The sequence below is a fragment of the Actinacidiphila rubida genome, assembly GCF_900110255.1.
Taxonomy (GTDB): domain Bacteria; phylum Actinomycetota; class Actinomycetes; order Streptomycetales; family Streptomycetaceae; genus Actinacidiphila; species Actinacidiphila rubida.
Map to the genome: position 1 here is coordinate 1 of NZ_FODD01000035.1, position 56,942 is coordinate 56,942.

48 protein-coding genes (1 of these 48 running past the window's edge) are annotated in these 56,942 nt (G+C 73.1%); 16 read left to right on the forward strand and 32 right to left on the reverse strand.

What is annotated here, in order from left to right; all coding sequences use genetic code 11:
• Positions 1 to 394 (forward strand): carboxyl transferase domain-containing protein (locus tag BMW99_RS29110; protein ID WP_322900216.1); only part of this gene is annotated, 394 nt, incomplete at its 5' end.
• A gap of 91 nt (positions 395 to 485) precedes the next feature.
• Here the strand turns inward: BMW99_RS29110 and BMW99_RS29115 are convergent.
• Complete coding sequence (locus tag BMW99_RS29115) at positions 486 to 2,090, reverse strand: cellulase family glycosylhydrolase (RefSeq protein ID WP_107451672.1); 1,605 nt, start codon at positions 2,088 to 2,090, stop codon at positions 486 to 488.
• A gap of 225 nt (positions 2,091 to 2,315) precedes the next feature.
• Positions 2,316 to 3,713 (reverse strand): class II fumarate hydratase, encoded by a 1,398-nt coding sequence (locus BMW99_RS29120; RefSeq protein WP_069465804.1) that lies wholly within the window; start codon positions 3,711 to 3,713, stop codon positions 2,316 to 2,318.
• Between the two features lie 354 nt (positions 3,714 to 4,067).
• Between BMW99_RS29120 and BMW99_RS29125 the strand changes: the two genes are divergently transcribed.
• The 3 genes from BMW99_RS29125 to BMW99_RS29135 all read left to right on the forward strand — a co-directional run bounded on the left by BMW99_RS29125 (position 4,068) and on the right by BMW99_RS29135 (position 7,442).
• The gene (locus BMW99_RS29125) at positions 4,068 to 5,771 is read left to right on the forward strand and encodes an NAD-dependent malic enzyme (RefSeq protein ID WP_075017861.1); all 1,704 of its coding nucleotides are present in this window, start codon (positions 4,068 to 4,070) and stop codon (positions 5,769 to 5,771) included.
• Positions 5,772 to 5,865: 94 nt separating this feature from the next.
• Positions 5,866 to 6,513, forward strand: a complete 648-nt coding sequence (locus BMW99_RS29130) for a TetR/AcrR family transcriptional regulator (RefSeq protein WP_069466238.1) — start codon at positions 5,866 to 5,868, stop codon at positions 6,511 to 6,513.
• A gap of 86 nt (positions 6,514 to 6,599) precedes the next feature.
• Positions 6,600 to 7,442, forward strand: coding sequence for a siderophore-interacting protein (locus tag BMW99_RS29135; RefSeq protein ID WP_069466237.1), 843 nt, complete (start codon positions 6,600 to 6,602; stop codon positions 7,440 to 7,442).
• A 115-nt stretch (positions 7,443 to 7,557) separates the two neighbouring features.
• Here BMW99_RS29135 and BMW99_RS29140 read toward each other — a convergent pair whose 3' ends face one another.
• The 3 genes from BMW99_RS29140 to BMW99_RS29150 all read right to left on the reverse strand — a co-directional run bounded on the left by BMW99_RS29140 (position 7,558) and on the right by BMW99_RS29150 (position 10,323).
• On the reverse strand, positions 7,558 to 8,334 hold the full coding sequence (locus BMW99_RS29140; RefSeq protein WP_069466236.1) for an ABC transporter permease: 777 nt from the start codon (positions 8,332 to 8,334) through the stop codon (positions 7,558 to 7,560).
• On the reverse strand, positions 8,331 to 9,380 hold the full coding sequence (locus BMW99_RS29145; RefSeq protein ID WP_069466235.1) for an ATP-binding cassette domain-containing protein: 1,050 nt from the start codon (positions 9,378 to 9,380) through the stop codon (positions 8,331 to 8,333). The genes BMW99_RS29140 and BMW99_RS29145 overlap by 4 nt, the downstream gene beginning before the upstream one ends.
• Before the next feature lie 217 nt (positions 9,381 to 9,597).
• Entirely contained in the window at positions 9,598 to 10,323 is a 726-nt protein-coding gene (locus BMW99_RS29150) for a PadR family transcriptional regulator (protein ID WP_079138870.1), read from the reverse strand.
• Between the two features lie 287 nt (positions 10,324 to 10,610).
• Here BMW99_RS29150 and BMW99_RS29155 point away from each other — a divergent pair, with 287 nt between their 5' ends.
• Positions 10,611 to 12,155 carry an amino acid permease gene (locus BMW99_RS29155; RefSeq protein WP_069466234.1) on the forward strand — a complete coding sequence of 515 codons (1,545 nt, stop codon included), beginning with the start codon at positions 10,611 to 10,613 and terminating at the stop codon, positions 12,153 to 12,155.
• 115 nt (positions 12,156 to 12,270) lie between these two features.
• Here the strand turns inward: BMW99_RS29155 and BMW99_RS29160 are convergent, their stop codons facing one another.
• A complete protein-coding gene (locus BMW99_RS29160) occupies positions 12,271 to 12,627 on the reverse strand; it encodes a hypothetical protein (RefSeq protein ID WP_069466233.1) in 357 nt (118 codons plus the stop codon).
• Positions 12,628 to 12,891: 264 nt separating this feature from the next.
• Between BMW99_RS29160 and BMW99_RS29165 the strand changes: the two genes are divergently transcribed.
• On the forward strand, positions 12,892 to 13,764 hold the full coding sequence (locus BMW99_RS29165; RefSeq protein WP_075017862.1) for an isocitrate lyase/PEP mutase family protein: 873 nt from the start codon (positions 12,892 to 12,894) through the stop codon (positions 13,762 to 13,764).
• Positions 13,765 to 13,959: 195 nt separating this feature from the next.
• Here BMW99_RS29165 and BMW99_RS29170 read toward each other — a convergent pair whose 3' ends face one another.
• Both BMW99_RS29170 and BMW99_RS29175 read right to left on the reverse strand, forming a co-directional pair.
• A complete protein-coding gene (locus BMW99_RS29170; protein ID WP_069466231.1) occupies positions 13,960 to 14,652 on the reverse strand; it encodes a hypothetical protein in 693 nt (230 codons plus the stop codon).
• A gap of 31 nt (positions 14,653 to 14,683) precedes the next feature.
• Positions 14,684 to 15,322: a TetR/AcrR family transcriptional regulator gene (locus BMW99_RS29175; RefSeq protein WP_069466239.1), complete on the reverse strand. Its 639-nt coding sequence runs from the start codon at positions 15,320 to 15,322 to the stop codon at positions 14,684 to 14,686.
• A 352-nt stretch (positions 15,323 to 15,674) separates the two neighbouring features.
• Here BMW99_RS29175 and BMW99_RS29180 point away from each other — a divergent pair, with 352 nt between their 5' ends.
• The 4 genes from BMW99_RS29180 to atzF are packed head-to-tail and all read left to right on the forward strand — an operon-like array spanning position 15,675 to position 22,419.
• Positions 15,675 to 16,472 (forward strand): urea amidolyase associated protein UAAP1, encoded by a 798-nt coding sequence (locus BMW99_RS29180; RefSeq protein ID WP_069466230.1) that lies wholly within the window; start codon positions 15,675 to 15,677, stop codon positions 16,470 to 16,472.
• A complete protein-coding gene (locus BMW99_RS29185; protein ID WP_079138868.1) occupies positions 16,469 to 17,137 on the forward strand; it encodes an urea amidolyase associated protein UAAP2 in 669 nt (222 codons plus the stop codon). The genes BMW99_RS29180 and BMW99_RS29185 overlap by 4 nt, the downstream gene beginning before the upstream one ends.
• Positions 17,134 to 20,778, forward strand: a complete 3,645-nt coding sequence (locus tag BMW99_RS29190; protein ID WP_075017863.1) for a 5-oxoprolinase/urea amidolyase family protein — start codon at positions 17,134 to 17,136, stop codon at positions 20,776 to 20,778. The genes BMW99_RS29185 and BMW99_RS29190 overlap by 4 nt, the downstream gene beginning before the upstream one ends.
• Before the next feature lie 12 nt (positions 20,779 to 20,790).
• Complete coding sequence (gene atzF, locus BMW99_RS29195; RefSeq protein ID WP_069464568.1) at positions 20,791 to 22,419, forward strand: allophanate hydrolase; 1,629 nt, start codon at positions 20,791 to 20,793, stop codon at positions 22,417 to 22,419.
• 269 nt (positions 22,420 to 22,688) lie between these two features.
• On the opposite strand, the gene BMW99_RS29200 is transcribed toward atzF, so the two are convergent.
• The 12 genes from BMW99_RS29200 to BMW99_RS29255 all read right to left on the reverse strand — a co-directional run bounded on the left by BMW99_RS29200 (position 22,689) and on the right by BMW99_RS29255 (position 34,892).
• A complete protein-coding gene (locus tag BMW99_RS29200) occupies positions 22,689 to 25,514 on the reverse strand; it encodes a DEAD/DEAH box helicase (RefSeq protein ID WP_069464569.1) in 2,826 nt (941 codons plus the stop codon).
• A 52-nt stretch (positions 25,515 to 25,566) separates the two neighbouring features.
• The gene (locus BMW99_RS29205; RefSeq protein WP_075017864.1) at positions 25,567 to 26,454 is read right to left on the reverse strand and encodes a diacylglycerol kinase; all 888 of its coding nucleotides are present in this window, start codon (positions 26,452 to 26,454) and stop codon (positions 25,567 to 25,569) included.
• 81 nt (positions 26,455 to 26,535) lie between these two features.
• A complete protein-coding gene (tatC, locus tag BMW99_RS29210) occupies positions 26,536 to 27,489 on the reverse strand; it encodes a twin-arginine translocase subunit TatC (RefSeq protein WP_075017865.1) in 954 nt (317 codons plus the stop codon).
• A gap of 102 nt (positions 27,490 to 27,591) precedes the next feature.
• A complete protein-coding gene (tatA, locus tag BMW99_RS29215) occupies positions 27,592 to 27,873 on the reverse strand; it encodes a Sec-independent protein translocase subunit TatA (protein WP_069467030.1) in 282 nt (93 codons plus the stop codon).
• A 216-nt stretch (positions 27,874 to 28,089) separates the two neighbouring features.
• Positions 28,090 to 28,293 (reverse strand): hypothetical protein, encoded by a 204-nt coding sequence (locus tag BMW99_RS29220; protein ID WP_069467029.1) that lies wholly within the window; start codon positions 28,291 to 28,293, stop codon positions 28,090 to 28,092.
• A gap of 135 nt (positions 28,294 to 28,428) precedes the next feature.
• Positions 28,429 to 28,680 carry a hypothetical protein gene (locus BMW99_RS29225; RefSeq protein ID WP_075017866.1) on the reverse strand — a complete coding sequence of 84 codons (252 nt, stop codon included), beginning with the start codon at positions 28,678 to 28,680 and terminating at the stop codon, positions 28,429 to 28,431.
• A 10-nt stretch (positions 28,681 to 28,690) separates the two neighbouring features.
• Positions 28,691 to 29,647, reverse strand: coding sequence for a helix-turn-helix transcriptional regulator (locus BMW99_RS29230; RefSeq protein WP_075017867.1), 957 nt, complete (start codon positions 29,645 to 29,647; stop codon positions 28,691 to 28,693).
• 20 nt (positions 29,648 to 29,667) lie between these two features.
• On the reverse strand, positions 29,668 to 30,609 hold the full coding sequence (locus BMW99_RS29235; protein WP_075017868.1) for a helix-turn-helix transcriptional regulator: 942 nt from the start codon (positions 30,607 to 30,609) through the stop codon (positions 29,668 to 29,670).
• 127 nt (positions 30,610 to 30,736) lie between these two features.
• On the reverse strand, positions 30,737 to 31,108 hold the full coding sequence (locus BMW99_RS29240; protein WP_069464290.1) for an FKBP-type peptidyl-prolyl cis-trans isomerase: 372 nt from the start codon (positions 31,106 to 31,108) through the stop codon (positions 30,737 to 30,739).
• 51 nt (positions 31,109 to 31,159) lie between these two features.
• Positions 31,160 to 32,155, reverse strand: coding sequence for an FKBP-type peptidyl-prolyl cis-trans isomerase (locus BMW99_RS29245; RefSeq protein WP_069464289.1), 996 nt, complete (start codon positions 32,153 to 32,155; stop codon positions 31,160 to 31,162).
• 118 nt (positions 32,156 to 32,273) lie between these two features.
• Entirely contained in the window at positions 32,274 to 33,635 is a 1,362-nt protein-coding gene (gene pafA / locus BMW99_RS29250) for a Pup--protein ligase (RefSeq protein ID WP_069464288.1), read from the reverse strand.
• Positions 33,636 to 33,644: 9 nt separating this feature from the next.
• Entirely contained in the window at positions 33,645 to 34,892 is a 1,248-nt protein-coding gene (locus BMW99_RS29255; RefSeq protein WP_069464287.1) for an MFS transporter, read from the reverse strand.
• A 275-nt stretch (positions 34,893 to 35,167) separates the two neighbouring features.
• On the opposite strand from BMW99_RS29255, the gene BMW99_RS29260 reads away from it, so the two are divergent.
• Positions 35,168 to 36,199 (forward strand): LacI family DNA-binding transcriptional regulator, encoded by a 1,032-nt coding sequence (locus BMW99_RS29260; protein ID WP_069464286.1) that lies wholly within the window; start codon positions 35,168 to 35,170, stop codon positions 36,197 to 36,199.
• 81 nt (positions 36,200 to 36,280) lie between these two features.
• On the opposite strand, the gene prcA is transcribed toward BMW99_RS29260, so the two are convergent.
• The 5 genes from prcA to arc form a co-directional block, all read right to left on the reverse strand.
• Positions 36,281 to 37,027 (reverse strand): proteasome subunit alpha, encoded by a 747-nt coding sequence (gene prcA / locus BMW99_RS29265; protein ID WP_069464285.1) that lies wholly within the window; start codon positions 37,025 to 37,027, stop codon positions 36,281 to 36,283.
• A 65-nt stretch (positions 37,028 to 37,092) separates the two neighbouring features.
• Positions 37,093 to 37,941: a proteasome subunit beta gene (gene prcB, locus BMW99_RS29270; protein WP_069464284.1), complete on the reverse strand. Its 849-nt coding sequence runs from the start codon at positions 37,939 to 37,941 to the stop codon at positions 37,093 to 37,095.
• A 109-nt stretch (positions 37,942 to 38,050) separates the two neighbouring features.
• A complete protein-coding gene (locus BMW99_RS29275; protein WP_069464283.1) occupies positions 38,051 to 38,269 on the reverse strand; it encodes a ubiquitin-like protein Pup in 219 nt (72 codons plus the stop codon).
• A gap of 225 nt (positions 38,270 to 38,494) precedes the next feature.
• Complete coding sequence (gene dop, locus BMW99_RS29280) at positions 38,495 to 40,006, reverse strand: depupylase/deamidase Dop (RefSeq protein ID WP_075017869.1); 1,512 nt, start codon at positions 40,004 to 40,006, stop codon at positions 38,495 to 38,497.
• A gap of 94 nt (positions 40,007 to 40,100) precedes the next feature.
• Positions 40,101 to 41,867: a proteasome ATPase gene (gene arc / locus BMW99_RS29285; RefSeq protein ID WP_069464281.1), complete on the reverse strand. Its 1,767-nt coding sequence runs from the start codon at positions 41,865 to 41,867 to the stop codon at positions 40,101 to 40,103.
• 252 nt (positions 41,868 to 42,119) lie between these two features.
• Between arc and BMW99_RS29290 the strand changes: the two genes are divergently transcribed.
• Entirely contained in the window at positions 42,120 to 42,425 is a 306-nt protein-coding gene (locus tag BMW99_RS29290) for a ferredoxin (RefSeq protein ID WP_069464280.1), read from the forward strand.
• A 45-nt stretch (positions 42,426 to 42,470) separates the two neighbouring features.
• Here BMW99_RS29290 and BMW99_RS29295 read toward each other — a convergent pair whose 3' ends face one another.
• From BMW99_RS29295 to BMW99_RS29305, 3 genes are all read right to left on the reverse strand, one after another.
• A complete protein-coding gene (locus BMW99_RS29295) occupies positions 42,471 to 43,079 on the reverse strand; it encodes a hypothetical protein (RefSeq protein WP_075017870.1) in 609 nt (202 codons plus the stop codon).
• A 318-nt stretch (positions 43,080 to 43,397) separates the two neighbouring features.
• Positions 43,398 to 44,306 carry a tRNA (adenine-N1)-methyltransferase gene (locus BMW99_RS29300; protein ID WP_069467561.1) on the reverse strand — a complete coding sequence of 303 codons (909 nt, stop codon included), beginning with the start codon at positions 44,304 to 44,306 and terminating at the stop codon, positions 43,398 to 43,400.
• Between the two features lie 61 nt (positions 44,307 to 44,367).
• Positions 44,368 to 45,651, reverse strand: a complete 1,284-nt coding sequence (locus tag BMW99_RS29305) for a site-2 protease family protein (RefSeq protein ID WP_075017871.1) — start codon at positions 45,649 to 45,651, stop codon at positions 44,368 to 44,370.
• Positions 45,652 to 45,821: 170 nt separating this feature from the next.
• Between BMW99_RS29305 and BMW99_RS29310 the strand changes: the two genes are divergently transcribed.
• Positions 45,822 to 46,811 carry a RecB family exonuclease gene (locus tag BMW99_RS29310; protein ID WP_079176223.1) on the forward strand — a complete coding sequence of 330 codons (990 nt, stop codon included), beginning with the start codon at positions 45,822 to 45,824 and terminating at the stop codon, positions 46,809 to 46,811.
• Between the two features lie 13 nt (positions 46,812 to 46,824).
• Positions 46,825 to 47,496 carry a response regulator gene (locus BMW99_RS29315; RefSeq protein WP_075017872.1) on the forward strand — a complete coding sequence of 224 codons (672 nt, stop codon included), beginning with the start codon at positions 46,825 to 46,827 and terminating at the stop codon, positions 47,494 to 47,496.
• Positions 47,497 to 47,520: 24 nt separating this feature from the next.
• On the opposite strand, the gene BMW99_RS29320 is transcribed toward BMW99_RS29315, so the two are convergent.
• The 4 genes from BMW99_RS29320 to metH all read right to left on the reverse strand — a co-directional run bounded on the left by BMW99_RS29320 (position 47,521) and on the right by metH (position 55,529).
• On the reverse strand, positions 47,521 to 49,122 hold the full coding sequence (locus tag BMW99_RS29320; protein WP_069463160.1) for an ABC transporter substrate-binding protein: 1,602 nt from the start codon (positions 49,120 to 49,122) through the stop codon (positions 47,521 to 47,523).
• Positions 49,123 to 49,150: 28 nt separating this feature from the next.
• Positions 49,151 to 50,764: an ABC transporter substrate-binding protein gene (locus tag BMW99_RS29325; protein WP_069463159.1), complete on the reverse strand. Its 1,614-nt coding sequence runs from the start codon at positions 50,762 to 50,764 to the stop codon at positions 49,151 to 49,153.
• Between the two features lie 277 nt (positions 50,765 to 51,041).
• A complete protein-coding gene (locus BMW99_RS29330; RefSeq protein ID WP_069463158.1) occupies positions 51,042 to 51,743 on the reverse strand; it encodes an HAD family hydrolase in 702 nt (233 codons plus the stop codon).
• A gap of 273 nt (positions 51,744 to 52,016) precedes the next feature.
• On the reverse strand, positions 52,017 to 55,529 hold the full coding sequence (gene metH / locus BMW99_RS29335) for a methionine synthase (RefSeq protein ID WP_075017873.1): 3,513 nt from the start codon (positions 55,527 to 55,529) through the stop codon (positions 52,017 to 52,019).
• A gap of 250 nt (positions 55,530 to 55,779) precedes the next feature.
• Between metH and BMW99_RS29340 the strand changes: the two genes are divergently transcribed.
• A complete protein-coding gene (locus BMW99_RS29340; protein ID WP_075017874.1) occupies positions 55,780 to 56,544 on the forward strand; it encodes an IclR family transcriptional regulator in 765 nt (254 codons plus the stop codon).
• A gap of 182 nt (positions 56,545 to 56,726) precedes the next feature.
• Positions 56,727 to 56,942, forward strand: the beginning of a protein-coding gene (locus BMW99_RS29345; protein WP_075017875.1) for an MIP/aquaporin family protein. The gene runs 573 nt beyond the window's last position; 216 of the gene's 789 nt are visible here — the first part of the coding sequence; the start codon lies at positions 56,727 to 56,729; its stop codon lies beyond the right edge, outside the window.

Genomic DNA, 56,942 nt, shown 5'->3' on the forward strand with positions numbered 1-56,942 from the left:
CGCGTACTGCAACGCGACCGTGCCGAGGATCTCGCTGATCCTGCGCAAGGCGTACGGCGGTGCGTACATCGTGATGGACAGCCAGTCCATCGGTGCGGACCTGACCTACGCCTGGCCGACCAACGAGATCGCCGTCATGGGCGCGGAGGGCGCGGCGAACGTGATCTTCCGCCGTCAGATCGCCGAGGCCGACGACCCCGAGGCCATGCGCGCCAGCATGGTCAAGGAGTACAAGGCCGAACTGATGCACCCGTACTACGCGGCCGAACGCGGCCTGGTCGACGACGTCATCGACCCCGCCGAGACCCGCGAGGTTGTCATCAGCTCACTGGCGATGCTGCGGACCAAGCACGCCGACCTGCCGTCCCGCAAGCACGGCAACCCGCCCCAGTAGCCCGGCCGCAGGCCGCCACAGGTCGGCGGGTCCTCAGGACCCGCCGGCCCGTCCGGTACTCAGCCCGCCTCCGTGTCCCGACGGTGCCCCGTCAGGAGGCGGTGCAGGTCAGCGCCGGGACCGTGAACGCGCCCGAGGCGGTGCCCTGGAGGCCGAAGGTGGTCGAACCGGCCGCGGCCAGCGCGCCGTTGTAGCTCAGGTTGGTCGCGGTGACCGCGGCGCCGCTCTGCGCGACGGTCGCGCTCCAGGCACTGGTCTCCTGCTGGCTGCCGGGCCAGGTCCAGGCGACCTTCCAGCCGTTGACCGCCGCACTGCCCGCGGTGACCGTCACGGTGGCGGTGAACCCGGCGTCCCACTGGTTGTCGATGTGGAGGCTCGCCGTGCACCCGCCGCCGCCCGTGCCGCCGGTGGTCCCGGCGGACGTGCCGGAACTGGTGCCCGAGGTCGTCCCGGTGGACGTCCCCGACGAGGTGCCCGACGAGGTACCGGACGACGTGCCGCCGGTCGAGCCGGTGCCGCCGAAGGTGGGGGCCTTGATGGACGTCAGGTACCCGTCCTTGACGGTGTCGACGGTCTGCCAGTCGTCCTTGAGGATGCCGCCGGTGTCACCGGAGTCGGGGTTCCACGACCAGAACGTCCAGCTGAAGCTGTCGCCGCCGTTGCCGGAGGTGGGCAGCATGTAGCCGACCAGGGCCTTGAGCCACTGCTGGTCGATCGTCGACTGCAGCGTGGTGCCGAACTCGCCCACCCACACCGGGGCGATGTTCTGCTTGAAGAGGTAGCCCCAGTACTTGTCCCAGATGCCCGGCATGTTGGCGGGGAAGCTCGGGTCGGTGAACCAGGTCTGCTGCGCGACGGACGTGGCGTAGTCGTGCGCCGAGTACACCACGCGGTTGGCGACGCTCAGTTGCACGGGGTACTGGCCGGCGCCCATCAGGTTGCCGCCCCACCAGCCCGAGGTGCCGTTGAAGGTCTGGATGCCCTCGACGAAGATCAGCAGGTTCGGGTTCACGCCGAGCACCGCGTCGCCCGCCCGCTCGGCGGCCAGCCGCCAGTCGATCGTGGTGTCGCCGCAGCCCCAGCAGGCGGGGTCGTGCGGCTCGTTGTGCAGGTCGATGCCGACCACCGCGGTGTTGCCCTGGTACCGGGTGGCCAGCGCCTTGAGGTCGGTGATCCACGTCGACTCGGGGACGGCGCTGGTGTACCAGAGCGCGGACTGCGCGCTGGAGTCCGGGCGGTGCCGGTCCAGGATCACCCGCAGCCCGACGGACCCGGCGTAGTCCACGATCTTGTCCATGACCTGGAGGGACGTCAGCCCCTGGAGGTCCTGGTTCATGTTGTAGAAGTTGATGCTGTTCGGCGTCGTGCCGGGCTTGAAGATGTCGTCGCTGTACGGCAGCCGGATGGTGTTGTAGCCCAGCGACTTCATCTGGTCGATCATGCTCTTGTAGTCGCGTGACCAGAGGCCGTGCGGCACGTAGTTGGCCGTCTCGAAGCCGAACCAGTTGACGCCGGCGATGCGCACCGGCTGGTTGTTCGAGTCGAGGATCTGGCGGCCGCTGGTGTGCCAGTAGCCGGTGCCCGCGGCGGGGGCGGCGGCGGCCGGGGCCGCGGCCGCGGAGGGCGACTGGCCGATGTACGCGAGCAGCGCCATCAGGACCGCGGCGACGGCGGCGGCCAGCGCCGACCGCTGCATGCGGGACCTGCGCAGGGGGCTCGTCGGCGAGCCCGGGAGGGAGACCACGGTGCGATTCCTCTCAGTGGGGGGCGGAACGCTTCAGCTCGTGGTGTGGGCGTGTGCCGGGAACGCGCGTGGGAGCGCTCCCATATGCAGTGCATGAAAGCGGGGGTGGCGGCGGGGCGTCAAGAGGGCCGACCGGCTTCACCTCGTGAAGCCGGCCGGCCCTGCGGTGTCAGGCGGTCAGGGGTGCGTCATGCGCAGCACGTCGAGTGCCTGGTCCAGCTGCTCCTCGGTGAGCTCGCCGCGCTCGACGTAGCCGCGCTCCAGCACGACCTGACGGATCGTCGTCCGCTGGGCCAGCGCCTGCTTGGCCACCTTCGCGGCTTCCTCGTAACCGATGTAGCGGTTGAGCGGGGTGACCACCGACGGCGACGACTCGGCGTACTCCCGCAGCCGTTCGGTGTTGGCGGTGATGCCGTCGACCGTGCGCCCGGCCAGCAGCACGGCGACGTTGGACAGCAGCCGGATCGACTCCAGCAGGTTGCGGGCGATCACCGGGAGCATCACGTTGAGTTCGAAGTTCCCGGCCGCCCCGGCCCAGGCCACGGTGGCGTCGTTGCCGACGACCTGCGCGGCCACCATCGCGGCGGCCTCCGGCAGCACGGGGTTGACCTTGCCCGGCATGATGGACGAACCCGGCTGCAGGTCCGGCAGGTTGATCTCGCCCAGGCCGGTGCGCGGGCCGGAGCCCATCCAGCGCAGGTCGTTGGCGATCTTGGTGAAGCCCACCGCGACGGTCCGCAGCTGGCCGCTGAGTTCGACCAGCCCGTCGCGGGCGCCCTGTGCCTCGAAGTGGTTGCGGGCCTCGGTGAGCGGCAGCCCCGTGGCCTCGGCCACCTCGGCGATGACCGCGGCGGAGAACCCGGCCGGGGTGTTGATGCCGGTGCCCACCGCCGTTCCGCCCAGGGGGAGTTCGGCGACCCGGGGCAGCACGGCCTGGAGCCGCTCGATGCCGTAGCGGACCTGCGCCGCGTAGCCGCCGAACTCCTGGCCGAGGGTGACGGGCGTGGCGTCCATGAGGTGGGTGCGCCCCGACTTCACGGTGGCGGCGAACTCCTCGGCCTTCGCCTCCAGCGACGCCGCGAGCCGGGCCAGCGCCGGCACCAGGTCGCCGGTCACCGCGGCGGTGGCGGCGATGTGGATGGACGACGGGAACACGTCGTTGGACGACTGCGAGGCGTTGACGTGGTCGTTGGGGTGGACCTCGCGGCCCAGCCGCTCGCCGGCCAGGGTCGCGATCACCTCGTTGGTGTTCATGTTCGAGGACGTGCCCGAGCCGGTCTGGAAGACGTCCACCGGGAAGTGCTCGTCCCAGCGGCCCTCGGCGACCTCGGCGGCCGCCGCCTGGATCGCCTCGGCGGTCTCCTTGTCCAGTACGCCGAGTTCGGCGTTGACCTTCGCCGCCGCGGCCTTGATCCGGGCCAGCGCCTGGATGTGGGCCCGCTCCAGCCGCTGCCCGGAGATCGGGAAGTTCTCCACGGCCCGCTGGGTCTGGGCCCGCCACTTGGCCTCCGCGGGGACGCGCACCTCCCCCATCGAGTCGTGCTCGATCCGGAACTGATCGCTACCGGCCGCCATCGGGGCCACCTCCGTGCATCTCGGTGAGTTCTCACCAGTGTCGCGCCGTTCTCCCCCGAGGCTCGCAGGCGCCGGAACAGGCTGTCCCATGCCTGCTGGGCAGCCCGTCCATGCTCGCAGACGCCGGATCGGCCGCGTTCCAGCGACCCGCGACGGCACGTCGCCGCGTGCGGGCCCGGGGATCGGGCGCGGGATCGGGCGCGCGAACGGGGCACCGGCCGCGGGACACGCAGGCATCCTGCCGCCCATGCCCGGACGGCATGCGTTATGTCTCTTCCAGGCATTGGACGTATGGGGAGCCGGCGGCCCACTCTGGGCGGCGTCACGTTTCCCGGAGGCGACGAGGAGCCGATCATGACGACCCAGTGGAACGCGGCGGAGGGGCGCATCGAGACGACCGCCCGCGGGCGCGGGGTGCTGTCCCGCCCCCGGCTCAACCGGGGCACCGCGTTCACCCGCGAGGAGCGGGAGGAGCTGGGCCTGGTGGGCCTGGTGCCGCCGGCCGTGCTGACCCTGGACCAGCAGGCGCGCCGCGCGTACCAGCAATACACCGCGCAGCCGACGGACCTGGCCAGGAACGTCTACCTGACGGCGCTGCACGACCGCAACGAGGTGCTGTTCTTCCGGTTGCTCGGCGACCACCTCGACGAGATGCTGCCGATCGTCTACACCCCCACCGTCGGCCGGGCCATCGAGCGCTACAGCTACGAGTACCGGCGGCCGGGCGGGGTGTACCTGTCCGTCGACGCCCCCGAGGACGTGGAGCGGGCGCTGCGGGCCGCCGAACTCGGCCCGGACGACGTCGACCTGATCGTGGCCACGGACGGCGAGGCGATCCTCGGCATCGGCGACTGGGGTGTGGGCGGCATCGACATCGCGGTGGGGAAGCTCGCCGTCTACACCGCGGCCGCCGGGATCGATCCCGGCCGGACGCTCGCGGTGATGCTGGACGTCGGCACCAACCGGCAGGAGCTGCTGGACGATCCGCTGTACCTGGGCAACCGGCACCCACGGGCGGACCGGGAGGCGTACGACGCGTTCGTGGACGCGTACGTCACGACCGCCCGCCGCCTGTTCCCGCGCGCGCTGCTGCACTGGGAGGACTTCGGGCCGGCGAACGCCCGCCGCGTCCTGGACCGCTACCGCGAGCGGGAGTTCACCTTCAACGACGACATCCAGGGCACGGGCGCGGTCAACCTGGCCGCGGTGCTGTCCGGGGTGCGGGCCAGCGGGGTGCCGCTGCGCGAGCACCGGGTGGTCATCCTGGGGGCGGGCACCGCGGGCGTCGGCGTCGCCGACCAGCTCCGTGACGCGATGGCCGCGGACGGGCTGAGCACCGAGGAGGCCACCGCGCGCATCTACGGCGTGGACCGGCACGGCCTGCTGACCCGGGACCAGGACGGGCTCCGCGACTTCCAGGTCCGCTACGCCCGGCCGGCCGCGGAGGTCGCCGGGTGGCGGCGCGACGAGGCGCTGGGCGGCGTCCCGCTGGCCGAGGTGGTGGCGCGGGTCCGGCCCACGGTGCTGATCGGCACGTCGGGTCAGGGCGGCGCGTTCACCGAGGAGGTGGTGCGCACGATGGCCGCCCACACCGACCGGCCGATCATCCTGCCGATGTCCAACCCGACCCGGCTCGCCGAGGCCACCCCGGCCGACGTGCTGGCCTGGACCGGCGGCCGCGCCCTGATCGCCACCGGCAGCCCGTTCGCGCCGGTCGAGCACGAGGGCGTGACCTACCGGATCGGGCAGGCCAACAACGCGCTGGTCTTCCCCGGCCTGGGGCTCGGCGCGATCGTCGCCGGCGCGTCCCGGATCACCGACGGGATGCTGGCGGCGGCCGCGCACGCGGTCGCCGACCACACCGATCCGGACGGTCCCGGCGCGGCGATCCTGCCGCTCACCGACCAGTTGCACGAGACGTCGGTCGCGGTCGCGGTGGCGGTCGCCCGTGCCGCCGCCGCGGACGGCGTCGCGCGGGAGACCGTGGACGACGGGATCGGCGACCGCGTCAGGGCGGCCGTGTGGCACCCGGTCTACCGCCCGTTGAAAGCCGTCTGACGTCCGTTCACCCGCTGCCCGCCCGGTCGTCGGCTGGGCGCGGGTCCTAGACTCTGTCGGCATCGCTCGACATGTCGGTACCGAGGGGGGTGGGATGCCGAATTCCGAGAGGGGGCCGGAAGGTGCGCCGATCCTCCGGCCACGCGCGTGCCCGCCGGCCAGAGGACGGCCCCGCAAGCGGATCGACCTGGGCCGGGTCGCCGACGCGGGGCTGCAGATACTCGCCGAGAGCGGCTACGAGGCGGTGTCGGTCGAGGCCGTCGCCGAGCGCCTGTCGCTGTCGCGGGCCACGCTGTACCGCAGGATCAGCACCCGGGACGAACTGCTGACGCTGATGTTCGACCGCGGCACACAGCAGTTGGAGGTCGGCGCGGCGGCCCTGCTCGCGGAGGGCCGGGAGCCGTCGGAGGAACTGCCGACGCTGGTGCGGCTGCACGTGGGCTCCGCCGTGGACCGGCGCCGGGGCATGGCGGTGTTCTTCGGCGGCGCCGAACTGCCGCCGGTGGTGCTCTCCCGCTGGCACGCGTTCAACCGCCGCTACGAGAAGCTGTGGCGCGGGGCGGTGCGGCGCGCCATGGACGCCGGGGTGCTGCCCCCGGGCGATCCGGTGCTGACCACGCGTCTGCTGCTCGGCATGGTGATCTGGGTGGCGCGCTGGGACCGGCAGGGTGCCGCGTACACCACCGAGGAGATCGTCGTCGCGACGCTGGACCTGGTCGGGCAGCGGGCCCCCCTTCGCTGACCGCGGCACCGGACGGCCGGGCCCCCCGCCGGTGGCTGGGTTAGGCTTGCCTAACTGTGATCAGAGGGCCCGAGGAGGTACGGACGATGCCCGAGCCGACACCGCGCCGGGGGCGGCGGCCCAAGCACGCCCGGGTGGCGCGCACCGAACGGCTGACGCCGCACATGATCCGGGTGGTGCTGGAGGTCGACCCGGAGGACACGCTCGAGGCGGGTGAGTACACCGACCACTACGTGAAGCTCGTCTTCGCGCCGCCGGGTGTGGTCTACCCGCAGCCGCTGGACCTGGAGGAGGTGCGGGCCTCGCTGCCGCGCGAGCAGTGGCCGCGCACCAGGACGTACACGGTGCGGACCTGGGACCCGGACGCGCGCGAGATGGCGGTGGACTTCGTCCACCACGGCGACGAGGGCCTGGCGGGCCCCTGGGCGGCGGCCGCGCGTCCTGGTGACGGCATCTGGTTCATGGGCCCGGGCGGCGGCTACGCGCCCGACCCGGCGGCCGGCTGGCACCTCCTCGCGGGTGACGAGAGCGCGCTGCCCGCGATCGCCGCGGCCGTCGAGCGGCTGCCGGCCGGTGCACCCGCGAAGGTGCTGGTCGAGGTCGCCGGGCCCGAGGAGGAGCAGAAGCTGGAGACCTCCGCGGACGCGGAGGTGGTGTGGCTGCATCGCGGGGACCGGCCGATCGGCGCGTCCCTGGTGGAGGCGGTCGCGGCCCTGGAGTTCCCCGAGGGCGACGTGCACGCCTTCGTCCACGGCGAGGCCGGCTTCGTCAAGGAGCTGCGCCGCCACCTGCGTCTGGACCGCGCGGTCCCGCGCGAACGGATGTCGGTCTCCGGCTACTGGCGGCGCGGCGCCGACGAGGACGGCTGGCAGGCGTCCAAGCGCGACTGGAACGCGGCGGTCGAGCAGGAGCAGGAGCGGTCCGGCTGACCTGCCGGCCCGTTCCTGCGGCGGTTCCGGCCCGCGGGCGGGGCCGGAACCGCCCGCGGAACGGACTCGCTCCCGGACCCTGCCGGGTCCGGGAGCGAGCCCGTTCGCGGTCCGGTCAGACCGACTTCTGGTAGGCGCGGAAGGTGCGGGTGGACAGCCAGACCGCGGCGACGGCCAGCGCCAGCAGCGCTCCGCCGCGGCTGAGCACGTCGCCCCAGCGGGGGTCCGCCGCCATCGCCGAACGACCGGACACCAGCGCCCAGTTGACCGGGTTGAAGTCGGCGACGTGCCGCATCCAGGACGGCATCAGGGCCGGCGCCATGAACGCGGAGGACAGGAACGTCAGCGGCAGCAGCAGGAAGGTGTTGATGCCGATGATGCTCTCCCGCTGGCGGACCAGCATGCCCAGCGCGTTGGAGCACGCGCCGAAGACGGTGCCGAGCAGGATCGAGGCCACGACCAGGATGACCAGGCCGCCGATGCCGCCGGGGTAGTCGGCCCCGCCGAGCTTGCCGAGCAGCACGATGACCGCGGACTGGACGGCCGTGCTGATGCCCTGCTGCACCACGTTGGCGTTCATCAGCGCCGTCCGGCTCACCGGCGTGGTCAGGAAGCGGTTGAGGGTGCCGCGTTCGATCTCCTCCAACGTGCCCATGCCCGCCCACATGTTGGACGACACCGCGCTCATCACGACGACGCCGGGCACCAGGTAGTCCAGGTACGAGCCGGAGCCGAACCCGGGCAGTTCGACGACCTTGCGGAACAGCGAGCCGAACAGGAACAGCCAGATCACCGGCTGGATCAGGGTGATGACCAGGTACGCGGGCTGCCGCAGGATCGCGGTCAGCTGACGCTGCGTCATGAACCAGGTCTGGTTGAGGGTCGTGCTCATCGGGCACCTCCGGACGGGTTCGCGGGGGCGGCGGCCTGGGCGGGCGCGGGGACTCCGGCGCCCGGCGCGGTGCCGGAGTCGGCGTCGGCGAACCGGCGCCCGGCGTACCGCAGGTAGACGTCGTCGAGCGAGGGGCGGGCGACGGTGACCGAGGCGACCGTCACGCCCTGCTGCTCCAGCGTGGCGAGCACGTGCGGGACCGCCGCCGGGCCGTCCTCGGCGCGGGCGCTCAGCCGCCGCCCGTCCAGCGTCACGTCGCGGACGCCCCCGAACTCGCCGAGCGCGGTGGCGATCAGGTGGCCGTCGACGGCGTCGGGCGCGTCCCGCAGCTCCACCTGGACGGCGTCGCCGTGCAGTTCGCCCTTCAGCGCGTCGGGCGTGCCCTCGGCCACCACCCGGCCGCGGTCGACGATGGCGATCCGCTCGGCCAGCCGGTCGGCCTCCTCCAGGTAGTGCGTGGTGAGCAGGATCGTCAGGCCCTCGTCGCCGGCGAGCCTGCCGATCTCGTCCCACATGGCGGTGCGCGCCTCGGGGTCGAGGCCGGTGGTCGGCTCGTCCAGGAACAGCACCTCGGGCCGGTGGACCAGGCCGAGGGCGACGTCCAGGCGCCGCTGCATGCCGCCGGAGTACGTCTTGACCTGCCGGGCGGCGGCGTCGACCAGGTCGAACCGGGCCAGCAGGTCGTCGGCGCGCCGGGCGAGGCCGGCGCCGCGCAGCCCGTAGAGCCGGCCCTGCAGCAGCAGGTTCTCCCGGCCGGTGGCGACCGGGTCGGCGCCGGAGCGCTGGGCGACGACGCCGATCGAGCGGCGCACCCGGTCCGGATGGCGCAGCGCGTCGTGGCCGGCGACCAGGGCGGTGCCGGAGTCGGGGCGGGCGAGGGTGGTGAGGATCTTGACGGTGGTCGACTTCCCGGCGCCGTTGGGGCCGAGCAGGCCGAAGACGGTGCCGGGCGCGACGGTGAGCGCCATGCCGTCCAGGGCCCGGACTCCGCCGGGATAGGTCTTGATCAGGTCGTGCGCCTGTACGGCGGGCGCGTCCGCGGTCATGGTCGGGTTCCTCCGCTGGGGGTCGTGCCGGGTCGGCCGAGACGGCCTGCGGGAGGAGCCGGGGATATCGTGGGTGTGCCGCACCTCGATCGCCCGACGCCCGCCACCCGTGGGTGTCCCGGTCGCTGGTTGGTGTTCCGGCGTCCGCTGTTGCCGCAGCGGGCGCCGGTGTCGTGCAGGGATGTGGTCGTTCGGCCGGGCTCGTCGCCGAGCGCGGTCAGGGGCGCCTCCGCCGGGGCGCGGGGCCGTCGGCCTCCGCCTCCGCCTTGTCGACGAGCTCCTGGAACAGCTCGGCCGAGTCGGCGTCGCGGAACTCCTCCTCGAAGCGCGACCAGCGCTCCGGGACCTCGCCGGTGTCGTGCCAGCTGCGCCACTCGGCCATGCCGGGCAGGCTGCCGTCGGCCAGTTCGCGGTGCAGCGAGCGCACCCAGGCCGCCTCGGCGTCGATCATGTGGAGCTGGTACTCGCTCTCGATCAGGAACAGCCGCGGCAGGTCGTCGCCCAGGCGCCCGAGCACACCCCGCAGGGCGGCCGCGTGCACCTCCAGGGCCCGGAGCCGCTCGCCGAGCAGGTCGCCGACCTCGTCCGGATGGAGCGCCCCGGCCAGCGAGAGCGCCGCCTCGAAGGAGGGGTACTCGCGGGCCGGCACCGCGAGCAGGTCGGCCAGCCAGTCGTGCATCTCGACCCGGCCGGACTCGGTGATGCCGTACAGCGTGCGCTCGGGCCGGTTGCCCTGCCGCTGCACGCCGGCGACCTCGACGAAGCCGTGCTTCTCCAGGTTCTGCACGACGGTGTAGAGCGAGCCGTAGTTGATCTTGATGCTGTTCTCCTTGCCGCGCTGGCGCAGCAGCCTGGCGATCTCGTACGGGTGCATGGGGCGCTCGTTGAGGAACACCATGACCGCGAGTGCCAGCGGGTTGCCGAGCTTGCGCCGCTTGGGCAAGGACCTCGCCTCCTCCATCGCTCGTCGCCGTATATCCGTGACCGAACATATCGCGTCTCCGCCGCGACGACAACCGCGATGTATCGCGAATTTCGCGGGACGGCGCCCGCCGCGCACGCGCCGTCCCGTCGCGGCCGGCGCACGGGCCCCACGCGGGCCCGCCGTGAGGAGTTCGGCCCAGGCCCGACACGGCCGCGTCATTGCGGCGAAACACCCGCTCCCTAATTTCTGTCGCCCGACAGGAATGCGCGGACCTTCGTCTCCGCCAAAGGACAGGGGGCACGGCCATGACCGCCACCGCACCGTCCGACGTCCGCCCCGACCCGCCCGGCGGCGCGGACGCCGCCGGGCTCGCCGGCTTCGGCTACCGCCAGGAACTCCACCGCAGCATGGGCCGGTACGCGTCCTTCGCGGCCGGGTTCTCCTTCATCTCGGTCCTCACGACCGTCTTCCAGTTCTTCGCCTTCGGCTACTCCACCGGCGGCCCACGGTTCTTCTGGACCTGGCCCGCCGTGCTCCTCGGGCAGTTGCTGGTGGCCGCCTGCTTCGCCGAACTCGCCGCCCGCTACCCGCTGTCGGGCGCGGTCTACCAGTGGTCGTCGCGGCTCGGCGGCCGGGTCCTCGGCTGGTACGCCGGCTGGATCATGGTGCTCGGGCAGATCGTGGTGGTCGCCGCGGCCGCGCTGGCCCTGCAGGTCGTGCTGCCCGCGGTCTGGTCGGGCTTCCAGCTCGTCGGCACCGACACCTCGCCGGTCTCGTCGGACGGCGCGGCGAACGCGGCCGTGCTCGGCATCGTGCTGCTGGCGGTCACCACCGCGGTGAACCTGCTGGACAACACGGTGATGTCGGTGGTCAACCGGGTCGGCGTGACCGCGGAGATCGCCGGCGCCGTGCTGATCGTGGTGCTGCTGTTCACGCACGCCGACCGCACGCCCTCGGTGACCGTGCACGGCGGCGGCGGAACGCAGGCACTGCTGGTCGGGTCGTTCGCCGCGGCCTACGTGATGATCGGCTTCGACAGCGCGGGCGAGATGAGCGAGGAGACCCGCCATCCGCGCCGCGTCGCGCCACGTACCATCCTGTCCGCGCTCACCGCGGCGGGCGTGCTGGCCTCACTCCTGGTCCTGGCCGGACTGCTGGCCGCGCCCAGCCTCACCGACGGACGGCTCGGCACCGACGGCCTGTCGTACGTCCTCACCAGCCGGCTCGGCGGCACCCTCGGGCGGCTGCTGCTGTGCGACGTGGCCCTCGCGGTCGCGGTCGCCACGCTGGCCATCCAGACGTCCGCCACGCGCATGGTCTTCTCGATGGCGCGGGACGGCGCGCTGCCGTGTTCCGGCGTCCTGGCGCGGGTCTCGCCGCGTACCGGCCAACCGGCCGCCCCCGCCCTGGTGGTGGGCGTGCTGGCGGCGGCGCTGCTCCTGCTGAGCTTCGCCTCCCCCGAGGCGTGGCTGGCCATCGGGACCACCTGCATCGCGATGCTCTACCTCGCCTACGCGATGGTCACCGGCCCCCAACTGCTGCGCCGGCTGCGCGGCGGGCTGCCTCCCGGCGTCGACGAGCGCGGCGCCCCCCTGTTCTCCCTGGGCCGCCTCGGCGTCCCGGTGAACGCCTGCGCCCTGGTGTACGGCCTGGCGATGGCCGTCAACCTCGCCTGGCCCCGCGCGGCCGTCTACGACCCGTCCGGCGGCCACTGGTACTTCCAGTGGTTCACGCTGCTGTTCCTGCTGGCGGCCGTGGCGCTCGGGGTGCTGTGGCGGGCCGTCAGGACGCGGCCCGGCGGGAAGGCGTGGGCCGCGGTCGTCACGGCGCCGGCGGAACCCGCACCCTGACCGCCCTCCGCCGGTGCGCCCGGTCCGCCCGGCCGCGGCGCCCGGCAGGCACGCGGAACGGTCCGGCAGCCCACGGCTGCCGGACCGTTCCGCGTGTCCGCCCCGGACGGCGCTCCTACTCGTCGTCCGGCCACAACTCGTCGGCGCGCAGGGCCAGATCCTGGAGGACGTCGGCGGACGTCAGGTCCGTGCGCCCGGAGTCGTGGACGTCGGCCAGCGCCAGGAAGACCAGCGAGAAGACGCCGGCGATCCGCTCGAAGACCGGCCCGAGCTGCTCGCTCAGCGCCTCGGACACCTCCGCGGGCGACAGGCCGGCCGGCAGGGCCACGTCCGGCACCAGCTCGTTCAGCAGGACCCGCATGTTCTGGGCCGAGACGTCGTCGCGGTCCGGATTCTCCGCCAGGCGCGCCCGAAGCTCCTTGGCCTCGGTCAGGATGCCGATGACCCGCCGCACGAACTCGCTGTCTCTCATGCCCGGAGACTACGGCTCCCCTGGGCCGCGTTCGCCGGTGCCCCGTTCCGGCGCGTCGCCGCGGGGCCGCACCGCGGGCCCGCGCCGGGGGAACCGCCGTTGGATTCGGTCAGGGCTGAATCGATTCCGGGCGGCCGGGCGCGGGCGGCAGCATGGCGGACGCGGGCACCTTGCCGCGTCCGGGCCCCGGCCCGGCACGGGGGACGGCGGGGCGCCCGCGCGCATGCTGCCCGCACTTCCCGGACGACGAAAGCGGTCCCGCCGATGCCCGAGCCCCAGCCCTCCGCCACGCCCTCCGCCGCGTCCGCCGCCACGGTGGAAAAGGCCCGCCTGCTGCGGAAGTTGAGCGGCGAGGGTGTGCTCGTCCTGCCGAACGCGTGGGACGCCGGCAGTGCCGCGGTGATCGCGTCGGCGGGCGCGGCCGCGATCGCCACGACCAGCGGCGGCGTCTCGTGGTCGGCCGGCCGCGGCGACGGCCAGCAGCTGACGCGGGACCAGATGGCCGAGGCCGCGCGCCGGGTGGTGGACGCCGTGCCGGTGCCGGTGACGGTCGACGCCGAGGGCGGTTACGGGCCGGCGCCCGAGGACGTCGCCGCGACCGTGCGTGCCCTGGTGGCGGCAGGTGCCGCGGGGGTGAACCTGGAGGACTCGCGGGCGCCCGGCGGACCGCTGTTCGGCGTCGCCGAACACGCCGCCCGGCTGGGTGCGGCCCGTACCGCGGCAGCCGCCGCGGGCCTGCCCGACCTGGTGGTCAACGCCCGCACCGACGTCTTCCTCTTCGGCATCGGCGCCCCCGAGGGCCGCCTGGACGCGGTGCTCGCGCGCGCCGAGGCATACGCGGCGGCCGGCGCCGACGGCCTGTTCGTCCCGGGCCTGCTGGACCTGGAGGTTCTGCGCGAGTTGTGCGCGGCGTCGCCGCTGCCGGTCAACGCGATGGCCGGCGCCGGCGGCCCGACGGTGGCCGAGCTCGCCGCTGCCGGTGTGCGCCGCGTCAGCGTCGGCACCGCTCTGGCCCAGGCCGCCTACACCGCAGCCCACCGCGCGGCCGCGGAGATCCTCGGCGAGGGCACGTTCGCCTCGCTGGCCGGCGCGCTCGACTTCGGCACCGTCGACTCCCTGCTCTCCCGGCGATCCTGACGCCGTCACCGGAGGCCGAACGAGCGCCCGTTCCAGGGGACTTGCGGGAACTCCGCGCCACCGGCGGGGAACGGCACCCGGGGCGTCCGGGAGCCTCAGAGCGCGCGCGCTCCGGGCTGCGCCGCCCCCCCCAGCCGCGCCTGCGCCGCGCTTCGGCCGGCTTCGGCCACGCCTGCGCCGCGCTTCGGGAGCGGCTCAGCCCTGGCCTGCCACGCTCAGGCTCACCACGGCCAGGGCGATGCCGAGGGCCACGAGGAGGATGCCACCGACGGGCAGGAGCAGGGCGTTCCGCAGCCCGGGTGTCCTGCCGCGCGGACCGGCATGGGTGCCCGCGTGGCCGTGACGGTCGGCCCGCGGTTCGCCGGACGGCCGCGGCGCCGCCTCGCGCAGCCGCTCCCCGGCCGCAGGGGACACCGCGACGGGCGCCGGGGCCGCGCGGACCGCGGCGGCGACGGCATCGTCCGGCCGGCTGCCGTCGGCGAGCCGTCCGACCGCGAGCCGTACGCCGTGGGCGTCGGTGAGAAGGAACCGGTCGGTGCCCCGGCCCCTGCCCCGCAGTTCGATCCGCCGCACCCGCACCAGCCGCTGGAGGTCGACGGTCCTGCGGCCCGAGACCGTACGGCCCGACAGCAGCCCGTCACCGGTCAGTTCCACCTGCCAGGCCCGGACGGCGGCGTAGAGCGCGGCCACCCCGAGGAGGGGCGAGACCATCGCGAGCAGGATCACGCCGTCGCCGACGACCCCCTCCCGCACCAGAAGGCCCGGCACCAGCACCGCGCAGGGCACGACGAGCACGGACACGAGCCGGGCCAGCCGCTGGCCCGCACCGCCCTGCCCGGCGAAGGCCGCCCGGCGCTCCCCACCCGCATCCGCCGCATCGGTCGTCATGGACCGACCGTATCCGAACGGGGTACGGCGGTCAGGACGTCCGCAGGGCCGGCAGGTCCGCCTCGGGGACGCCGGCGATGCGCAGGGCCGCGTCAGCGGCGGCCGCGGTGAAGTCGGGTGACGAGCGGTTGGCGAGGATGAGCCCCTCGATCAGGGCGAACAGCAGGTCGGCCCGCAACGCGAGCGCGTCGGCGGCCAGTCCGGCGCAGGGTGCGGTCGCGGCGAGCAACCGGGCATAGGCGTCCTTGAGTTCCGCGCGGGCGCGGTGGAAGCCGGCGAAGCGCGGCGCCGCCACCTCGGGCAGCAGGTAGAGCGCGCCGAGGTTGTGCGGGCCGGAGCACAGGAGTTCGGCGTCGGAGCGGCACAGCTCCCACAGCCGCGCCCCGGCCGGCCGGCCCTCGTCGGCGGCCAGCGAGCGGGCCAGCCGCAGGGACGGGGTGACGGTGCCCTCCAGAAGGTCGGCGAGCAGGTCCTCCTTGCCGCCGACGTAGTGGTACATCGACGCCTGCCGCATCCCGGCGCGTTCGGCCAGCGCCCGGGTGGTGGTGGCGGTGTAGCCGCGGGTGGTGAACAGCTCGGCGGCCGCCGCGAGGAGTTCCTCGCGCGGGCTGAGCCCGCTCTCCGGCCGTCCCTGGGCCCGCGGCCGGCCCACGCGCCTGCTGGTGCTCACCGAAAGATCGTCGCACAGGCCGGCCGCCGCGCCGCCTCCGCCCGGTGCCGGGCGCACCGCGAGCGCCACGGACACCTCGGCGCGTCCCGGGCCCGCCCGCGGCCGGGCCCGGCGCGGTGAGGACCCGGTAACCGCCGCGCAACGCCCGGGCAATCGGGCCGAATCCGCCTCCGCCTAATTTCTGTCGAGCGACAGAAATGACGCCGCTGAGACGGAGGTGCAGCCCGTGGCGACAGGGACGGCGAGCGGGTCCACGACGGGGAGCGGAGCGGGGCCCGGAGCCGGGTCCGCGACGGGGTCCGCGACCGGGACCGGGCCCCGATCCGGGGCGAAGGCGAGGGCGAAGGCGGCGGTGGATACCGGGACCGCGCACGGCGCTCGCGACCACGCCCGCGCGCAGCAGGGCGCACGCGCCGACGCGATGCCGGTGGTGCCCGCGCCGGACGGGCTGGTGTGGGCGGAGACGGTGGCGGGCGGCGGCTACACCCACCGCGTGCTGGCCCGCGGGACAAAGCTGCGGCTCACGGACCCGACGGGGGACGCCTGCGCGCACGTCCTGCTGTTCGCCGCCGGCCGCCCCTGGGAGCGGCTGAACGCCGCGGACACCGTCAAGGTCCAGTGGAACGCGTATCTGGGGGCCGGACGGCTGCTGCTCTCGGACCAGGGCCGGGTGCTCGCGTCGGTCACCGCGGACACCGGCGGCCGCCACGACGCGCTGTGCGGCACCTCCACGGCCGTGCGCAACACCGCCCGCTACGGGGACGGTTCCGCGCACGGACCGTCGCCCGCCGGACGGGAGCTGTTCGTGCTGGCCGCCGCCAAGAACGGTTTGGAGCCGCGGGACCTGCCGCCGTCGGTCTCCTTCTTCCAGGGAGTGCGCGTCGAGCCGGACGGGACCCTGGAGTTCATCGGCTCCGCGGGACGCGGCTCCGCGGTCACGCTGCGCGCCGAGCAGCCGCTGACGGTGCTGCTGGCCAATGTGCCGCACCCGCTGGACCCGCGGCCCGGATACGTGTGCGGGCCGCTGGAGGTCAGCGCCGCGCCAGGGGCGCCCACCGCGCCGGGCGACCCGCTGTGGGACGCCACCCCGGAGGGCCGCCGGGCCTTCCTCAACACCGCCGAGTTCCTGGCCTGCGGGGGGATCGCATGACCGTGACGACCGTGGCCGCCCGCGCACCGTGGTCGGCGGTGGTGCCGGCCGGCGCCCTGCTGACCGTCACCGACCTGCACGGCAACCAGGCCGTCGACTTCCTGGTGTACGACGCGCACGACACGGCGGTGCGCTACAGCGCGCCGGACACCCTCCAGGCGCAGGGCGGGATCTTCCTCACCACCGGCAGCGTCCTGATGTCGAACGCGCACACGCCGCTGATGACGGTGACCGCGGACACCTGCGGGCGTCACGACACCATCGGCGGCGCCTGCTCCAAGGAGTCCAACACCCTGCGCTACGGCCACCACACGTGGTCCCAGCACGCCTGCGTCGACAACTTCCTCGCGGAGGGCGCCCGCCACGGCCTGGGGAAGCGCGACCTGGTGGGCAACGTCAACTGGTTCATGAACGTCCCGGTCGAGGAGGACGGCACCCTCGGCATCGTCGACGGCATCTCCGCGCCCGGCCTGCGCGTCGCCCTGCGGGCCGAGACCGACGTCCTGGTGCTGGTCTCCAACTGCCCGCAGATCAACAACCCCTGCAACGGCTTCGACCCGACACCGATCGCCGTGGGGATCACGGCGGCGGGCGGTACGCACACCGGCCGGGGCGGCGGCACCGACGCCGGCACGTCCGGACGCGAAGGGAGCGCCGGCGCATGACCTTCGACACGCTGCTCGTCGCCAACCGCGGCGAGATCGCCGCGCGCGTCATGCGCACCGCGGCCCGTATGGGCCTGCGCACGGTCGCGGTCCACTCCGACCCGGACCGCGGCGCCCCGCACGTCCGGCTCGCCGACGCGGCCGTGCGGATCGGCCCCGCGCCCGCGCGCGACAGCTACCTGGACGCGGAGGCGATCGTGGCGGCGGCCCGCGCGACGGGCGCGGGCGCGGTGCATCCGGGGTACGGGTTCCTGTCCGAGGACGCGGGGTTCGCCCGCCGTTGCGAGGCGGCCGGCCTGGTCTTCGTCGGACCGACGCCGCGGCAGCTGGAGGTCTTCGGCGCCAAGCACACCGCCCGGGCCGCCGCCGAGGCGGCCGGCGTGCCGCTGCTGCCCGGCACCGGGCTGCTGCCGGACGCGGCCGCGGCGCTCGACGCGGCGGCGGAACTCGGCTATCCGGTCATGCTCAAGGCGACCGGCGGCGGGGGCGGCATCGGGATGCGCGCCTGCCACTCCCCCGCCGAACTGGCCGCCGCCTGGGAGTCGGTGGCGCGGGTGGCCGCGGCCGGGTTCTCGTCGGCCGGGATGTTCCTGGAGCGCCTGGTGGAGCGGGCCCGCCATGTGGAGGTGCAGGTCTTCGGCGACGGCGGCGGGCGGGTCCTGACGCTCGGCGACCGCGACTGCACGCTGCAGCGCCGGAACCAGAAGGTGGTCGAGGAGGCACCGGCACCTGGCCTGCCGGACCGGGTGCGCGCCCGACTCGCCGACAGCGCGGCCGCCTTGTGCGCCTCGGTGGACTACCGCTCGGCCGGCACCGTGGAGTTCGTGTACGACGCCGGGCGCCGGGAGGCGTACTTCCTGGAGGTCAACACCCGCCTGCAGGTGGAGCATCCGGTGACGGAGGAGACCCACGGGATCGACCTGGTGGAGTGGATGCTGCGGCTGGCCCGCGGCGACGACCCGACGGCCGGACGCGAGGCCGCACCCGTCGCCCGGTCAGCGGCGCGGGCCACGGCCGGATCCGCCGCCGGATCCGCTACGGCCGCGGACACCCCGGACACCACCATCTCCATGTCGACAAAGCCCCAAGGCCACGCGGTGGAGGCCCGGATCTACGCCGAGGACCCCACCCGGGGGCACCTCCCGAGCGCGGGCCTGCTGACCCGCGTCGTGTTCCCGCCCGGCGTACGCGTGGACACCTGGGTCGAGACCGGCACCGAGGTCACCACCGCCTACGACCCGCTGCTCGCCAAGGTCGTCGCGCACGGCGCCGACCGCGTGCAGGCACTGGAGCGCCTCGCCGCCGCGCTGGCCGCCACCCGGATCGACGGCGTCGAGACCAATCTCGGCCTGCTGCGCGCCGCGCTCGCCCACCCCGACCTGCGGGCGGCCGGGCACACCACGGCCACCCTGGACGGCGTCGCCGACCCCACCCGGCGGATCGAGGTGGTCAGGCCCGGCACGCTCACCACCGTCCAGGACTGGCCGGGCCGCACCGGGCTGTGGCACGTCGGGGTCCCGCCGTGCGGGCCGATGGACGACCTGTCCTTCCGGCTCGGCAACCGGGCGCTGGGCAACGACGAGGGCGCCCCCGGGCTCGAATGCACGCTGCAGGGACCCCGGTTGAGGTTCAGCCACGCCACCACGGTGTGCGTGACCGGCGCCCCGGCGACGATCACCGTGGACGGGACGCCCGTCGCGCAGTGGGAGCCGGTCACCGTGCCGGCCGGCGCCGAACTCGACGTGGGCGCCCCCGGGGAGGCGGGCCTGCGCACCTACGTCCTGGTGGCCGGCGGCGTCGACGTGCCCGAATTCCTCGGCAGCGCGGCCACGTTCACCCTCGGCGGCTTCGGCGGGCACGGCGGCCGGGCGCTGCGCCCGGGCGACGTCCTGCACGGCGGGACGACCACCGCGGACGGTACCCCCGTGCCGCCCGGGCAGCGGCCCGCGTTCGGCACCGACTGGCGGATCGCCGCGCTCGAAGGACCGCACGCGGCACCGGAGTTCTTCACCGAGCAGGACGTCAGGGACTTCTACGACGCCCGCTGGAGCGTGCACTTCAACTCGGCGCGGACCGGCGTGCGGCTGGTCGGTCCGAAGCCGCGGTGGGCGCGGGCCGACGGCGGCGAGGCGGGCCTGCACCCGTCGAACATCCACGACACGCCGTACGCGATCGGCGCGGTGGACTACACGGGCGACATGCCGGTGCTGCTCGGCCCGGACGGCCCCTCGCTCGGCGGCTTCGTGTGCCCGGCGACGGTGGTGACCGGCCAGCGCTGGAAGCTCGGCCAGCTCCGCCCGGGCGACACCGTGCGGTTCGTACCGGTGGACGAGGACGCGGCGGCGGTCCTGCGGCGCTCGCCCGCCACGGCCCCCGCGCCGTCCCGGCCCGCCGTCGGCGACGGCGGCGTCCTCGGCCGCACCGGGCCCGTGGCGGACCGTCCGGCGGTGACGTACCGGCGCAGCGGGGACGACAACCTGCTGGTGGAGTACGGGCCGATGCAACTGGACCTGGCACTGCGGATGCGCGTGCACGCGCTCGCCGAGCACCTGGCCGCGCTGGACCTGCCCGGGGTCGTCGACCTCACACCCGGCATCCGCTCGCTCCAGGTGCACACCGACCCGGACGTGCTGCCGGGCGGCAAGCTGCTCGACGCGGTCCGCGAGGCCGAGGAGCTCCTGCCGCCCACGGGCGAGCTGGTGGTGCCCAGCCGCAGCGTCCGGCTGCCGCTGTCCTGGGACGACCCGGCCACCCGCGAGGCCGTGGCCCGCTACATGGCCGGGGTCCGCGACGACGCCCCGTGGTGCCCCTGGAACATCGAGTTCATCCGCCGGATCAACGGCCTGGACAGCGTGGACGACGTGTACCGCACGGTGTTCGACGCCGAGTACCTGGTGCTGGGCCTGGGCGACGTGTACCTCGGCGCGCCGGTCGCGACCCCGCTGGACCCGCGGCACCGGCTGGTCACCACCAAGTACAACCCGGCCCGCACCTGGACCGCGGAGAACTCCGTCGGCATCGGCGGCGCGTACCTGTGCGTCTACGGCATGGAGGGCCCGGGCGGCTACCAGTTCGTCGGCCGCACCGTGCAGGTGTGGCACAGCCGGCGCGAACGGCCCTGGCTGCTGCGGTTCTTCGACCGCATCAGCTGGTACCCCGTGGGTGCCGAGGAACTGCTCGACCTGCGGGCCGACATGGCGGCCGGCCGGTACGAACCGGAGGTCGAGGACGGCGTGTTCGCCCTCGCCGACCACGAGCGGTTCCTCACCGCGCACGCCTCCTCCATCGCGGACTTCCGCTCGCGCCAGGCCGCGGCGTTCGCCGCGGAGCGGGACGCGTGGGAGGCCGCGGGCGAGTTCACCCGCACCGAGGCCGTCCCGGTCGCGCCCGCGGCCGCCGCGGTGGAGGTCCCGGCCGGCGGCTGCGCGGTCGAGGCGGACCTGCCCGCCGCGGTCTGGCAGGTGGCGGTGCGTCCCGGCGACACGGTCGAGGCCGGTCAGCAGCTGCTCAGCCTGGAGGCGATGAAGATGGAGTCGCCCGTCATGTCCCCGTCCGCCGGCCGTGTCGCGTCCGTGCTGGTCGCGCCCGGCGACCAGGTCGCACCCGGCACGCCGCTGCTGACCCTGGCCCCGCTCGACTGAGAGGCCCCGTCCATGAGTTCCGCCGTCGCCCGCGTGCGGGCCGCGTACGACCGCATCGCCGCCGTGCGGCGCCCCGAGCTGTGGATCGGGCTGCGGCCGCAGGAGGACGCCGAAGCCGAGGCCCGCGGGATCGACGCCCGGCGCGCCGCCGGGGACGCCCTGCCGCTGGCCGGCACCGTGCTCGCGGTGAAGGGCAACATCGACGTCGCCGGACTGCCCACGACCGCCGGCTGCCCCTCGTTCGGGCGGCTCCCGGAACGCGACGCGCCCGCGGTGGCGGCGCTGCGGGCGGCCGGGGCGACGGTCCTGGGCACCACGAACATGGACCAGTTCGCGACCGGCCTGGTCGGCACCCGCAGCCCCTACGGGGCGGTGCACAGCGCCACGGACGCCGACCGGGTGGCGGGCGGGTCCAGCTCCGGGTCGGCGGTGGCCGTCGCGCTCGGCATCGCCGACCTGGCGCTGGGCACCGACACCGCGGGCTCGGGGCGGGTCCCCGCGGCGTTCAACGGCGTGGTCGGCGTCAAACCGACCCGGGGCCTGGTGCCGACCGAGGGCGTGGTCCCGGCGTGCGCGAGCCTCGACTGCGTCAGCGTCTTCGCCCGCACCCTGCCCGAGGCGCGCCGGGCGGTGGCGCTGCTGGCCGGGCCCGCCGCTCCCGCGCGACGGCCGGGGCCGTGGCGCGTCGCGGTCGCCTCCGCCGCCGCGCTCGGCGAGCTTGCGCCCGGCTGGCAGGAGGCGTACGAGGCGGCGTGCGCGCGGCTGGCCGCGGCCGGCGCGCGGCTGCGCACCCTCGACCTGACGCCGTTCACCGAGGCCGCCGCACTGCTCTACGAGGGCGCGTTCGTCGCCGAACGCTACGCCGCCGTCGGGGCGTTCGTGGAGAGCGGCGCGGCCGACCTGGACCCGACGGTCGCCGGGATCGTCACCGCCGCCCGCGACGTGCCCGCGTACCGCTTGTTCGCCGACCGGCAGCGCCTGGCGGCCCTGCACGCGCGCGCGATGACCGAACTCGGCGACGCCGACGCCCTCCTGCTGCCCACCGCGCCCGAGCACCCGACCCTGGCGCAGGTCGCCGCCGACCCGGTCGGCGTGAACGCGCGGCTCGGCCGGTTCACCAACTCCACGAACCTGCTCGACCTGTGCGCGGTCGCGGTGCCGGCGGGCGAGGTCGGCGGCCTGCCGTTCGGCGTGATGCTGCTCGGGCGGGCCCACTGCGACGAGCGGGTCGCGGACGTCGCCGCGCTGCTGGAGCCGCCGCACAGGGTCGCCGTGGTCGGCGCGCACCTGTCCGGGCAGCCCCTCAACCACCAACTGGTGGCCCTGGGTGCCCGGTTGGCGGCCACGACGGCCACCGCGCCCGCCTACCGGCTGTACGCGCTGGCCACCGAGCCGCCCAAGCCCGGCCTGGTCAGGGCGGCGGGCGGCGCGCGGGTGGAGGCCGAGGTGTGGGAGCTGCCCGCGTCGGCCCTGGGCGCCCTCACTGCCGCGGTCCCGCCGCCGATGGCGCTGGGCGGCGTCGAACTCGCCGACGGCACCTGGCTACCGGGCTTCCTCTGCACGCCCGGGGCCCTGGACGGCGCCCGCGACATCACCGCGCACGGCGGCTGGCGCGCCTACCTCGCGTCCGCCGGGCGGTGACACCGCCCGGCACGCGGCACCGCAATGGTCCAACCCGAACCCGGCGCCCAGCACCCCGAACCCGGCGCCCGGGACGGACCGGGCAGGCCCTCATCCGGCCGCGGACCGTGTCCCGTCGGGGCCGAGCCGCGACGGCCGTCAGCGGCCGTCAGCGGCCGTCAACAGGCCGCGTCCAAGCGGCCGGCGCACCCGCTCGGGCGCGGCCGACCGCTGACGGCACACGTGCCGGGGAGACGGACGCACTCAACCGGCCCAGCCGCTTCGCCGGCTCAGCCGACCGAGGAGTACGCCACCACGCCGCGCAGCAGGCCGTCCACGGCCTTGCGTGCGTTGCGCCGCACCGGACTGCCCTCGGGTGCCGCGTTGCCGATCTGTCCCAGGACGTCGATCAGCTGCTTGCACCAGCGCACGAAGTCGCCCGCGGGCATGTCGGCGTCCGACAGCACCGCGTCCAGGGAGTGGCCCGACGCCCAGCGGTAAGCGGCCCAGGCGAAGCCCAGGTCCGGCTCGCGCTGGCCGACGCCCTCGGTCTGGTTGATCCGGTGGTCCTCCTCCAGGGCGTCCAGGCGGCCCCAGATGCGCACCATCTCGCCGAGCGCCGCACGGGCGTTGCCGGACGGCAGCTTGGGCGCGACCGCGTCGTCGGCCTGCCGCGACTCGTAGACCAGCGCGGAGGCGCAGCCCGCGAGTTCCGCCGGGCCCAGCTCGTCCCACACGCCGTCGCGCAGGCATTCGCTGGCCAGCAGGTCCAACTCGCCGTAGAGGCGGGCGAGCCGGCGGCCCTCCGGGGTGACCACGTCGCCTTCCAGGTAGCCGAGTTCGGCCAGCACCGCGCACACCCGGTCGAAGGTGCGGGCGATGGTGTTGGTGCGGCCCTCGATCCGGCGTTCCAGCCCCTGGGTGTCGCGGCGCAGCCGGTGGTACCGCTCGGACCAGCGGGCGTGGTCCTCGCGGTCGTCGCAGCCGTGGCAGGGATGGGCGCGGATCTCGCTGCGCAGCCGGGCGATCTCGGTGTCGTCGGCGGCCGCGGAGCGCTGCTTGCGGTGCCGGGCCGGCGCCGCCCAGCCGGCGGTGCCGGCCTTGGAGCGCATCGCGGACGCCAGGTCCCGCCGGGACTGCGGGCTGCGCGGGTTGAAGGACTTGGGGATCCGCATCCGGTCGAGGGCCTCGACCGGCACCGGGAAGTCGATCTGGGCGAGCCGCTTGACCTGGCGTTCGGCGGTGAGCACCAGCGGGCGCGGCCCGTCGTGGTACTCGCCGCCCCGCGGGTGGTGGCCGCCGGTGGCCCGGCCCGGGATACCCGGCTCCAGCACCAGCGCGAGGCCCGCGTACTTGCCGGCCGGGACGTGGATGATGTCGCCCGGCTTCAGCTTCTCCAGCGCGTCGGAGGCCGCCGCGCGCTGCTGCACCGCGCCCCGCCGGGCGAGGTCGTTCTCGCGTTCCTTGAGGTCCCGGCGCAGCCGCATGTACGCCTCGAAGTCGCCCAGGTGGCAGGTCATCGCCTCCTGGTAGCCGCGCAGCCCCTCCTCGTTGCGCTGCACCTGCTTGGAGATGCCGACGACCGAGCGGTCGGCCTGGAACTGCGCGAAGGACGTCTCCAGCAGCTCGCGGGAGCGGTGCCGCCCGAACTGCCCGACGAGGTTGACCGCCATGTTGTACGACGGTTTGAACGACGACCGCAGCGGATACGTGCGGGTGCCGGCCAGGCCGGCGACGGCCGCGGGGTCGAAGGCCCGCTGCCACAGCACGACGGCGTGGCCCTCGATGTCGATGCCGCGGCGGCCCGCGCGCCCGGTCAGCTGGGTGTACTCGCCGGGGGTGATGTCGGCGTGGGTCTCGCCGTTCCACTTGACGAGCTTCTCCAGCACCACCGACCGGGCGGGCATGTTGATGCCCAGCGCCAGCGTCTCGGTCGCGAACACCGCCTTGACCAGGCCCTTGGTGAACAGTTCCTCGACGATCTCCTTGAACGTCGGGAGCATGCCGGCGTGGTGGGCGGCGATGCCGCGCTCCAGGCCCTCCAGGAACTCGAAGTAGCCCAGGACGTGCAGGTCCTCGTCGGGGATCGCGCGGGTGCGCTCCTCGACCAGGGCGCGGACCCGGGCGCGGGCGTCGTCGTCGTTCAGCCGCAGGCCGGCGTACAGGCACTGCTGGACGGCGGCCTCGCAGCCGGCCCGGCTGAAGATGAAGGTGATGGCGGGCAGCAGGCCCTCGGAGTCGAGGCGGTCGATGACCTCGGCGCGGCTGGGCGTCCAGACCCGGCTGCGGGCGCGGCGGTCACGCTCCCGGTCGGCCTCCCGGCCGCGGCGGCCGCGCGGCCCCAACGGCCGCTGGTTCTCCATGCGGGCGAGCCGTTCCAGGTCGGCGTTGACCTCGCGGCGGCCCTGGGCACCACCGGCCCCGGCCTTCTCCTCGAACAGGTCGTACATCCGGCGTCCGGCCAGGACGTGCTGCCACAGCGGGACGGGCCGGTGCTCGGAGACGATCACCCTGGTGTCGCCGCGGACGGTGTCGAGCCAGTCGCCGAACTCCTCGGCGTTGGAGACCGTCGCGGAGAGCGACACCAGCGTCACGGACTGCGGGAGGTGGATGATCACTTCCTCCCACACCGCCCCGCGGAACCGGTCGGACAGGTAGTGCACCTCGTCCATGACCACGTAGCCCAGGCCGTTGAGCGCGGGAGAGCCCGCGTACAGCATGTTGCGGAGCACCTCGGTGGTCATGACGATCACCGGTGCGTCCCCGTTGACGCTGTTGTCACCGGTGAGCAGGCCGACCTTGTCGGCCCCGTAGCGCTTGGCGAGGTCGTTGTACTTCTGGTTCGACAGCGCCTTGATGGGTGTGGTGTAGAAGCACTTGCGGCCCCGGGCCAGGGCCATGTGGACGGCGAACTCCCCCACGATGGTCTTGCCGGAACCGGTGGGCGCGGCGACGAGGACGCCGCTGCCGCCCTCCAGTGCTTGGCACGCTTCCACCTGGAACGGGTCGAGCTCGAACTCGTACAGCTCGCGGAACCGGGCGAGCGCGGTGGCGTTCTCTGCGGCGCGGCGGCGACTGGCCGCGAAACGCTCGGCAGGCGACATCTCTTCGGTCATCTCGTCCACGAGCCTACCGGGCGGCACCGACAGGGCGCGTGATCTTATCTGCTCAGCTCAGCAGACGGACGGCCCGCGGGACTGTCTCGGCGACCAGCGGCAGCGGTCCGACCCGCTCCCCGTCGGCGTAGCCGGTGATCCCCTCGGCGCTCAGCCGCACCCGCGCGGCGCGGTGCACGGTGACCACCGGGTGGCTGGGGTGGGTGCCGCGGTAGACGCGCGGGAAGACCGTCAGCAGGGTCGTGCGGCTGCAGGGCCCGACCACGCACACGTCGAAGAGCCCGTCGTCCATGAGGGCGTCCGCGCAGATCCGCATGCCGCCGCCGTACGAGGAGCCGTTGCCGACCGCGATGAGGGTGGCGTCGATCTCCCGTTCGGGCGCGTCGTCGAACTGGACCCGGTAGCGGATCGGGCGCAGCGCGGCGAGTTCGGCGAGCATCGCCAGGTCGTACTTGGCGCGGCCGGTCGGCCACTTCAGGCGGTTGCCGCGGTCGTTGACCCGGGAGTCGAAGCCGGAGGCCAGCACCGTGCCGAACCAGCGGTCGCCGATCCGGCCCAGGTCCAGCTCGCGGGTGCGTCCGGCGGCCAGTGCCCCGACTATCGCGGCGCCGGCCGCGGCCGGCGCCCGCACGGGCAGGCCGTTGACGCGGGCGAAGTCGTTGCCGGTGCCGGCGGCGACCACGCCGAGCGGTGTGCCGGTCCCGGCGACGGCCTGGAGTGCCAGCGACACCATGCCGTCGCCGCCGACGGCCACCAGGGCGCCGGTGCCGCCGTCCACGGCCTTCCTGGCCCGGTCCAGGGCGTCGGCGGCGTCCTCGCCGACGACGGTCCGCACGTGGTGGCCCGCGGCGCGCAGGGCGGCGGCGGCCGGTCCGGCGGCCCGGGCGCCCCGGCCGCGGCCCGCGCCGGGATTGACGAAGAGGGTGATCTCGCTGGTCACGGGCGGACACTATCCCGGAACGGGCCCGCCGAGGAATCCTCGACGGGCCCGTTCACCTGGTCATCGGCGGGGTGCGGCGGCTCAGGTGGCGTCGTCGTAGCCGTCGCCGCGGCGGCTGCCGCTGCCGTTGTCGCCGTCGGCGGCGTCATCGTCGTCGTAGGCCTGCGACTGCACCTGCTCCGGGATGTGGTCGAGGCTGGACGCCTCGTCCGGGTCGAGGCCGAAGTCCGGGTCGGCGGCGCGGCGGCGGGCCTTGCGGGAGTCGTTGAAGAAGCAGATGCCCATCGCCATGAAGTACAGCAGCACGATCGGGGCGGCCAGCAGGCACATCGTCAGCGGGTCGCCGGTGGGGGTGGCCACCGCGGCGAAGATGGTGATGCCCAGGACCATGCCGCGCCACCAGCCGAGCATGCGGCGGCCGGTGACCAGGCCCGTGAAGTTGAGCAGCACCAGCACCAGGGGTAGCTCGAAGGCCAGGCCGAAGACCACGACCATGCGGACCACCAGGTCCAGGAAGTCGTCCAGGGCCAGCAGGTTGGTGGTGTCGTTCGGCACGAAGCCGATCATGATCCGGGCGGTCTGCGGCAGGATCTCGTAGGCCAGCGCGGCGCCGGCCAGGAACAGCGGCACGCCCGCGCCGACGAAGCCGAGGGTGTAGCGCTTCTCGCTGCGGTGCAGGCCGGGCGCGAGGAACGCCCACAGCTGGTACAGCCACACCGGCGAGGAGACGACGATGCCGGCCATCAGCGAGACCTTCAGCGCGATGGAGAAACCACCGAGCAGGCCGTTGACGGTCATCTGCGCGCAGGGCGCGCTGTCGTGCTGGTGCGTGGCGCCGTTGACACAGCGGACGTTGCTGGGGATCCGGTGCTGCAGCAGCTCGATGATGTTCTTGTAGAAGAAGGCCGCCACGACGGTGACGACGATGATCGTCAGAACCGACTTGAAGAGCCGGTTGCGCAGTTCACGCAGGTGTTCCGCGAGCGGCATCCGCCCCTCGGGGTCCTTCTCCTGCTTGCGGGCAGTCTTGAGCACCCACGTCCTCGTCTCGTGCGGCAGCCGTCAGCGCGTGTCGGCTTCGTCCTACACCTGGGGGGCCGGCGGCGCTGCCGCCCGGCCCCGGCGGTCGGGCCGGGCTCAGCCCTGCGTCGTGCGGTCCGGTTCGGCGACCGGACGGGCGCTGGCGGTGTCACCGGGCGCGGCCTGGATGGTCCGCGGCGTGACGGCGTCCTGCGGGGTGGCGGCGGTGCCGTCGGCGGGCGTCGCGCCGTCGTGCTTCATCGCCTTGGCCTCGCTCTTGAGGATGCGGGCCGACTTCCCGAGGGAGCGGGCCACGTCGGGCAGCTTCTTGGCGCCGAAGAGGACGACGATCACGAGAAGGATGAGGACGATCTCGAGGGGCTTGAGATTGCCGAGCATAAGAGGTCTACCTTCTCACCGGGGCGGCGTGTCCTTGCGACTGCTGGTCGCGCCGGGCCCGGACAGATGTCCGAAACACCGTGCGCTGGCTGTGATCGTAGCGTGCGCCGGTGAACAGCGGGGAAGCCCCCGAAGTACTGCCGGCCACGGCCCCCGCCGCGCTCCGATGCGGGCCGTGGGCTCAGGGTACCCTCCCGTGACCCGGGTGGGGCAGGCTCAGTTGCGCGAGATGTCGCCCGCCCGGCCGCCCAGCCGGTCCGCCGCCTGCTGCAGCCGGTCGCCCGCCGCGGACAGCGCGCGGGTGCTCTCGGCCACCTGACGGGCCAGGTCCTGCACGGCGAAGAAGACGCGGACGGCCGGCACACCCAGCACCAGAAGGCCCGCGGCGGACAGGCTGACGTACGCGATGAGCCACCACATGGGCCGCGAGCCTACCGCCCGCGGACGCCGCCGCCGGCCGCGCGTCCCGCCGACCCGGCGTCAGCCGGGCAGGGGTCAGCCGTACGGGCGTCCGGTGCCGGGCGGCAGTGCCGGGCGCCGTGTGCGGAGCAGGCGTCAGCCCTGCAGGCGCATCGTGCGGACGCCGCCGCCGGTGAGCAGTTCCACGATCCGCTCCCCCGCCGGCTTGCGGACCGCCTCGCCGCACTCGGGGCAGGTGAACGTGTAGAAGGTGGTGCGGGCCGAGGCGCCGATGACCAGCCGCAGCTCGCCCGCGGGCAGTTCGGAGCTGCTGCGGCAGTGCGGGCAGCCGGCCCGGAAGAGGACCGATCCGGTGGCGGGCGGCGGGCAGGCGGCGGGCGCCGTCATCGCCGGCCCCTCACTCACCGTAGGCGCCGAGCGCCTGGACGGCGGCGTCCCGCGCCCCGGCCGCCAGGGCCGCCGGCGCCACGATCCGCCCGTCGCGGCCCAGCCGCAGCGCCAGCCGGCGCAGCGAGCCGGGGTCCGGGGTGCGCAGGGTGATGCGCAGGCCGCCGTCGGGCAGTTCCTCGGCGCTGTCGTGCGGGTAGTACTCGGCGACCCAGCGCCCGCCGGGCCCGACCTCGATGACCACCTCCGGGTCGTCGCCGGCCGGCTGGACGAGTCCCTGGGACAGGTCGCGCGGCTCGATCCGCGGCGGGTCGGACGGCTCGTCGAGCAGCCGGATCTCGGCGACCCGGTCGAGCCGGAAGGTCCTGCGGTCCTCGGAGAGCCGGCACCAGCCCTCGACGTAGGTGTGGCCGACGGCGAACAGCCGGATCGGGTCGACCTCGCGCTCGGTGAGGGTGTCGCGGGCCGGCGAGTAGTAGCGCATCCACAGCCGGCGGCGTTCGGTGATCGCCCGGTCCACGGTGGCGAAGACGCTGCCCTCGGACTCGAAGGTCACCGACAGGTGGGCGCTGGCCTCCGCCGCCTCGCCCGCGGCCGCCTCCAGCTTGGTGACCGCACGGAGCAGGGCCTGGCGGTCGCTGTCCCGCAGGCCCGGCAGGTTGGCGACCGCGCGGGCGGCCACCAGCAGCGCGGTGGCCTCGTCCGCGGCGAGCCGCAGCGGCTGCGCGACGTCGTCGGCGGTCCCGGGGTTGTGCCACCAGATCCGCTCGCCGTCGGTGTCGATGTCCAGCAGGTCGCCGCCGCGGAAGCTGGTGCCGCACAGCGGCAGCACGTTGAGGTCGCCGATCAGCTCGGCCTCGGACACGCCGAAGGCGCGTGCCACCTCGCTGACCCGTGCCCCGGGCCGCTCACGCAGATACGTCACCAGTGACAGCATCCGCCGCGTCTGGTCGATCGCGTTGCTCATCGCGCGTCCCCGCCCTTCCCTCAGCCCTTCGCCACCGCGCGCAGCCGGTCCACGACCTCGGCGCGCAGCTCCTCCGGCGCGACGACCACGACGTCCGGGCCGAACTCGGCCAGCCAGGCGTCCAGTCCGTGGCCGTAGGGGATCTCCAGTTCGTCCCACTCGCTGTCGACGGCGGCGGTGCTCAGCGCGCGCGCCCGCAGCGGGTAGCCGCTCTCGTGGCGCAGCCGGATCCGGGCGGTCGCGGCCGTGGCGCCCTCGCCGGCCCAGCGGGCGACGGCCTCCCTGACGTCGACGTGGTCCGGGACCGCGGCGGCCGCCGCGCCGCGGGCGCGCACCTTGCCGCTGATCCGGGAGAGCCGGAAGACCCGCACGTCCTCGCGGTCGCGGTCGTACCCGGCCAGGTACCAGTGGCCGCGCCAGCACTCCAGGGCCCAGGGCTCCACCAGCCGCGGCTCGGGCCGGACGGCGTTGGCCTTGCGGTAGTCGAAGGCGACGGCGCGGCGCTCGCGGGTGGCGACCATGAGCGCCTCGAAGGCCGGCTCGGGGGCCGGGATGCGCGGTTCCAGGGCGCTGCTGGCGTCCTCGTAGGGGACGCCTGCGGCGCGCAGCTTCTGCAGGGCGCCGCTGGCCGCCTCGGCCAGCCGGGCCTGCTGCCAGACCTTGGCGGCCAGGCTCAGGGCGGCGGCCTCCTCGGGGTCCAGCGCGATGTCGGGCAGCCGGTTGCGGTCGCTGCGGGCCAGGTAGCCGAACTCGCCGTCCAGGCTCTCCACCGTGTCGATGACCAGGCCGAGTTCGCGCAGGTCGTCCTTGTCGCGCTCGAACATCCGGTTGAAGGCGTCGTCCGAGGTGACCTCGTGGTACGCCTCGATGGAGGCGCGCAGCTCGCGCTTGCTGACCGGGCGCCGGGTGTTCATCAGGCACAGGGCCAGGTTCATCAGCCGCTCGGCCTTGGCGATCGCCATCCCGCACCCTTCTTCCGCCCTCGATCGCAGACCGTACCGCTCCGGGCGCCGGACCCAAAACCCGAGGGCCCCGGCCGTGCGGCCGGGGCCCTCGGGGGTGCGCGGCGGACACCGCGCGCGATCGCCGTCAGACGGCGACCAGGTCGCAGACGAAGATCAGCGTCTCGCCGGGCTTGATCGCGTTGCCGGCGCCGCGGTCGCCGTAGGCGAGGTGCGCGGGGATGGTCAGCTGGCGGCGGCCGCCGACCTTCATGCCCTTCACGCCCTGGTCCCAGCCGGCGATGACCTGGCCGGCACCCAGCTGGAACTTCAGCGGCTGGCCACGGTTCCAGCTCGCGTCGAACTCCTCGCCGGTGGAGAAGGCCACGCCGACGTAGTGCACGGAGACCGTGTCACCGTCCTTGGCGACCTCGCCGTCGCCCTCCCAGATGTCCTTGATCTCCAGGTCGGCCGGCGGCTCGCCGCCCGGGAAGTCGACCTCGGGCTTGTCGATGCTCACGTGGATGCTCCTTGTGGTGCTGATGCGGGCAACCCGCCCAGTCTTGCAGAACTACAGAATCGCCAGGATGTCCAGGGTGAAGACCAGCGTGGAGTTCGCCGGAATGCTGCCCTGGGCCTGGCTGCCGTAGGCCAGGTCGGGCGGCGTCACCAGCATGACGCGGCTGCCGACCTTCTTGCCGGCCAGGCCCTGCTGCCAGCCCTTGATGAGCTGGGCCAGCGGGAAGGCGGCGAGCTGGCCGTTCTTGTAGCTGGAGTCGAACTCCTTGCCGCCGTCCCACAGCACGCCCTTGTACTGGAGCAGCAGCGTGTCGGTGGCCTTGACCGTGGCGCCGTCGCCCTCCAGGACATAGGCGGAGACCAGCTTGGTGGGGGCCTTGACGCCCTTGGGCACGGTGACCGAGGGCGCGGCGCCGTCGGTGTTGGTGCCGACCTTCGGCAGGTTGGCGTCGTTCTGCGGGACGGCCTTGCCGTTCGCGGAGCTCTTGGCGTCGTAGCGGTTGATCACGTCCACCACGAACACCAGCGTGTCGGTGCCCTTGATGCCGGCCTGCGCGTTGCCGGAGGTGCCGTAGCCGAGGGACGGCGGGATGGCCAGCTCGACGCGGCTCTTGACCTTCTGGCCGACCAGGCCCTGGTCCCAGCCGGGGATGACCTTCCCCTCGCCGATGACGTTGGTGTAGGGCGCGCGGCCCCAGGAGGTGTCGAAGACCTTGGCGGTGTCCCAGATCTGGCCGAGGTAGTTCACCTGGATGTAGTCGCCGGCCGCGATGGCCGGGCCGTCGCCCTGGATGACCGTCTTGACCGCGAGGTCCTTCGAAGGGGTGACGGTTCCCTTGGCCACGGTGGGCTTCTCGCCGAACTTGGTGCCCGCGGTGATGTCCGGGACGGGCCCGCTGACGATGCTCGGCTTGGGCGTCGCGGACGGCGTGGCCGACCCCGACGGGGAGGGCGACGCGGCCGAGTCGCTCTTCTTGTCGTCACTGCCGCAGCCTGCGGCGGTGAGCATGAGCGCGGGCACGGCGAGCAGTACGGAGCGTCGGCGCACGGTGTTCCTCGATGGGGTCGTCGGGTGTGGGGCTGGCTGTCGTGGCTGCGATGCCGCCCCACACCCTACGGTGTGCGCCCGATGGGCCCGTCACCTCCCGGCGATCACGCTCGCGCGATCACATCCCGGCGATGAGCTTCTCCACCCGGTCGTCCACCGACCGGAACGGGTCCTTGCACAGGACCGTGCGCTGCGCCTGGTCGTTGAGCTTCAGGTGCACCCAGTCGACGGTGAAGTCGCGGCGCTGCTCCTGGGCCCGCCGGATGAAGTCGCCGCGCAACCTGGCCCGGGTGGTCTGCGGCGGCACGGACTTGGCCTCGAAGATCTTCAGGTCGCTGCAGATCCGCTTGGCCTGGCCCTTGCGCTCCAGCAGGTAGTAGAGCCCGCGGCGGCGGTGGATGTCGTGGTAGGCGAGGTCGATCTGGGCCACCCGCGGGTGGGACATGGTGATGTTGTCCCGGTTGCGGTAGCGCTCGATCAGCTGGTACTTCATCACCCAGTCGATCTCGGTGCCGATCTTGCCCAGGTCGCCGGATCCGATGGCGTCCAGGGTGCGGCCCCACAGCTCCAGCACCTGGTCGATGACGCCGCTGCGGATGCCGCGGCGCTCGCAGAACTCGACGGCCTTGCTGTAGTACTCCTCCTGGATCTCCAGGGCGGACGCCTCGCGCCCGGAGGCGAGCCGGACCTTGCGCCGGCCGGTGATGTCGTGGCTGACCTCGCGGATGGCCCGGATCGGGTTCTCCAGCGTCAGGTCGCGCATCACGGTGCCGGCTTCGATCATCCGCAGCACCAGGTCGGTGGCGCCGACCTTGAGGAGCATGGTGGTCTCGGACATGTTCGAGTCGCCGACGATCACGTGCAGCCGGCGGTAGCGCTCGGCGTCGGCGTGCGGCTCGTCGCGCGTGTTGATGATCGGCCGCGAGCGCGTGGTGGCGGAGCTGACGCCCTCCCAGATGTGCTCGGCCCGCTGGCTGACGCAGTAGACGGCGCCGCGCGGGGTCTGCAGGACCTTGCCGGCGCCGCACAGCAGTTGCCGGGTGACGAGGAACGGAATGAGGATGTCGGCGAGCCGGGAGAATTCACCGTGCCGGGCCACGAGGTAATTCTCGTGGCATCCGTACGAGTTGCCCGCCGAGTCGGTGTTGTTCTTGAACAGGTAGACGTCGCCGGCGATGCCTTCTTCGTGCAGCCGCCGTTCGGCGTCCACCAGAAGGCCTTCGAGGATGCGTTCCCCGGCCTTGTCGTGCGTGACGAGTTCGGTGACGTTGTCGCACTCGGGAGTGGCGTACTCCGGGTGCGAGCCCACGTCGAGGTAGAGGCGGGCCCCATTGCGCAGGAAGACGTTGCTGCTGCGGCCCCATGACACGACACGGCGGAAGAGGTAGCGCGCCACCTCGTCAGGGGACAGACGCCGCTGTCCCCTGAACGTGCATGTGACGCCGTACTCGTTCTCCAGCCCGAAAATGCGGCGGTCCATGTCTGAACATTACGCCTGATGCGTGGTACTGAAACGGGGTTCGACCGCACGGTTTCGATCTTTTTCCCCGCCCGATCCGAGGTTTGGGGCCGTCAGGATTCGGCCGGTCAGCAGCAGGACCAGCATCGCGGCCCCGCCACCGCCCGCCGCGGTGCCGAAAGCGGCGCCCGCGCCCGCGTGCTGGGCGGCGGCGCCGGCCACGCCGGTGCCCAGTGCCGCGCCCACGCCCACCGCGGTGACCACCCAGGAGAACGCCTCCGTCACGGTGCCGGCCGGGGCGTGCCGGTCGACCACCAGGAACAGGCAGGCCAGGGCCGGGGCCAGGAACAGGCCCGAGAGGGCCGCAAGCGGCAGCATCGCGGGCAGCGCGGGCACCAGCAGCAGCGGCGGGTAGCACAGGGCCAGGCCCACCGAGAGCACGCGCAGACGCCGTTCGGGGACGCCGGCCCAGGTCCGGGCGCCGTAGCCGAGGCCGCCGGCCAGCGCGCCGGCCCCGTTGGCGGCCAGCACGTAGGCCGCGACCGGGCCGCCGCCGTGCGCGTCGCCGTAGGCGACGGCGGCCAGGGACACGGCGCCCAGCGCGATGCCGACGAAGAAGCAGGCGCCGAGCAGCACGGCCAGGCCGCGGGAGCGCAGCGCGCCCAGCCAGTGCGGCTCGCGCTCCTCCGCGCGCCACTGCCGCGCGGGGTGCGCGGTGACCACGACGAGCGTGCCGGCGACTCCCAGCAGGCCGGTCAGGACGACGGCGGCGGCGTGCGAGGCCGCGGCGACGGCCACGGTCACCAGCAGCGGGCCGACCGCGAACATGACCTCCTGGGCCGCGGCGTCCAGCGCGTACGCCTTCTGGACCCGGTCGCCGTCGCCCAGCACGGCCGGCCACAGCGCCCGCAGCCCGCCCTCCAGCGGCGGCGTGGCCACTCCGGCGACCAGGACCGCCGTGACGGCCAGCGGCAGCGGCTCGGGGCCCGTGACGGCCAGCAGGGCGAAGCCCGCGGCCGACACCAGTGCGGCGGCGGTCATCACGCGGGGCTGGCCGCGCTTGTCGACGGCCCGGCCCAGCAGCGGCTGCCCGACGGCGACGGCCAGGCCGTACAGCGCGGACAGGGTGCCGGCGAGCCCGTACCCGGCACCCTCGGAGCGCAGGAAGAGCACGATGGCGAGCGCGGCCATCGCGTTGGGCAGCCGGCCCAGTAGCGTGCCGCCGAGCAGGCGCGCGGCGTAGGGCGTGCGCAGCAGATCCCCGTAGCCGCTTGCCATGGCCGCTCCCGCCGGTCGAGGTGTGGGTGAGGTGTGCAGTGTTACGTATAACGTCGGGCCACCACAAGTAGCATGGCCGCAGCTCACGGGCTCACGGCCGGGATCGGGCGGGCCGCCGAAGGCCACCGGAAGGGCCCTGGAGGGCCCTGGCCGGCCCGTACGGGGGGCGAGGGCGGCACGGAGCGGGACCGGGAGGCGAAGAGCGTGCACGAGGCGTCTGCCGTCCCCGCGGCGCCCGCGGCGCCGCCGGACGGCCCGCCCGCGGGGGTGGTGCGGTGACCGGCGCGGTGCGGCCGACGTCGCGGGACGTGGCGCGGGCGGCCGGCGTCTCGCAGGCGACGGTGTCGCTGGTGCTGGGCGGGAAATGGCGCGGCAGGGTCTCCGAGCGCACCGCCTCGGCCGTGCGGGCCACCGCGGACGAGCTGGGCTACCGGCCCAACCTGGCGGCCCGCAGCCTGCGGCTGGGCCGCACCCGGACGGCACTGCTGGTGGTCCCGGCGCTGACCAACGAGTACTTCGCCCGGCTCTACTCGGGGGCGGCCGGGGTGGCCGCCGAGCACGGCTTCGGGGTGGTGCTCTACCCCTCGCCCGAGGGCGTCGGGCCGGCCCGCGACCCGTTCGGCTCGGCGCGGGCCGCGATCGACGGCGTGATCGCCTCCTCGATGGCCGCCGACGCGCTGGCCGGCATCGGCGACGTCGGGCGGGACGGCGGCCTGCCCCTGGTGATGCTGGACAGCGACCCGTCGGCGCCGCAGGGCCCGCCCACGGTGAACCTGGCGGTGGGCGACGGCATCCGGCAGGTGACCCGCCACCTGCTGGACCTGGGGCACCGCCGGTTCGCGCACCTGGCGGCCGACGTCGACACCTGGACGTTCCGGGTCCGCGCGGAGGCGGTGGCCGCGGAGCTGGCGGGAGTGCCGGGCGCGGTGCTGACGTCCGAGCGGTGCGCGCTGGACGTGGCGGCGGCCCGGGCGGCCGCCGGGCGGGCTCTCGACGGGCCGGGGCCGCGCCCGACCGCGCTTCTGTGCGACGGAGACGTGCTCGCCGCCGGTGCCTGCAAGGCGGTGCGGGGCCTGGGCCTGCGCGTCCCGGACGACGTGTCGGTGTCGGGATTCGACGACCTGTCGCTGGCGTCCGCCCTGGACCCGGAGCTGACGTCGGTCAGGCTGCCCGCCGAGGAGGTCGGCTCCGCGGGCATGCGGGCCCTGCTGGAGCTGCTGGACGGCGGTACCCCGCGCCCGTCGGAGCTGCCGGTGGAGCTGGTCGTCCGGGGCAGCACCGCGCGCCCCGCACGGCGGCGCCCCTGAGGGCGGCCGCCGCTGCGGGCGGCGCCTCCAGGGGCGCGGGCCGGGACCGTCCGGGAGTCACACCGTCCGGACCGGCCGGGTCTACTCCTCCTCGTCGGAGGGCTCGTCCGTCTTCGCGGTGGACGCGCTCTCGGTCTCCATCAGGCGGGCCAGCTGGCGGCCCAGGATGCGCTTGAACTTCCGCTGCTGCGGCCGGGTGCGGTCGAGCACCGCGACCTCGAGCTGCTCGGCGGTCAGCTGCCGGTCGCTGCCGTTGGTGTCGCGGCCCAGGGACTCCACGGCCAGCGCGAGCGCCTCGGCCAGCGTCATCCCGTCGCGGTGCCGCTGGTCCAGGTAGCTGCCGATCTGGTCCGAGTTGCCGCCGACGGCGACCGCGCCGTGCTCGTCGACGATGGAGCCGTCGTGCGGCAGCCGGTAGATCTGGTCGTCCTCGGGGGCGGACCCGACCTCGGCGACGATCAGCTCCACCTCGTACGGCTTCTCGCCGACGCTGGAGAAGATGGTGCCCAGCGTCTGCGCGTAGACGTTGGCCAGGCCGCGGGCGGTGACGTCCTCGCGGTCGTAGGTGAAGCCGCGCAGGTCGGCGTAGCGCACGCCGCCGATGCGCAGGTTCTCGAACTCGTTGTACTTGCCGACCGCCGCGAAGGCGATCCGGTCGTAGATCTCGCTGACCTTGTGGAGCGCACGGGAGGGGTTCTCGGCGACGAACACGATGCCGTCCGCGTACTGCAGGACGACGACGCTGCGGCCGCGCGCGATGCCCTTGCGGGCGTACTCGGCGCGGTCCGCCATGGCCTGCTGAGGCGAAACGTAAAAGGGCGTGGACACCGGCTAACCGTGCCTTTCTGCAGTGAGGAGGGAACCCGACCGGAATCCGGTCACGTGGCGGTGGGTCACAGCACCTGCGCCTGGGGTCCGTCGGGCCGCTCCATGCGCTCGTCGAGCACCGAGCGGGCGATCTCGGAGACCTCCGCGTCGGCCAGCCTGCGGAAGCCGTCCTCCGTGATGACGGTGACGATCGGGAAGATCCTGCGGGCCACGTCGGGACCGCCGGTGGCCGAGTCGTCGTCCGCGGCGTCGTAGAGCGCCTGGACCACGGCGGTGACCATCTCGCGCTCGGCGAGGTCGCGCCGGTAGAGCTTCTTGAGGGAGCCGCGGGCGTACACCGAGCCGGAGCCGGTGGCCGCGAAGCCCGTCTCCTCGCTGCGGCCGCCGGTCACGTCGTAGGAGAAGATCCGGCCCCGGTCACGCTCGGTGTCGTACCCGGCGAACAGCGGCACGACCGCCAGGCCCTGCAGCGCCATGCCCAGGTTGCCGCGGATCATGGTCGACAGGCGGTTGGCCTTGCCCTCCAGGGACAGCACCGCCCCTTCGATCTTCTCGTAGTGCTCCAGCTCCAGCTGGAACAGCTTGACCATCTCGACGGCAAGGCCGGCGGTGCCGGCGATGCCGACCGCGGAGTACTCGTCGGCCGGGAAGACCTTCTCGATGTCGCGCTGGGCGATCACGTTGCCCATGGTGGCGCGGCGGTCGCCGGCCAGCACCACGCCCCCGTCGAACGTGGCCGCCACGATGGTGGTGCCGTGCGGGAGCTCCACCGCGCCCTTCAGCGGCGGCAGCGTGCGGTTCCCCGGCAGCAGCTCGGGCGCGTGATCGCCCAGGAAGTCGAGGAACGAGGACGAGCCGGGAGTCAGGAAGGCGGCCGGCAGACGCCCGGTGGTGCTGCGAGTGTTGGCTTCCACGCGATTCCTTCCACACGATCTTGGGAGTCGGTACGGACCCTACCCGTGGCCCGGAAATCCATCCGCCCCGCGGTCCGTGGGGATGCGGGGCGGGTGGAGGGGTGAGCGGCTACTCGCCGCCCTTCTGGACGAACGACCGGACGAAGTCCTCGGCGTTCTCCTCCAGGACGTCGTCGATCTCGTCGAGGACGGAGTCCACGTCGTCCGAAAGCTTCTCCTGGCGTTCCTTGAGGTCGGCGGCCGCCTGGTCGTCCTGCTGGACCTCCTCGACCTCTTCGGTGGAACGCGTCGCCTTCTGCTGTCCGCCGTCGGTGTCCTTCGTGGCCATGTCCCTCACCCCGCTCGTCTCGTGCGCTCGGTTACCTGCCGTACATGAGTCATGTCCCCGGTGTGACCGGTGCGTCCGCGGTACAAGATCAGACCCTATAGCCAGGGCCCGACATCGGCGCTCGATTACCTCAACGTACGACTGCCACTGGGTTGTTTCCCGATTCCGGACCGTTTCAGCCCCGGGCGCGGGATCGAGATCACGACGGGACCCGCGGGGCGGGCCTCATCCGCCGGACAGGACGCGGAGCAGGTCCTCCGCGGTGCGGCAGCGGTCGAGCAGCTCCTTGACGTGGTTGCGGGTGCCCCGCAGCGGCTCCAGCGTGGGGACGCGCTGCAGCGAGTCGCGGCCGGGCAGGTCGAAGATCACCGAGTCCCAGGAGGCGGCGGCCACGTCGTCCGCGTACTGCTCCAGGCAGCGGCCGCGGAAGTAGGCCCTGGTGTCCTCCGGGGGCTTGTGGACGGCCCGCAGGACCTCCGGCTCCTCCAGGAGCCGCTGGATGCGTCCACGGGCCACCAGCCGGTTGTACAGGCCCTTGTCGGGGCGCACGTCGGCGTACTGCAGGTCGACCAGGTGCAGCCGGGCCGCGTCCCAGCCCAGGCCGTCGCGGCGGCGGTAGCCCTCCAGCACCTCGCGCTTGGCGAGCCAGTCCAGTTGGTCGGACAGGCTCATCGGGTCGTTCTCCAGGCGGTTGAGCACGTCCTCCCAGCGGGCCAGCACGTCCTTGGTCTGCGGGTCCGCGTCGGCGCCGTAGCGCTCCTCGGTGTACTTGCGGGCCAGCTCGAAGTACTCCATCTGGAGCTGCACCGCGGTGAGCGTGCGGCCGTTGCGCAGGGTGACGAGCCGCTTCAGGGTGGGGTCGTGGGACACGTCGTGCAGGGTCCGCACCGGCTGGTCGACGGCCAGGTCGACCTTGATGAAGCCGTCCTCGATCATGGACAGCACCAGCGCGGTGGTGCCGAGCTTGAGGTAGGTGGAGATCTCGGAGAGGTTGGCGTCCCCGATGATCACGTGCAGCCTGCGGTACTTCTCCGCGTCGGAGTGGGGCTCGTCGCGGGTGTTGATGATGGGGCGCTTGAGAGTGGTCTCCAGGCCGACCTCGACCTCGAAGTAGTCCGCCCGCTGGCTGATCTGGAAGCCGTCCTCGTGGCCGTCCTGGCCGATGCCGACGCGTCCGGCGCCGGTCACCACCTGCCGGGAGACGAAGAACGGCGTCAGGTGGCGCACGATGTCCGAGAACGGGGTCTCCCGCTTCATCAGGTAGTTCTCGTGCGTGCCGTAGGACGCGCCCTTGTTGTCGGTGTTGTTCTTGTACAGGTGGATCGGCTGGGCGCCGGGCAGCTGGGCCGCCCGCAGTGCCGCCTCGGCCATGATCCGCTCCCCCGCCTTGTCCCAGAGCACGGCGTCGCGCGGGTTGGTGATCTCCGGCGAGGAGTACTCGGGGTGCGCGTGGTCCACGTAGAGCCGGGCGCCGTTGGTGAGGATCACGTTGGCCAGGCCGATGTCCTCGTCGGTGAGCTGGGTGGAGTCCGCCGCCTCCCGGGCGAGGTCGAAGCCGCGGGCGTCCCGCAGCGGGTTCTCCTCCTCGAAGTCCCAGCGGGCCCTGCGGGCCCGGTGCATCGCCGCCGCGTAGGCGTTGACGATCTGGGACGAGGTGAGCATGGCATTGGCGTTGGGGTGGCCGGGAACGGAGATTCCGTACTCCGTCTCGATGCCCATTACTCGCCGTACGGTCATGCGGCCCTCCTTGCCCGGCTCCGGCCCGTCCGGCCCGGAAAACACACCGGCTGCGGGCACCCGCTGTCGGGGCCCCGCAGCCGGAGGGTAGTGCCTACAGATACTGTCCGGTGTTGGCCACGGTGTCGATGGAACGCCCCGTGTCCGCCCCCTGCTTTCCGGTCACCAGGGTGCGGATGAACACGATCCGCTCGCCCTTCTTCCCGGAGATCCGCGCCCAGTCGTCGGGGTTGGTGGTGTTCGGCAGGTCCTCGTTCTCCTTGAACTCGTCGACACACGCCGCGAGCAGGTGGGAGACGCGCATGCCGCGCTGGCCCTGGTCGAGGAAGGCCTTGATCGCCATCTTCTTGGCCCGGTCCACGATGTTCTGGATCATGGCGCCGGAGTTGAAGTCCTTGAAGTACAGGACCTCCTTGTCACCGTTGGCGTAGGTGACCTCCAGGAAGCGGTTCTCCTCGCTCTCCGAGTACATCCGCTCCACCACGGACTGGATCATCGCGTCCACCGTCGCCGCCGTGGACTGGCCGTGCTCGGCCAGGTCCTCGGAGTGCAGCGGCAGGCTGTCGACCAGGTACTTGGAGAAGATGTCCTTGGCCGCCTCGGCGTCCGGACGCTCGATCTTGATCTTGACGTCCAGCCGGCCGGGCCGCAGGATCGCCGGGTCGATCATGTCCTCGCGGTTGGAGGCGCCGATGACGATGACGTTCTCCAGGCCCTCGACGCCGTCGATCTCGGCGAGCAGCTGCGGGACGATCGTGTTCTCCACGTCCGAGCTGACGCCGCTGCCGCGGGTGCGGAACAGCGACTCCATCTCGTCGAAGAACACGATGACCGGCGTGCCCTCGCTGGCCTTCTCACGCGCCCGCTGGAAGACCAGGCGGATCTGCCGCTCGGTCTCGCCGACGTACTTGTTGAGCAGCTCCGGGCCCTTGATGTTCAGGAAGTAGCTCTTGCCCTGGGGCTGGCCGGTGACCTCGGCGACCTTCTTGGCCAGGGAGTTGGCGACCGCCTTGGCGATCAGCGTCTTGCCGCATCCGGGCGGGCCGTAGAGCAGCACGCCCTTGGGCGGCCGCAGTTCGTACTCGCGGAACAGGTCGGCGTGCAGGTACGGGAGTTCCACCGCGTCCCTGATCTGCTCGATCTGGTTGCCCAGGCCGCCGATCTGGCGGTAGTCGATGTCGGGGACCTCTTCGAGGACGAGTTCCTCGACCTCGCTCTTGGGCACCCGCTCGTACACGTATCCCGAGCGCGGTTCGAGCAGCAGCGCGTCACCGGCGCGCAGCGGCACGTTGTGCAGCGGCTCGGCGAGCCGGACCACGCGCTCCTCGTCGGTGTGCCCGATCACCAGGGCGCGCTCGCCGTCCTCCAGGATCTCCTTGAGGGTGACGATGTCGCCGACGCGCTCGAACTCCATGGCCTCGACCACGTTGAGCGCCTCGTTGAGCATCAGCTCCTGGCCGCGCCGCAGCTCGTCGAGTTCGACGGAGGGGCTGACGTTCACCCGGAGCTTGCGCCCGCCGGTGAAGATGTCCGCCGTCCCGTCCTCGTTGGCCTGCAGGAACACGCCGAAACCGGCGGGCGGCTGCGCGAGCCGGTCGACCTCCTCCTTGAGGGCCACGATCTGGTCGCGGGCCTCGCGGAGGGTGTTCGCCAGCCGTTCGTTCTGCGCGGACACGCCTGCCAGGTTGGTCTGCAGCTCGACGATCCGCTCTTCGAGAATCCTCGTGTGCCGCGGAGAGTCGGCGAGCTTGCGTCGCAGGACGGCGATCTCCTGCTCAAGAAAGGCGACCTGGCTCATGGGATCGTCCGATCCACGAGCCGGTCGGCCGCCACGGTTGATGTCGTCGTCGTGGGCCGCCACGGTCCTCACCTCCTCCAAGGGGAGCTGGACGTTTCCAGACCCTACCTGGGCCGGTAGGGGTTGAAACCCCTAGATCACAAAGACGATCGCGGTGTGTCCGATCTTCACCCTTGCGCACGTCCCTCCGCCACTGAGATACCCGCCGATCTCCATCCGAAAGCCGCCGGTTGTATCGTCGTTTGCGTCAACAGCCGTCGGGGGCTGTTGCTTCCCGATGTACTTCCCGAACGACGAACGCAGGGATGGGGTTCCGTGAGCAACGAGACGGCCGAGGCGCTCGAAGTCTGGATCGACCAGGATCTGTGCACCGGCGACGGGATCTGCGTCCAGTACGCGCCCGAGGTCTTCGAGCTGGACATCGACGGGCTGGCCTATGTGAAGGGGCCCGCTCCCGAGGGCGAGGAGGCGGAGCTCCTGCAGACCCCTGGTGCAACGGTACCGGTGCCGCTCGCCCTGCTGCGGGATGTGGCGGACTCCGCCAAGGAGTGCCCCGGGGACTGCATCCACGTGCGCCGGACGTCCGACCACGTCGAGGTGTACGGCCCCGACGCGGAGTAGCCGCCGGGGCCGGGCCCGGGCCTTCCGGGTCGGGCCCGGTCGGGGTCAGATGCTGTTGGCGAGCGGACCGGGCAGGGCCACGTAGTGCCCGTCCCGCCACTCCCAGGAGTAGCCGCGGCTCATGTCGGGGCAGCAGCGCGGCACCGTGGAGCTGGAGAAGCCGAGGACGGTGGCCCTGACCGTGCGGCCCTCCATCCGGAAATCGCTGATCTCGCGGTCGTCCTTGGGGTTGACCAGCATCTGCGCGATCCTGGGCGGCCCGCCCGCGGTCGCCGGCGCGGACAGGATGTAGACGCCGCTGGGCGGCGTGCCGGTGTCGGCGCGGCAGCGGACGACCGCGACGGTCTCCGGCCTGCCGTCCCCGTCCAGGTCGCCCGAGACGTGTGAGACGACCTGGACCGGGATGCCCGACGGACAGCCGAGCGGGTAGGTCGCGGCGGCGGCGTCCGGGGCGGCCGCGGGCCGCGCGGAGGGCGTGGCGGTGCTGCCTGCGGAGCCGGCGGCGGGGGTGGCGGGGGAGCCGGTCACCGACGCGTCGGCGGGCTGCACCAGGGCCACCGCGGCCACGACGGCCCCGAGGCCGACGGCCGTCGTCAGCCAGTGCACGCTGCGGCTGCGGGTGTGCGGGAGGGCCGGGCCTGCGGAGGGCTGCACGCGCCTGTCTCCTGGAGGTCGATCTGCGGGGGTGGCCAGCATCGTGCCATACATCACACCCGCCGGGAACGGCGGGGGCGGACCCGGTGCGACCGGGTGCTCCCCGCCCACGCGACCGCGCCGCCACCGGTGGCCGCGGAGCGGCAAAACGGTGGCGGCGCGGTGAAGTTGGCCGGAATCGTCCTCTTGCGGGAAACCGGATCAGCCGGATCGGGGATCGACCGGATCCCGGATCGACGGAGCCGGGATCGTTGGAGCGGGGATCACCGGAGGGCGGTCACCGGAGCCCAGGGACCCCGGGCGCCCGGCGCTCCCGGATCACTCGGCGGCGGACCCTCCGCTGCCGCTCCCGGGCCCGGTGTAGTCCTCGCCGTACGCGCCCTTCGCGGGGCGGCGGCGGCGCAGCGGCGGCTCGACGCCGTCGGCCAGGCGGCGGGCGGTGAGCAGGAAGCCGGTGTGGCCGATCATCCGGTGGTCGGGGCGGACCGCCAGACCCTCCACGTGCCAGGTGCGGACCATGGTCTCCCAGGCGGCCGGCTCGTTGAAGGTGCCGTGCTCGCGGATCGCCTCGACGGTGCGGGCCAGCTGCGTGGTGGTGGCCACGTAGGCGCACAGGATGCCGCCGGGCACCAGGGCCTTGGCGACGGCCTCCAGGCACTCCCAGGGCGCCAGCATGTCCAGGATGACGCGGTCGACGTCGGTGTCCGAGAGGTGGTCCTGGAGATCGCCGACGGTCAGCTGCCACGCGGGGTGCGGGCCGCCGAAGTAGCGCTCGACGTTCTGCGAGGCGATCTCGGCGAAGTCGGCCCGGCGCTCGTAGCTGTGCAGCATGCCGTGGTCGCCGATGGCGCGCAGCAGGAAGCTGCTCAGCGACCCCGATCCCACCCCCGCCTCGACGACGCGCGCGCCGGGGAAGATGTCGGCCATCGCCAGGATCTGCCCCGCGTCCTTGGGGTAGACCACGGCGGCGCCGCGGGGCATGGACAGGACGTAGTCGGGGAGCAGGGGGCGCAGCGCGAGGTAGGCGACGTTTCCCGTGGTTCGGACCACACTGCCCTCGGGGGCGCCGATCAGCTCGTCGTGGGGGAAGGCGCCCTTGTGGGTGTGGAACTGCTTCCCTGCTTCGAGCGTGAACGTGTAGTGGCGTCCCTTGGGGTCGGTGAGCTGGACCTGGTCCCCGACTTTGAAGGGCCCGCGACGGCGGGCTGCACCAGTCGGTTCGGACATGTGTCGAGTCTAGTGGCTCGAACGGACCCGTCCGGACCGCGGCCGTCCCGGCGCCCGGCGCTCAGGCCTCGGACCGCCCGGACTCGGCCCGGGACATGGCGGCCAGGAACGCGCGTTCCACGTCCGCGGTGGACAGCACCCCGTAGATCTCGCCGGTCGGCTCGACCACCAGGTACTCCGTGGACGGGGTGGCCCGCAGGCGGTCCAGCAGGTTCTCGCCGGCCAGCTCCGCGGAGACCCGCATCCCGGGGGTGAGGTCCTGGGAGAGGCCGCTGACCGCGACCCAGGGTCGCCGGTGCTCGGGGACCGTCACGATCGCGGACTCCCGGACCAGGCCGGTCGGGTCGCCGCGGCCGTCGACCACGACCAGGGCGCGGGCTCCGGCCTCGTTGGCCCGGCGCAGCGCCTCGGACAGGGGGGTGTCGGAGGCGACCGGCACCGCGCGGCGGGTCAGGGTGCGGGCCTGGAGCGCGGGCAGCCGCTCGCGCAGCCGGGCCATCCGCAGGCTGTTGCCGGCGCCGGTCCAGATGATCGCGGCGAGGATCGCCGCCAGGAACGCGTCGGTCAGCGAGGCGGAGCCGCTGCCGCCGCCGTCGAGGCCGCCGCGGTAGGACATCAGCGGCAGCCCGATCAGGACGGCCAGTGCGAGGGCGCGGCCCACCCAGGCGGCGGCGACGGTGCCGGCCATGGCCCGGCCGGTGATCTTCCAGACCACGGCGCGGAGCATCCGTCCGCCGTCCAGCGGCAGTCCCGGCAGGAAGTTGAAGATCGCGACGATCAGGTTGCTGACCATCAGGCCGGCCAGCAGCACGCCGGGCACCGTCCCGGACTCCACCAGCTGCATGGCGCCGTAGAAGATCGCGGCGAGCACCAGGGAGAGCAGGGGCCCGACGAAGGCCAGCACGAACTCGCGGCCCGGGGTGTCGGATTCCTTCTCGATCTCCGAGACGCCGCCGAAGAACTGCAGCTGGATCCGGCGCACCGGCAGCTTGAAGCGGAGCGCTGCGACGGTGTGCGCGAGCTCGTGGACCAGCACCGAGGCGTAGAAGGCCACGGCGAAGAACAGCGAGACCAGGTAGCGGACCCGGCCCAGTTCGGGCAGCACCGTGTCCAGCTGCCCCCCGAAGACCCAGGTGATCAGCGCGGCGACCAGGAACCAGCTGGGCGCCACGTAGATCGGCACGCCGAAGAAGCGCCCCATGAGGATGCCGCCGCCCGGCTCCCGCTGGGGGCTCTCGGCGGCGTTGTCGCCGTCCGGGCCAGGAGGGCTGCTCTTGTCCGACGGCGGCCGACCGGTCTCGCTCACTGGTTCCCCTCGTTCGACACAGTCCCCCGTACCGATCATGCGGCACGAGGGGCTCTGCGACCATGGTATTGCCCGGGCCACCGGAGGACACGGGGCACCGCCCCCGAGCGCCCCCGCGCCGCCTCTCGCGGCCCCGGCCCCCGCGCGCGTGCCGCGGGCCCGGCCCGCCGATGGCCGCGCTGTCGGTGGCAGGCCATAGGGTCGGTGCCATGGAGATCCCCGCGCAGAGCACGCCGCAGGACGCACCGGCCCCCGGCCGGGGTGGGCCCGCGCAGCCGCCCGCGCGTCCGGACCGGCGGCCGGGCGGGGAGGCCGCCGAGCACGCGGGGCAGCGCACGCCGCCGCGGCCGCCGTCCTCGCTGTCGCCGTCCCGGGCCTCGGACTTCATGCGCTGCCCCCTGCTCTACCGGCTGCGGGTGATCGACCGGCTGCCGGAGAAGGCCAGCGAGGCGGCGACCCGGGGCACCGTGGTCCACGCCGTGCTGGAGCGGCTCTTCGACGCGCCGGCCGCCGAGCGCACCGCGGACCGGGCCCGGTCGATGGTCGCCGGCGAGTGGGAGCGGCTGCGCGAGGCGCGGCCCGAGCTGGCCGAACTGTTCGGCGCGGCGGAGGAGGCGGCCGACCCGGCGGCCCTGGCCGACTGGCTGGACAGCGCCGAGCGGCTGGTGGACCGCTGGTTCACCCTGGAGGACCCGACGCGGCTGGAGCCGGCCGAGCGCGAGCTGTACGTGGAGACCGAGCTGGCCTCGGGACTGGTGCTGCGCGGTTACGTGGACCGGCTGGACGTCGCCCCGGCCAGCGGTGACCTGCGGGTGGTGGACTACAAGACCGGCAAGGCGCCGCGCCCCGAGTACGCCGAGGAACCCCTGTTCCAGATGAAGTTCTACGCCCTGGTCCTGTGGCGGCTGCGCGGCGTGGTCCCGCGCCGTCTGCAGCTGGTCTACCTCGGCAGCGGGGACCTGCTGACGTACGACCCGGTGGAGGCGGACCTGCTGCGCACCGAGCGGAAGCTGCAGGCGCTGTGGGAGGCGATCACCGCGGCGACCGCCACCGGGGACTGGCGGCCGCGGCGCGGCCCGCTGTGCGGCTGGTGCGACCACCAGGCGTTCTGTCCCGAATTCGGGGGGACTCCCCCGCCGTATCCGCTGGCGGAAAAGCCGGGCCCGCTGCCCGTCGTGGGCAAGAATGGCCCGGTCTAGCAAAGGAGTACCCGTGGCTATTCGCGTCCTGCTGGTGGACGATCAGCCCCTGTTGCGCACCGGGTTCCGGATGATCCTGGAGGCCGAGCCGGATCTGGCCGTGGTGGGTGAGGCCGGTGACGGCCAGCAGGCGCTGGACCAGGTGCGGGCGCTGCAGCCCGACGTGGTCCTGATGGACATCAGGATGCCCAGGATGGACGGGGTGGAGGCGACGCGGCAGATCACCGGCCCGGACCGCTCCGGCCCGGCGAAGGTGCTGGTGCTGACCACCTTCGACCTCGACGAGTACGTGGTGGAGGCGCTGCGCGCCGGGGCGAGCGGCTTCCTGCTCAAGGACGCGCCGGCCGCGGAGCTGGTGCAGGCCATCCGGGTGGTGGCGGCGGGCGAGGCGATGCTGGCCCCGAGCATCACCCGGCGGCTGCTGGACAAGTACGCCGGCCGGCTGCCGTCCGGCGAGGAGGCGGTGCCGCAGCCGCTGAACGCGCTGACCGAGCGCGAGGTCGAGGTGCTCAAGCTGGTGGCCCGCGGCCTGTCGAACGCGGAGATCGCCGCCGAGCTGTTCGTCAGCGAGACGACCGTGAAGACCCACGTCGGCCATGTGCTGACCAAGCTGGCGCTGCGCGACCGGGTGCAGGCGGCCGTGTACGCCTACGAGTCGGGCCTGGTCCGGCCCGGCGCCGGCTGAGCGCGCCGGGCCGGGCCGTCGGGCTCAGTTGGTCGGCACGCCCCGGCCCAGCTCCCAGAACTGGGTGGTGGAGGACGCGTTCAGCGCCCATTCGGTGCCGGTGATGTCGCTGCGCGCGGCGAGGTACTGCTTGCCCTGCCACAGCGGCAGGACCGGCACGTCGCGCGCGATGTCCTGCTGCGCCTGCTCGAACGCGGGGATCGCGCCGCTGCGCGCGGTCTTCTGCCGCGTCGCGGGGATGATCTGGTCGCGGATCTCCGGGTTGGAGTACGCCAGGTTCAGGAAGTCGTCGCGGCCGAAGAACGGGGCGACGTAGTTGTCCGGGTCCGGGAAGTCGGGGAACCAGCCCATGCCGAACACCTGGAGCCGGCGCGCCCGGTAGGAGGCCTTGTAGGCGCTCCAGTCGGCTATGCCCTTGAGCGTCACCCGGAACAGGCCGCCGGACTCGAGCTGTTCCCTGAGCAGGGTGAACTCCGGTGCGGTGGCCTCGCCGTAGTGCGTCGTGGTGTACGACAGCGTCAGCGGCACGGGGGTGTCGACCCCGGCGCGCTGCAGGGTGCGGCGGGCGGTGGCCAGGTCCGGCTCGTCGCCGTAGGCGTCGAAGAAGGCGTTGGTGTGCCCGGTGATGCCCTGCGGGACGAGCGAGTACAGCGGCGTGGTGGTCCGCTGGTACACGTCGTGGGTGAGGCTCTGCCGGTCCACGAGTTCGGCGATCGCCTTGCGGACCGCGGGGTTCTTCACCGTGGGGTCGGCCGTGTTGAAGACCAGGTACCGGATCTCGGTGCCGGGTGCCTCGGTGATCTTGATCTGCGGGTCGGCACCGTCGGCCAGCGTGTTGATCTGCGCCGGTGACATGGTGCGGCTCATCACGTCGATGCTGCCGCCCTTGAGGGCCTGGAGCATCGCGGCGGAGGAGTCGAAGAACCGTACCTCGATCTTGCCGTTGTTGATCTTCAGCGACCCCTTGTAGCGGGAGTTGCGGGTGAAGACCGCGCTCTTGCCGGGCGTGAACGAGTCGAGCGTGTAAGGACCGGAGCCCACCACGGAGGTCCCCGTGTGCAGCTTCGTCGCCCCGTACTCCCGCTTGTCGACGATGTCGGCGGCCGGGGTGGCGAGCTTGAACGGGAACGTGGAGTCCGGCCCGGACAGGTGGAAGACGACCGTCGAGTCGTCGGGCGTCTCCACCTTGTCCAGGTTGCTGAGCAGGCTCGCCGGCCCGTTGGGGTCGTTGATCCGGATCATCCGGTCGACGGAGAACTTGACGTCGGCCGAGGTGATCCGGTCTCCGTTGGAGAACGTCAGGCCCTTGCGCAGGGTGCACCGGTACTGCTCGCCGGCGGTGTCCGCGAAGTGGCACTCCTGGGCGGCCTCGGGCTCGGGCTCGGTGCCGCTGCGCGGAAGGCGCAGCAGCGTCTGGTACGTGTTGTTGAACACGTTCCAGCTCTCGATGTCGTACCCGGTCGCCGGATCGAACGGCGCCGGATCGTCCTTCGACAGCTGGATCGTGTCCGTCGTACCCACCACGATGGGGCGGCCGCCGTCCCCGCCGCCGCCGGATCCGCATCCGGCGAGCGGCAGGGTCGCCAGGCCCATCAGGGCCGGCCACACGAGCAGTGTGCGCTTCATCCCCCGTTGATCTCCTCGGTGTCGTCGGTCACCCGCTAACGCCACGGCCCAGCTCCCAGAACTGCGTGGTGGTCGAGGAGTTGAGAGCCCACTCGACACCCGTGATGCCGTCGCGCGCGGCGATGTACTGCTTGCCCTGCCACAGCGGCAGCATGGGCACGTCCTGGGCGATGATCGTCTGCATCTGGGCGAACGCCGTGCTGGCCGTGCTGCGTGCGGCCATGCCGCGGGTCTGCGGCAGCAGCGTGTCCTGGATCTCCGCACTCTTGTACGGCAGGTTCAGGAAGTTGTCCTTGTCGAAGAACGGTGCGATGTAGTTGTCCGGGTCCGGGAAGTCCGGCAGCCAGCTGATCGCGAACAGCTCGTACTTGCCGCTGGAGGCCGCCTTCAGGAAGGCGTTCCACTGCTCGCTCTTCGTGGTGACGTCGAACAGCCCGGTCGCGTTGAGCTGCTGGGCGATCGCCTCGGCCTCGGGCTGGTTACTCGTACCACCGTTGTCGCGGCGGTAGTTGATGGTCAGCGGGACCTTCGCGGTGATGCCGGCGCCGTGCAGCTTCGCCTTGGCGGCGGCCACGTCGGGGTTGCCGTAGACGTTGAAGAACGAGTTCACGTGGCCGGAGATGCCCTGCGGGACCACGGAGTACAGCGGGTCGGCGGTGCGCTGGTAGACGTTCTTCGTGATGGCCTGGCGGTCGATGACCATGGCCATGGCCTGCCGGACGGCCTTGGTCTTCAGGTCCGCCGAGGCGGTGTTGAGGAACAGGTAGCGGGCCTCGCCGCCGGGGGCCTCGGTCAGCTTGATGTTCGGGTCGGTGCTGGCCTGCAGTTCCTTGATCTGGTCAGGCGCGAGCTGCCGGGACATCACGTCGATGTCACCGGACTTCAGGGCGGACTCCATCTTCTTGGAGTCGCCGAACATCCGGAGCTCGACCTTGCTGTTGTTGAGCTTCAGGGCGCCCTGGTAGTTCGGGTTCTTCTCGAAGTCGCCCTTCTCGAACGCGCCGTCCTGGCCCGCGGAGTACGACTTGAGGACGTAGGGGCCGGAGCCCACGAGCTTCCACCCGTCGTACGGCTTGGTCGCGTTGTAGACCTTGCTGTCCATGATCGCGGCCGCGGGCGTCGCCAGCTTCGCGGGGAAGGTCGCGTCGGGAGCCTTGAGCTGGAAGACGACGGTCCGGTCGTCGGGGGTGTTCACCGACTTCACGCCGGATATCAGGGAGGCCGGGCCCGCCGCCCAGTTGATCTTCTGCATCCGGTCGATGGAGAACTTCACGTCCGCCGACGTCATCTTGTCGCCGTTGGAGAACTTGAGGTTGTCCCGCAGCGTGCACTGGTACGTCAGCGTGGTGGTGTCCGTGTAGTGGCACTCGGACGCCGCGTCCGGGGACGGCGTGGTGCTGCTGCGCGGGTAGCTGAGCAGCATCTGGAACGTGTTGTAGAAGATGTTCCAGGTGGCGCTGTCGTACGAGGTCGCCGGATCGAGGGGGGCCGGGTTGTCCTTGGTCATCTCGATGCTGTCGGTGGTGCCAACGACGATGGGTTTGCCACTGTCGCCGCTCCCACCGCCGGAGCTGCCGCACCCGCTCATCAGGGGTGTCAGGACGCCCAGCAGGGCGGGCAGCACCAGAAGCCTGCGATTCATCGTCGTTGTTCTCCTCTTGCTACTGCTCATGTGCCTGTCGACCCCCGTGGTGACGTGACGCAGCCGAACTGGCTCTCCGCGCACCGGAATCCGGGGCAGGGTGAAGCCGGGGTGGCTGACGCGCCCGGCTGAGACTGCCTCGCCGCGGGGTCACCGCAGGTATTCCAGCACACTCCGCGCGCACGCTTCGGCGACGATACCGAGATTGCGTGTGATCAGCACCAACGGGATGCCAAAGTTCGTGAAGGGACGGCTGGGAATTCCCCGATGAACACGCTCAGTGAAGAGCCGTGTTCAAAGAGCGTAGAAAAGGGATGCTCAGCTCCTCGAGGGAACGCAGCACGGTCCGTCCGGGCGCCGCCTCGATGGGGACGAGCGAGGGCACCGCGACCACCCGGCAGCCGGCCGCCTCCGCGGAGGCGACTCCGGTGAGGGTGTCCTCCACGACGACGCACGCGGCCGGGTCGGCCCCGAGACGGGCCGCCGCGGTCAGGTACGGGTCGGGGTGCGGCTTGGTGCGCGGCACCTCGTCGCCGGCCACCGTGAAGGCGAAGTGCTCGGCGCCGAGCGAGAGCAGCATCGCGTCGATGGTCCTGCGGTGCGAGGCGGAGACCAGCGCGGTGGGGATGCCGTGCGCGTTCAGCTCGGTCAGCAGCCGCCGGGCGCCGGGCATGAGCGGGGCGCCGCGCGCGATGAGCTTTTCGAAGCGCAGGTTCACGGCCGGCGACAGCTCGTCGAGCGTCGCGGTGGTGCCGGTCGCCTCGATCAGGTGGCCCAGGCTGCGCGCCATGGGGCCGCCCACCACGACCGCGCGGTGCGCCTCGTCCAGCACGTGCCCGAGCTCCGCGAAGACCTCGCTCTCCGCCGCCCACCAGATGCCCTCGGTGTCCACCAGGGTGCCGTCCAGGTCGAGCAGCACCGCCTGCGGTGACGGGCGCTGGACCGTGCGGGTGTCGGCGACGGGGATGCTGCTGGTCATACGCCCACTCCTCGGCTCGGCCGCCCGGCTCGGCTGGGTGCCCGCGGACCTGTCTCCGGGGGGCACAGAGGCCGGTCGCCGCGCCCCGCGGATCGCGGGGCGGCGACCGGCCTCTGCCGGATCTGCCAGTCTACGTCGCACGGCAACGGGGCGCCGGACAGGCGGCGGACGCGCGGTGGCGCGGGCGCGAACGCCTGGCGCCGCGCCCGCACCGCGCCCGCGTGACGCGCCGCACCGCCGCCGGGGGCGGAACCCGCCGCCGGGTTCCGCCCCCTACCGGGCGTTGAAGTACTTGGCCTCGGGGTGGTGGATGACGATCGCGTCGGTGGACTGCTCGGGGTGCAGCTGGAACTCCTCGGAGAGCTTGACGCCGATCCGCTCCGGCTCCAGCAGCTGGGCGATCTTCGCCCGGTCCTCCAGATCGGGGCAGGCACCGTAGCCCAGCGAGAAGCGCGCGCCGCGGTACTTCAGCGCGAACATGTCCTCGACGTCCGCGGGGTCCTCGCCGCCGAAGCCCAGCTCGGCCCGCACCCGGGCGTGCCAGTACTCGGCGAGGGCCTCGGCGAGCTGCACCGACAGGCCGTGCAGCTCCAGGTAGTCGCGGTAGGAGTCGGTGGCGAACAGTTCGTTGGCCGCCTCGGAGATCCGGCTGCCGACGGTGACCACCTGGAAGCCGACGACGTCGGTCTCGCCGGACTCCTCGGGCCGGAAGAAGTCGGCCAGGCACAGCCGGCGCCCGCGCCGCTGGCGGGGGAAGGTGAACCGGGTGCGCTCGGTGCCGTCCTCGTGGAGCACGATCAGGTCGTCGCCCTTGGAGACGCAGGGGAAGTAGCCGTAGGTGACGGCGGCCTCGAGCAGGTTCTCCGACTGCAGCCGGGTGAGCAGCCCGCGCAGCCGCGGCCGGCCCTCGGACTCCACCAGCTCCTCGTAGGACGGCCCGCCGGCCCTGGCCTCCTTCAGGCCCCACTGGCCCTTGAACAGCGCGCCCTCGTCCAGCCAGGAGGCGTAGTCGGCCAGCTGGATGCCCTTGACCACGCGGGTGCCCCAGAACGGCGGGGCGGGCACCGGGTTGTCGGTGGCGACGTCGGAACGCACCTGGCCGAGCTCCGGCTCGGGCTCGGCCTGCGGGCGGTGCGGCACCCGGCGGGGCTTGAGGTCGGGCAGCTTGGCGCCGGGCACGCCGCGCTTGATGCCGATCAGCGCGTCCATCAGCCGCAGGCCCTCGAAGGCGTCGCGGGCGTAGCGCACCTCGCCGGCGTAGATCTCGTGCAGGTCCTGCTCGACGTAGGCGCGGGTGAGGGCGGCGCCGCCGAGGATCACCGGGTAGTCCGCGGACAGGCCGCGCTGGTTCAGCTCCTCCAGGTTCTCCTTCATGATCACCGTGGACTTCACCAGCAGCCCGGACATGCCGATCACGTCGGCCCGGCTCTCCTGGGCGGCCTCGAGGATCGCCGAGACCGGCTGCTTGATGCCGAGGTTCACGACGTTGTAGCCGTTGTTGGACAGGATGATGTCCACCAGGTTCTTGCCGATGTCGTGGACGTCGCCGCGCACCGTGGCGAGCACGATGGTGCCCTTGCCGCCACTGTCGTCGGTCTTCTCCATGTGCGGCTCGAGGTAGGCGACGGCGGTCTTCATCACCTCGGCGGACTGCAGCACGAAGGGCAGCTGCATCTGGCCGGAGCCGAACAGCTCGCCGACCACCTTCATCCCGGACAGCAGCGTCTCGTTGACGATGTCCAGGGCCGGGCGCTCGGCCAGCGCGGCGTCCAGGTCGGCCTGCAGGCCGTTCTTCTCGCCGTCGATGATCCGGCGCTGGAGGCGCTCCTCCAGCGGCAGCGCGGCCAGCTCCTCGGCGCGGCCGGCCTTCACCGAGGAGGAGTCGACGCCCTCGAAGAGCTCCATCAGCTTCTGCAGCGGGTCGTAGCCCTCGGCGCGCTTGTCGTAGACCAGGTCGTACGCCGCCTGCCGCTGCTCCTCGGGGATGCGGGCGATCGGCAGGATCTTCGCGGCGTGCACGATCGCCGAGTCCAGTCCGGCCTTGACGCACTCGTCGAGGAACACCGAGTTGAGCACCACGCGCGCGGCCGGGTTGAGCCCGAAGGAGATGTTGGACAGGCCGAGCGTGGTCTGCACGTCGGGGTGGCGGCGCTTGAGCTCGCGGATCGCCTCGATGGTGGCGGCGCCGTCCTTGCGGGACTCCTCCTGGCCGGTGCAGATGGTGAAGGTCAGGCAGTCGATGAGGATGTCGGACTCGTGGACGCCCCAGGTGCCGGTGAGGTCGTCGATCAGCCGCTCGGCGATCTCGACCTTCTTCTCGGCGGTGCGGGCCTGGCCCTCCTCGTCGATGGTCAGCGCGATCAGCGCCGCGCCGTGCTCGACGGCCAGCTGGGTGACCTTGGCGAACCGGGACTCCGGCCCGTCGCCGTCCTCGTAGTTCACCGAGTTGAGCACCGCCCGGCCGCCGAGCTTCTCCAGGCCGGCCCGCAGCACGTCGACCTCGGTGGAGTCGAGCACGATCGGCAGCGTGGAGGCGGTGGCGAACCGGCCGGCGATCTCGGCCATGTCGGCGACGCCGTCCCGGCCGACGTAGTCCACGCACAGGTCCAGCAGGTGGGCGCCCTCGCGGATCTGCTCGCGCGCCAGCTCGACGCAGTCCTCCCAGCGCCCGGCCAGCATCGCCTCGCGGAACTTCTTCGAGCCGTTGGCGTTGGTGCGCTCGCCGATCGCCAGGTACGAGGTGTCCTGGCGGAACGGCACGGTCTGGTAGAGCGAGGCCGCGCCGGGCTCGGGGCGGGGGTGGCGCGGGGTCAGGTCGTGGCCGCCGACGCGCTCCACGATCTGCCGCAGGTGCTCGGGCGTGCTGCCGCAGCAGCCGCCGACCAGCGACAGCCCGTACTCGCGGGTGAAGACCTCCTGGGCGTCGGCCAGCTCCGCCGGGGACAGCGGGTAGTGGGCGCCGTCCTTGGTGAGCACGGGCAGGCCGGCGTTGGGCATGCAGGTCAGCGGGATGCGCGAGTGCCGGGTCAGGTAGCGCAGGTGCTCGCTCATCTCGGCGGGGCCGGTGGAGCAGTTCAGGCCCATCAGGTCGATGCCGAGCGGTTCGAGGGCGGTGAGCGCGGCGCCGATCTCGGAGCCGAGGAGCATGGTGCCGGTGGTCTCGACCGCCACCGAGCAGATCAGCGGCAGGTCGACGCCGGCCGCGGCCATCGCCCGGCGGGAGCCGATCAGCGCGGCCTTGACCTGCAGCAGGTCCTGCATGGTCTCCACGATCAGCGCGTCCGCGCCGCCGGCGATCAGGCCGGCCGCGTTGGCCTCGTACCCGTCGCGCAGGGTGCGGTAGTCGATGTGGCCGAGGGTGGGCAGCTTGGTGCCGGGGCCGATCGAGCCGAGCACCCAGCGCTCGCGCCCGTCGGCGGCGTAGCCGTCGGCGACCTCGCGGGCCAGCGCGGCGCCGGCCTCGGCCAGCTCGTGGATGCGGTCGGCGGAGTCGTACTCGCTGAGCGCGCTGTGGTTGGCGCCGAAGGTGTTGGTCTCCACGCAGTCGACGCCGGCCTCGAAGTACGCCTCGTGGACGGAGCGCACGATGTCGGGCCGGGTGACGTTGAGGATCTCGTTGCAGCCCTCGAGCTGCTGGAAGTCGTCCAGCGTGGGCTCCTGCGCCTGCAGCATGGTGCCCATGGCGCCGTCGGCGACGACGACACGGGTGGCGAGGGCCTTGCGCAGCGCGGCGGCTCGGGCGTTGCTGGCGGCGGGCGCGGCGGACGGACGGGACGGCGAGGCCATGGGGATGCTCCCTGGAGTGCGACGGCTGTCGGCTATGCGGTCCGTGCGGGGAGACCCCGGGCCGGGGCCGCCCGCGAAGGAGGCGCACCCCGCCAGCGTAGCCGCCGCCACTCACAAGACTCGATGGATTCCGAGGGGCGGACGGGTGGTGCCAGACTCGTGAATGCCATGATGAGGGTCGACAATGTCGACCGGGCACGGCGAGGGGCGCCGCGCCCGTCGTCCACGGACCGTCCCGGGAGGGCGAACGATGCCAGGTCCCATCCAGTCCCTGGAGCGCGCGGCGGCGATCCTGCGCCTGCTGGCCGGGGGTGAGCGCCGGCTGGGGCTGTCCGACGTGGCGTCGTCGCTCGGACTGGCCAAGGGGACGGCCCACGGCATCCTGCGCACCCTGCAGCAGGAGGGGTTCGTCGAGCAGGACCCGGTGACGGGCAAGTACCAGCTGGGCGCCGAACTGCTGCGGCTGGGCAACAGCTACCTGGACGTGCACGAGCTGCGGGCCCGCGCCCTGGTGTGGACCGACGACCTGGCCAGGTCCAGCGGCGAGGCGGCCTACCTGGGAGTGCTGCACCAGCAGGGCGTGCTGATCGTGCACCACGTCTTCCGGCCGGACGACAGCCGCCAGGTCCTCGACGTCGGCGCGATGCAGCCGCTGCACAGCACCGCGCTGGGCAAGGTGCTGGCGGCCTACGACCCGGTGGCGCACCGCGAGGCCGCCGAGTCCGAGTGGAGCGCGCTGACCGCCCGCACGCTGACCGACGCGGCCTCCTTCGAGGAGGAGCTGGCGCTGGTGCGGGCCCGCGGCTGGGCCGCGGACCTGGAGGAGACCTGGGACGGCGTGGCGTCGGTCGCGGCGCCCGTCCACGACCGGCGGCGGATGCCGGTCGGCGCGGTGGGCGTCACCGGCGCGGTCGAGCGGGTCTGCGACGGCGACGGCGTCAGAGCGGGCCTGGTGGCGGCGGTCCGGGACTGCGCCCGGGCGGTCTCCCGGGACCTGGGAGCCGGCCGCTTCTGACCGCCCGGGCGGTCCCGGCCGACCCGGTGGGAGCAGGTTTTCCGCGCTCTTCGGAGTTCTCGGTCACAACCCTCTTGACCCGGCCACCCCAGCGGAACAAAACTCTCGCCCAGCGGTCGACATTGTCGAACATCGGACGGGACTCGCGTCGCCGCCATATGGACTAGGACAAAGGAGTCGCAGTGTCCAACGGTCACATCGTCATCGGCGAGCTCTTCGGCACCGCCGTGCTCATCCTGCTCGGCGGCGGAGTCTGCGCCGCCGTGACGCTCAAGAAATCCAAGGCGAAGGACGCGGGCTGGGTCGCGATCACCTTCGGCTGGGGATTCGGCGTGCTCGGCGGCGCCTACATCGCCAACGGCTACTCCGGCGGCCAGCTCAATCCCGCCGTCACCCTG

What these genes read in the sequence shown, in the direction of transcription:
- BMW99_RS29115 (WP_107451672.1), bottom strand. Translation starts at nt 2,090, where the DNA reads ATGCAGCGGTCGGCGCTGGCCGCCGCCGTCGCCGCGGTCCTGATGGCG.
- BMW99_RS29120 (WP_069465804.1), bottom strand. Translation starts at nt 3,713, where the DNA reads ATGGCGGCCGGTAGCGATCAGTTCCGGATCGAGCACGACTCGATGGGG.
- BMW99_RS29125 (WP_075017861.1), top strand. Translation starts at nt 4,068, where the DNA reads ATGACGACCCAGTGGAACGCGGCGGAGGGGCGCATCGAGACGACCGCC.
- BMW99_RS29130 (WP_069466238.1), top strand. Translation starts at nt 5,866, where the DNA reads ATGCCGAATTCCGAGAGGGGGCCGGAAGGTGCGCCGATCCTCCGGCCA.
- BMW99_RS29135 (WP_069466237.1), top strand. Translation starts at nt 6,600, where the DNA reads ATGCCCGAGCCGACACCGCGCCGGGGGCGGCGGCCCAAGCACGCCCGG.
- BMW99_RS29140 (WP_069466236.1), bottom strand. Translation starts at nt 8,334, where the DNA reads ATGAGCACGACCCTCAACCAGACCTGGTTCATGACGCAGCGTCAGCTG.
- BMW99_RS29145 (WP_069466235.1), bottom strand. Translation starts at nt 9,380, where the DNA reads ATGACCGCGGACGCGCCCGCCGTACAGGCGCACGACCTGATCAAGACC.
- BMW99_RS29155 (WP_069466234.1), top strand. Translation starts at nt 10,611, where the DNA reads ATGACCGCCACCGCACCGTCCGACGTCCGCCCCGACCCGCCCGGCGGC.
- BMW99_RS29160 (WP_069466233.1), bottom strand. Translation starts at nt 12,627, where the DNA reads ATGAGAGACAGCGAGTTCGTGCGGCGGGTCATCGGCATCCTGACCGAG.
- BMW99_RS29165 (WP_075017862.1), top strand. Translation starts at nt 12,892, where the DNA reads ATGCCCGAGCCCCAGCCCTCCGCCACGCCCTCCGCCGCGTCCGCCGCC.
- BMW99_RS29170 (WP_069466231.1), bottom strand. Translation starts at nt 14,652, where the DNA reads ATGACGACCGATGCGGCGGATGCGGGTGGGGAGCGCCGGGCGGCCTTC.
- BMW99_RS29185 (WP_079138868.1), top strand. Translation starts at nt 16,469, where the DNA reads ATGACCGTGACGACCGTGGCCGCCCGCGCACCGTGGTCGGCGGTGGTG.
- BMW99_RS29190 (WP_075017863.1), top strand. Translation starts at nt 17,134, where the DNA reads ATGACCTTCGACACGCTGCTCGTCGCCAACCGCGGCGAGATCGCCGCG.
- atzF (WP_069464568.1), top strand. Translation starts at nt 20,791, where the DNA reads ATGAGTTCCGCCGTCGCCCGCGTGCGGGCCGCGTACGACCGCATCGCC.
- BMW99_RS29200 (WP_069464569.1), bottom strand. Translation starts at nt 25,514, where the DNA reads ATGACCGAAGAGATGTCGCCTGCCGAGCGTTTCGCGGCCAGTCGCCGC.
- tatA (WP_069467030.1), bottom strand. Translation starts at nt 27,873, where the DNA reads ATGCTCGGCAATCTCAAGCCCCTCGAGATCGTCCTCATCCTTCTCGTG.
- BMW99_RS29220 (WP_069467029.1), bottom strand. Translation starts at nt 28,293, where the DNA reads ATGTGGTGGCTCATCGCGTACGTCAGCCTGTCCGCCGCGGGCCTTCTG.
- BMW99_RS29225 (WP_075017866.1), bottom strand. Translation starts at nt 28,680, where the DNA reads ATGACGGCGCCCGCCGCCTGCCCGCCGCCCGCCACCGGATCGGTCCTC.
- BMW99_RS29230 (WP_075017867.1), bottom strand. Translation starts at nt 29,647, where the DNA reads ATGAGCAACGCGATCGACCAGACGCGGCGGATGCTGTCACTGGTGACG.
- BMW99_RS29235 (WP_075017868.1), bottom strand. Translation starts at nt 30,609, where the DNA reads ATGGCGATCGCCAAGGCCGAGCGGCTGATGAACCTGGCCCTGTGCCTG.
- pafA (WP_069464288.1), bottom strand. Translation starts at nt 33,635, where the DNA reads ATGGACCGCCGCATTTTCGGGCTGGAGAACGAGTACGGCGTCACATGC.
- BMW99_RS29255 (WP_069464287.1), bottom strand. Translation starts at nt 34,892, where the DNA reads ATGGCAAGCGGCTACGGGGATCTGCTGCGCACGCCCTACGCCGCGCGC.
- BMW99_RS29275 (WP_069464283.1), bottom strand. Translation starts at nt 38,269, where the DNA reads ATGGCCACGAAGGACACCGACGGCGGACAGCAGAAGGCGACGCGTTCC.
- dop (WP_075017869.1), bottom strand. Translation starts at nt 40,006, where the DNA reads ATGACCGTACGGCGAGTAATGGGCATCGAGACGGAGTACGGAATCTCC.
- BMW99_RS29300 (WP_069467561.1), bottom strand. Translation starts at nt 44,306, where the DNA reads ATGTCCGAACCGACTGGTGCAGCCCGCCGTCGCGGGCCCTTCAAAGTC.
- BMW99_RS29305 (WP_075017871.1), bottom strand. Translation starts at nt 45,651, where the DNA reads ATGATCGGTACGGGGGACTGTGTCGAACGAGGGGAACCAGTGAGCGAG.
- BMW99_RS29310 (WP_079176223.1), top strand. Translation starts at nt 45,822, where the DNA reads ATGGAGATCCCCGCGCAGAGCACGCCGCAGGACGCACCGGCCCCCGGC.
- BMW99_RS29320 (WP_069463160.1), bottom strand. Translation starts at nt 49,122, where the DNA reads ATGAAGCGCACACTGCTCGTGTGGCCGGCCCTGATGGGCCTGGCGACC.
- BMW99_RS29325 (WP_069463159.1), bottom strand. Translation starts at nt 50,764, where the DNA reads ATGAATCGCAGGCTTCTGGTGCTGCCCGCCCTGCTGGGCGTCCTGACA.
- BMW99_RS29330 (WP_069463158.1), bottom strand. Translation starts at nt 51,743, where the DNA reads ATGACCAGCAGCATCCCCGTCGCCGACACCCGCACGGTCCAGCGCCCG.
- metH (WP_075017873.1), bottom strand. Translation starts at nt 55,529, where the DNA reads ATGGCCTCGCCGTCCCGTCCGTCCGCCGCGCCCGCCGCCAGCAACGCC.
- BMW99_RS29340 (WP_075017874.1), top strand. Translation starts at nt 55,780, where the DNA reads ATGCCAGGTCCCATCCAGTCCCTGGAGCGCGCGGCGGCGATCCTGCGC.